Origin of the sequence: Arthrobacter sp. CC3 (genome assembly GCF_039907775.1) — a bacterium.
Taxonomy (GTDB): Bacteria; Actinomycetota; Actinomycetes; order Actinomycetales; family Micrococcaceae; genus Arthrobacter.
The window spans coordinates 1-42,435 of record NZ_JARCCY010000041.1 but is presented as its reverse complement, the minus strand read 5'-3'; the positions used below and the strand labels follow the sequence as shown (position 1 = coordinate 42,435).

Here is a 42,435-nt window from a genome sequence, read left to right as displayed (position 1 = left end):
TCAATTCAACCAATTCAATACAAAAAATTGGTATCAACAAACTTGGCACACTATTGAGTTCTCAAACAACAGACACACCCGGCACCACCACAACCAGATTTCGGTCGCGGATCGCTCCGGAGCAACTTTCCAAACTTACCCGCTTGCTTCACCCGAGTCAAATCGGCCATCCCGACTCACTTTGCCTGCGGCATTCCGTGTAGTCTTTGCTGGCCAACTCCGGGGAGCAGCGCGGAAATAAACTCTACCACCACTTTTGCGAGGACACAAAGCGGCCCTAAATGTGGGCCGAAAAAGCCCCGGATCCCAAGGATCCGGGGCTTTTTCGAAACACCTGCCGCCGGCGCTAGCTGGCTGGCTTGAAGAAAGCGGCACCCAACGGAGGCAGCGTGACGGTCAACGTCGCCGGTTGGCCGTCCTGCCCCTCGGTCGTGGCGGCGAGCGCACCCTGGTTCAGGACACCGGACCCGCCGTAGCTGGAGTCGTCCGTGTTGAGGACCTCCTGCCAGGCGCCGGCCACAGGAACCCCGAGGGTGTATCCCTGGTGCGGGCCGCCGGAGAAGTTGATGGCGCATACCAGCGGGTTGCCGTCCTTATCCCACCGGATGAACGACAGGACGTTGCGGTCGGCGTCGCCGCCGTTGATCCACTGGAATCCGCCGGGTTCGTTGTCCCGCTCATAGAGTGCGGGGGTCGACGCGTAGAGCTCGTTCAGTTCCTTGGTGAGCAGCTGGACGCCGCGGTGCGCGGGGATTTCAGCCAGGTACCAGTCCAGGCCGTGCTGTTCGGACCATTCAGCTTCCTGGCCGAATTCGGTACCCATGAAGATCAGCTGCTTGCCGGGGTGGGCCCACTGGTACGCGAGGAATGCGCGGAGGTTGGCCAGCTGCTGCCAGCGGTCACCGGGCATCTTCCGGAGCATGGAGCCCTTGCCGTGCACAACTTCGTCGTGGCTGATGGGCAGGAGGAAGTTCTCAGTAAAGGCGTAGACCATCGAGAACGTGACGGTTCCGTGGTGCCACTTGCGGTTTACCGGGTCCTCGGAGGCGTACTTGAGCGAGTCATGCATCCAGCCCATGTTCCATTTCAGGCCGAAGCCCAGGCCGCCAACACTCGTCGGGGCTGTCACCCCGGCGAATGCCGTTGATTCCTCCGCGATCATCACCGCACCAGGGTGGGTCTTGTACACCGTGGCGTTGGCCTCCTGCAGGAAGGAGATCGCTTCAAGGTTCTCGCGGCCGCCATACCTGTTGGGCTGCCACTGCCCTTCTTCACGGGAGTAATCGAGGTACAACATCGACGCCACAGCATCCACCCGGAGGCCGTCGATGTGGAATTCGTCGAGCCAGTAGAGGGCGTTGGAGACCAGGAAGTTGCGGACTTCCGTCCGGCCGAAGTCGAAGATCAGCGTGCCCCAGTCCGGGTGCTCGCCGAGGTTCGGGTCTGCGTGCTCGTACAGGGCCTCGCCGTCGAACTGGGCAAGGGCCCAAGCATCCTTGGGGAAGTGCGCCGGCACCCAGTCCAGCAGGACGCCGATGCCCGCCTGGTGCAGCGCATCCACGAGGAACCTGAATTCGTCCGGGTGGCCGAACCTTGACGTGGGCGCGAAGTAGGACGTGACCTGGTAGCCCCATGACCCGCCAAAGGGGTGTTCGGCCACTGGCATGAACTCCACGTGGGTGAAACCGAGCCACTTGACGTACTCCACCAGTTCCTTGGCCAGCTCGCGGTAGCCGAGTCCGAGGCGCCAGGAGCCAAGGTGGACCTCGTAGACGCTCATGGGCGAATTGTGCGGATCCCGCTCGGCGCGGGCCGTCATCCACTCCTCGTCCTTGAAGGCGTAGGCCGACTCAACCACCCGTGATGCGGTGAGCGGCGGGACTTCGGTTCCGAATGCCAGTGGATCGGCCTTCTCCACCCAGTGGCCCGCTTTGGTCTTGATTTCAAACTTGTAGCACGCCCCTGCTAAAACGCCCGGGATGAAGAGTTCCCAGACCCCCGACGAGCCCAGCGAACGCATCGAGTTCTCCCGGCCGTCCCACGCGTTGAAGTCGCCCTTGACCCTGACAGCCTGTGCATTGGGCGCCCACACGGCGAACGAGACGCCGTCCACGTCGCCGAGGGCAGACTTGTAATGCTGGACGTGCGCGCCCAGCACTTCCCACAGTTTCTCGTGGCGGCCTTCGCCGATCAGGTGCAGGTCCACCTCCCCGACTGTGGGCAGGTAGTGGTACGGATCGTCCGTGGCCTGCGGGGCCACTCCCTCGTAGGTGACTTCCAGACGATAGTCGGGAACATGGCCCGGCTGAAGGGGGTCGAGCACGACGGCCCACACACCGTTGGATTCGTGCGTCATGGGCACCGAGCCCGCGGCGGTCACAACCGACACAGCCGATGCCAGGTGCTTGACGGTGCGGACGGTGACATGGCCGTGGTCGTCAAGGTGTGCGCCCAGGACGGAGTGCGGGGCGTGATATTCGCCTGATGCCACCTTCGAAAGCGTCTCCGGGTCCACTTGAAGAGGCGCGGGCCGATCTGTACGTGCTGAGCCTGTCATTTTGTTACCTTCCGCTGCGGCTGCGGCTGAAGCGCCGGAGCCTGTACTGCTGAGGAGACGCCGTGAAGCATTTACCGGAATGTCCAGCCATCCGGGCCTGTTGCGCAACTCATAGACAACTTCATACAACGCCTTGTCCAGCCACAATGCCACAAACAAGGGCGAGCCGCGGTCAATGGTCCCGGGCGTAATTTCGCCGTACCCCGCCAGGAACGCTTCGGCGCAGTCGTCCACCCACGAGGCGGGGACATGGACGCCTTCCCGCTCGCGTTCGGCGGCACCGGCGGCGTAGTCGAAGGACCGCAGCATGCCGACGACGTCGCGCAGCGGCACGTCCGGAAAGTTGCGTTCCGCGATGGGCCTCAGGGGTTCGCCCTCGAAGTCCAGGATGGCCCAGCGTTCGTGCTCCCCCGGGCGCCCCGGCACCTGCAGGATCTGTCCCAGGTGGAGGTCGCCGTGGATCCGCTGCAGTGCGCCGGCGTTGCTGCCCTCAAGCTGATCGAGCAGGCCGGCCAGGGCGTCGTCATACTGCCCGACGGCGGGGCCTGCTTCCGCCCAGGACTGCCGGACGCGCTGGGCTACTCCGGGGGCGATGTCCTTCCCCGGCGCGGATTCCGACGCAAGGCCGAGCGCCTCGGCCAGCCGCCGGTGCACTGTTGCAGTCGCCACGCCGAGGGCATGTGCTTCGGCGGAGAAGTCCGTGCCGGAACTTGCGGCGTCAACGGCCAGTCGCCAGGCGTCGCGGCCGCCGGCCAGGAACTCATGCGCGACGGCGAGTTCGCCTTGAACGGTCCGCGGCCTATCGTCGCCGCCGCCCAGCGGATCTTGCCACTCCCCCGTGACCCAGCCGAGCGTGGCCGGAACCTCCGACGTCCTTGCCTGCGTCAGGGCAGCGCCGATTTCCACTTCCGGGTTACGTCCTTCGGACAGCACACGGAAGAACTTGACGATCGCCGCAGAGCCGCCGTCGTCCACTATCACCGAACTGTTTGACTGCTCACCGGAGAGGACCTTGACGGTCCCGGTGGCCGTCGGCAGCGGATAGTCGGAAGGCACCAGGTGGCCCACGGCGTTTCCTTCCGCCGAAGTGCCGCCGCTCCGCATCAATTCCAGCCAGGCCGATACGAATACGGGGTCATGGACGCCATCGTAGATCCACCGGCGCCCGCGGGCGTCGCCGCCCTCGCCGACCAGGGCCGCTTCCTTGCCCGGCAGTGGCTCAATCCGGTGGCTGAGCGGGACCTGCACGACGTCGGTGCGGCTGCCGCCGTCGGCCGTGGGATAGGTGACCGCCGCGAGGAACACCTCAATGCCCACCTCGCCGCTGCCGTCGTCCAAGCGCACCCCGCCGACAGGAGACAGCGTGAAGTCGCCTGTCTTGACAGGGAACCAGCGCTGGCGCGGGAGCCAGGCCCGGAGCAGTTCAGAGAGGGAGGGGTTGAGCGTGGATTGGGTCATTTCAGCCTTCGATGGACAGGACCGGTAGGGCCTGGGTAAACGGCGACGCCGGGTTGGAGGCGGCCGAGCGAATCCGCAGCCAGAAGAAATCGTGGCTTCCCAGCGTCAGCGTGAGCCGGCCGTCGTCGCCGATGGCCGGGAACGGCTGGCCACCGAAAACGTCGCGGAGGCCGCGGCCGGCATACTGCGGAATCCGCAATGTGGTGGCCACGGGGTGCTGCGACAGGTTGAAGGCGCATAGTATCGACTCGGCGTCCTCGCCCGCCGCGTTGTCAGGGGCCAGTTCCCGCAGGTAGGCCAGGACGACGTCGTGATCTGCTTCGACATGCTTGAAGGCACCCAGCCCGAACGCGGGGTGGTTCTTCCGGACGCTAAGGATCTGCCGGGTCCATCTCAGCAGCGACCCGGAATGCGCGGCCTCCGCTTCCACATTGGCCATGCCGTAGTTGTACACGAGCGACTGGATGACCGGCAGGTACAGCTTGCCCGGATCAGCGTGCGAGAAGCCCGCGTTGCGGTCCGGGTTCCACTGCATGGGTGTGCGGACGGCGTCGCGGTCTTCGAGCCAGATGTTGTCGCCCATGCCGATTTCATCCCCGTAGTACAGGAAGGGGCTGCCCGGAAGCGAAAGCAGCAGGGCGTTGATCAGCTCGATCTCGGACCGGGAGTTGTCCAGCAGCGGTGCCAGCCGGCGGCGGATACCGATGTTGGCGCGCATGCGGGGGTCCGGCGCATACCAGCCCAGCATGGCCGCGCGTTCGTCGGCGGTGACCATTTCCAGGGTGAGCTCGTCGTGGTTCCGCAGGAACGTGCCCCATTGGGCGCCCTCCGGAATGTCCGGCGTTTCCTTCATCGTCTCGATGATGGGTGCCGCTTTCTGGTCCCGTAGCGCGTAGTAGAGCCGCGGCATGATGGGGAAGTGGAAGGCCATGTGGCATTCGGGTTCCTCTTCGGTCCCGAAGTACTCCACCACCTCGACCGGCGGCTGGTTGGCCTCGGCGATGATGACCCTGCCGGGGTAGTTCTCGTCCACCATTTTCCGCAGTGCCCGCAGGAAATCGTGAGTGGCGGGCAGGTTTTCGCAGTTGGTCCCCTCTTCCTCGAAGAGGTACGGGATGGCGTCCGCGCGGAAGCCGTCAATGCCCTGGTCCAGCCAGAACCGGACGACGTCGAAAAGGGCGTCGATGACCTTGGGGTTCTCAAAGTTCAGGTCAGGCTGGTGGCTGAAGAACCGGTGCCAGAAGAACTGCCGCCGGATGGGATCGAAGGTCCAGTTGGATTCCTCCGTGTCCACGAAGATGATGCGGGCATCCTGGTACTTCTCGTCCGTGTCGCTCCAGACATAGAAGTCACCGAAGGGCCCGTCGGGGTCCTTGCGGGACTCCTGGAACCACGGGTGCTGGTCCGACGTGTGGTTCAGCGGCAGGTCGATAATCACACGGACGCCGCGGGCGTGGGCTTCGGCAACCAGCCGCTTGAAGTCGCTGATGGTGCCGAATTCGTCCAGGACCGAGTTGTAGTCCGAGATGTCATAGCCGCCGTCGCGGAGCGGAGACTGGAAGAACGGCGGCAGCCACAGGCAGTCGACGCCGAGCCACTGGAGGTAGTCCAGTTTCTCGATGAGCCCGTGGAAGTCGCCGGAACCGTCACCGTTTCCGTCAGCAAAGCCGCGGACCAGGACTTCGTAGAACACTGCTTTGCGGTACCACAGGGGATCGTGTTGCAGGCCGGGGGCGTTGAGTTCGAACGTGCCCTTGGGGGTGAAATGCTGGCTCGGGTTCTGCGGACTGAAACTCACGTATGCTACCTCCGGATGTTCAGGATGTGTGCCGGCTCCACGTGGGCATCAAGCCGCACGTAGTTGTATTCGCCCCATTCCCAGCTCTCGCCGGTCAGCAAATCATCCACCCTGAAGCCGCCGTTGTGCGTCAGGTCCGCCGGGTCGAGTTCGAGTGCCGCCAGATCCAGGGAGACGGTGCTCTCGCGGGTGCTGTGCGGATCCACGTTCACCACGATGATCAGGGTGTCCTTGGTGCCGTCCGGCAGCGTCTTGTGCTTTGAGTAGACAATCGTGGCGTCGTCGGTGCTGTGGTGCAGCGTCAGGTTCTGCAAGTCCCCCAGCGCCGGGTGGGTGTGGCGGATTTCATTGAGCCTGGTCAGGTACGGGGCGAGGGTCCGGCCGGATTCGGCAGCGGCGTCCCAGTCCCGTGCCTTGTATTCGAATTTTTCGTTGTCGATGTATTCCTCGGCGCCGGGCCGGGCCACATGTTCGTAGAGTTCGTAGCCGGCATAGACGCCCCACAGCGGGCTGGCTGTCGCTGCGAGCGCGGCACGGATCTTGAAGGCGGCCGGACCGCCGAACTGAAGGTACTCGGTAAGGATGTCCGGGGTGTTCACGAAGAAGTTCGGACGGAAATAGGCCGGGGACTTCTGGCTGACCTCGGTGAAGTACTCCTCCAGTTCCTTCTTGGTGTTCCGCCAGGTGAAGTACGTGTAGGACTGCTGGAAACCGGCACGTCCCAAGGCATGCATCATGGCCGGGCGGGTGAAAGCCTCGGCGAGGAAAACGACGTCGGGGTGCTTCTTGTTGACCTTGGCGATCAGCCACTCCCAGAACCACACCGGCTTGGTGTGCGGGTTGTCCACGCGGAAGATCTTGACGCCATGGCTGACCCAGAGCAGCACGACCCGGAGGATTTCCTTGGACAGGCCTTCGGGATCGTTGTCGAAGTTCAGCGGGAAGATGTCCTGGTATTTCTTCGGCGGGTTCTCCGCGTAGGCAATGCTGCCGTCCACGCGCGTCGTGAACCATTCCGGGTTCGACGTCACCCAGGGGTGGTCCGGAGCCGCCTGAAGCGCCAGGTCCAGGGCAACCTCAAGGCCGAGCTCCCGGGCCCGGGCCACAAACGAATCGAAGTCCTCGAACGTGCCGAGGTCCGGATGGATGGCGTCATGTCCGCCCTCCTTGGCACCGATGGCCCAGGGGGAGCCGGGATCGTGCGGTCCGGCGATAAGCGTGTTGTTGGGCCCCTTGCGGTGCTGGATGCCGATCGGGTGGATGGGCGGCATGTAGATGACGTCGAAGCCCATTTCAGCGACGGCGTCGAGCCGCTTGGCTGCCGTCTGGAAGGTGCCGGACTGCCACTCGCCGGTTGCGTGGTTGCGGACGGCTCCCTCCGAACGGGGGAAGAATTCGTACCAGGCCCCGCGGCCGGCCAGATCGCGTTCCACCAGGAGGGGGAAGCGCTCCGAAACCGTGACGAGTTCACGGATGGGCTGGCGGGCGACGACGTCCGTCACCTCTGTTCCGAACCCGGCGGCGAGCCGCTCCTCAGGGGACAGCGAGGTGTCGGACAGGACGACGACGGCGGTCCGGAGCGTCCGCCTGTCGGCGGAGGGGCGGGCCGGGTCTTCCGCGGCCTGGGACAGCAGTGCCGCGCCTTCGGCCAGCATCAGTTCGACGTCGATGCCCGCCTCGACCTTGACCTCGGCGTTGTGGTGCCAGGTCCCGTACCGGTCATGCCAGGCTTCAATGGCGAACGACCAGTTGCCCGTGGCGGCAGGCGTGATGATGCCCTCCCAGCGGTCCGTGCCCTTTCCGCGGTCACCGCGCGGCGGGGCCAGCCTGACACGCTGGCGTTCCTTGCCCTTCGGATCGAACAGCACCGCGCTGACGCCGAGCTGGTCGTGTCCTTCGCGGAATACGGTCGCTCCTACGACGAGCCCTTCACCCGGCAGCGCCTTCGCCGGAAACGTCCCTCCGTCCACGACGGGCTGCACGGCAGTGATCGGGAACCGGCCAAAACGCAGGCCTTCCGTGATCAGGGCCTTAGGCTTTTTGCTGGATCCGGCACTGGTTCGCGTATTAGTCGTCACAAACTCGACGTTATCGAGAAATCCCCCGTTTTGCTAAGGGAACTTCCGTTTTTCTCCGAGCAATCCGTCATTTACCTAAAAGAAACCAAAACCTGTTCCTGCGGCCCATCTTGTCCGTTAGTGTGACGCAGGTGAAGGCTATCCGCAGATTTACTGTCCGAACCGTACTTCCGGAATCTATCCGGCCGCTGGCCCGATTGGCCACTAACCTGCGGTGGTCGTGGCACCGCCCCACCAGGGAGCTTTTTGAGGGACTGAACCCCGCAATTTGGGACGAGAGCGCCCATGATCCCGTAAGTTTCCTCGGCTTGGTGAGCCGCGAGGAGCTGCAGCGGCTGGCCGCGGACCAGGACGTCGTCCGGCGCGTGCACGCTGCCGCTGAAGACCTGGACCGTTACCTGGACCAGCCCCGCTGGTACCAGGGCTTGGGTGATGATGCCCCGTCCTGTATCGCCTACTTCTCACCGGAATTCGGAATCACCGAAGTTTTGCCGCAATATTCCGGCGGCCTGGGAATTCTGGCGGGCGACCACCTTAAGGCTGCATCGGACCTCGGCGTGCCGCTCATCGGCGTCGGCCTGCTTTACCAGGCAGGCTATTTCAAGCAGTCCCTGTCCAGGGACGCGTGGCAGCAGGAAACGTACCCGGTCCTCGACCCGGACGGCCTCCCGCTGACACTCCTCCGGGAGGACGCCCCCGACGGCAACGGCAAACCCATCCAGATCTCGCTGCCGCTCCCCCACGGCCGCCGGCTGCTGGCACACATCTGGCGTGCCGACGTCGGGCGTGTCCCGCTGTTGCTGCTCGATTCAAACGTGCCGGGCAACGACGACGCCGCCCGCGGCATCACCGACCGGCTCTATGGCGGCGGCGGTGACCACCGCCTCCAGCAGGAGCTGCTGCTGGGCATGGGCGGAGTGAAGGCGCTGCGCGTTTACCAGCGCCTGACGGGGTGCGCGGCACCGGAGGTGTTCCACACCAACGAGGGCCACGCCGGTTTCCTCGGCGTTGAGCGCATCCAGGAACTAATGTCGTCGGACAGCCCGCTGACCTGGGAGGAAGCCCTCGCGGCGGGCCGTGCCTCCACGGTCTTCACGACGCACACTCCGGTCCCGGCAGGCATCGACCGGTTCGAGGTGTCCCAGATCCAGCACTTCTTCGAGGCCGGACTGGCTCCCGACGTTCCGGTGTCCCGGATCCTGGACTTGGGCCGCGAGAACTTTGCAGACGGCAATCCCGCAGTGTTCAACATGGCCGTGATGGGGTTGCGGCTGGCACAGCGGGCCAACGGTGTGGCGAAGCTCCACGGCGTGGTGTCCCGCGGGATGTTCTCGGCCCTCTGGCCGGGATTCGACCACTCGGAAGTTCCCATCACCTCCGTGACCAACGGAGTGCACGTCCCCACCTGGGTGGACAGCCGTGTCTCCAAGCTGGCCCGTGACCAGTTCGGTGCCGAGGCGGAAGCCACGGGCCGCTGGGACCTCGCCTACAACGTCAGCGACGAGGACGTCTGGGCGCTCCGCCGGGAAATGCGGGTCTCGCTCGTGGAGGACGTCCGCAAGCGCCTTCGCGCGGCGTGGAAGAAGCGCGGGGCGGCAGACGCCGAGCTCGGCTGGACCGACTCCGTGCTGGACCCGGACATCCTCACCATCGGCTTCGCCCGGCGTGTGCCCACGTACAAGCGGCTTACCTTGATGCTCCGGGAACCCGCCCGGCTCAAGGCCCTGCTGCTGCACGAGACACACCCGATCCAGCTCGTGATTGCCGGCAAGTCCCACCCCGCGGACGATGCCGGCAAGAAGATGATCCAGGACCTGGTCCGGTTCACCGACGATCCCGAGGTGCGCCACCGGATCGCGTTCCTGCCCAACTACGACATCGCCATGGCGCGCACGCTCTTCCCCGGCTGCGACGTGTGGCTGAACAATCCGCTGCGCCCGCTGGAAGCCTGCGGCACCTCCGGCATGAAGGCTGCCATCAACGGTTCGCTGAACCTTTCGGTGCTGGACGGCTGGTGGGATGAGATGTACGACGGCGAAAACGGCTGGGCCATCCCCACTGCCAACAACAACGCGTCGCCCGAGGAACGGGATGACATCGAAGCGGCGGCGCTGTACGAGCTGCTCGAAACGCAGGTGGCTCCGCGGTTTTACGGACTCACCGTGTCCGACGGTGCCGGAGCGGCAGGGCCTTCGGAGCCCGGACCGCAGAAGGTGCCGACGCACTGGGTATCGATGATCAAGCACACCATGGCGCACCTGGGCCCGGCGGTCTCCGCCGAGCGGATGCTCCACGACTACGTGAACATCCTGTACCGCCCCGCGGCGATCGCCGGGCGCCGGGCCGTCGCGGACAATTTCGCCCAGTCGAAGTCCCTGGCGGCCTGGACGTCACAGATCCGTGCCGCGTGGCCCCAGATCCAGGTGGAGCACGTCGACTCGGTTGGCGTGTCCGAGGACCCACAGATCGGCGACACCCTGCAGGTGAACGCCTACATCGCGCTTCACAACCTCGATCCGGACGACGTCGCCGTGGAGGTTGCATTCGGCCGCGCCGAGGAAAGCGACGAACTGGCCGACGTCACGGTGGCGGACCTGGTGCCCAAGGAGGACCTCGGCAAGGGGCGCTTCCTCTTCAGCGGTTCGCTGCTGATCGACCGGTCAGGGTCCTTCGGCTACACGGTGCGCGTCCTGCCCAAGCATCCGGCCCTCGCGTCGCGGGCGGAACTTGGACTCATCGTCAACGCCTGATCCGCCGTCGACCGTAACGCTCCCTCACTCAGTTCACAGTGAGGGAGCGTTACGTCTTTAACAGCGAAAGGTGAGAGAGGGTCCGGTTTTACGCGACGGGAAGTGAGGGAGGATCCTGGTATCCGGTTAGAGGCAGACGGTGATCACGGACAGGCTCTTGCCCGCATAGCTCTCCGCGTCCTGCAGGATTTCGCAGATGATGCCGAACGACCGGTCCGAGCGGAAGACGGCGGGCACCTGCCAGATGAACGTCAGCGGCTCCTTGCCATCGTCCGTGACCGTGTCCGCGAAGTCGTGCAGCGAATCGTTGAGTGCATCAAGGTTGACTCCGTAGTGTTCCGGGAAATCCAGGATTTCCCCGAACGTCTGCAGCACTGCTTTCTTGGTATCGGCGGCGGGGATCACCAGGACCCGGCGGCCGGCGTCGGACGCCTGGTCGCGGAGCTCATCAATGGTCCAGGTATCAGCGGAGTAAATCTTCATTCGTGCCTCTATTTGCCTTCCAGAATATGAAAAAACGAATCGTAGTGGTCCGGCGTGTAGTACTTATCGCCGCTTTCACCCACCACGATCCGGCGGGCGCCCCGGTCCGATTCGCCGGGGGTCCTGACCGTGAATTCCTTGTAGTAGCCGCTCGGCTTCCGGGGCAGCAGCCGCTCAAAGTTGCTGAAGACCGCGCCGTCACGCGAATACGGGTACGGCCCGCCGCGGGCAATCAGGGCCAGCGTCTCCCGCGCCTCCGGCGGCAGGCTGGACGCCGGCACGGCTTCCAGGCCGGAACCGTCGACGGCGGGCGCGGACGCCGCCGTCGAACGCACAGGCGCGGACGCCGCCGTCGAGCCCGCGGGAACGGGCGGGCTGACCGGGCCCTCCTGCGTGCTGGATAGCACCATGCCCAGGCCGACCACCAGCACCAGGACCGCGGCCAGCGCCAGGAGCCTCCCGATCCCCCTCATGACGTCCCCATCTGCTGAACCCTACGTGCGGTAGATGCTGATGGTGTTGGACTGCGCCACGTCGCGTTCGCCGGCGGCTACCCTGACCCCTTGACGGCGGTCATGGAGTTCGGAGGTGGTCAATCGAAGTTCGAACAATCGCTTGCCCGTGCCGTCGTCGTTGCTGACGTCGGGCAGGGTGATCTTAATGTCGTGGGCGCTGCCGTTCACCACCACGAGTCCGTCCACCTGGCCGTCGTCCGAGCCCAGCAGCAGCTGGACCACGCGGTGTTGCGGATCGTTCCACTGGTCCATGGACATGGGCTTGCCGTGCTCGTCGAACCAGTGCAGGTAGGCCTGCTTGTCCCGGGAGGGATAGTGGTGCGGCTGGCCCGCCAGGAATTCCTTCCGGAGCCGGATGACCCGCTTGGTGCTCCGGAGCATGGCGTGGGATTCCGGTGTGCTGGTCCAGTCCAGCCAGGTGATGGGGTTGTCCTGGCAATAGGCGTTGTTGTTGCCCTGCTGTGTCCGGCCGATCTCGTCGCCCGCGGTGATCATGGGGATGCCCATGGAGACCATCAGGGTGGCCATCAGGTTGCGGCTGGTCTGCGCCCGGAGCGCCAGGATTTCCTCGTCTTCAGTCGGTCCCTCGAAGCCGTGGTTGTAGCTGCGGTTATCGCCGTGGCCGTCCCGGTTCTGCTCGCCGTTGGCTTCGTTGTGTTTGCGGTCGTAGGACACGAGGTCAGCCAGGGTGAAACCGTCGTGCGACGTGAAGAAGTTGAGCGATGCCATGCGGGAGCGTCCCGATTCCGCAAAAAGGCCGGCTGAGCCGGAAATGGAATCGGCGAGGCGCGCGACGGAGCCGCCTTGGCCGCCTGCGTCGATCGCGGCCCGGTCCCCTACCCAGAACGAGCGCAGCGCGTCACGGTAGTGGTCGTTCCAGTCCACCCAACCGGGCGGGAAGCGTCCGGTCTGCCAGCCGCCGTAACCCACATCCCACGGCTCGGCAATCAGTTTGACGGAGGACAGGAGCGGATCCGCGGCAATGGCCACGAGGAAGGGGTGGTGCGGATCGAAGTCGTTCGCGGCGTTGCGGCAGAGTGTCACCGCAAGGTCGAACCGGAAACCGTCGATGTGGAACTCCTCCACCCAGTACCTCAGCGAGTCAAGGACCAGCTGGACAACGCGGGGGTGGCCGAAGTTCAGGCTGTTGCCGCATCCGGTGGTGTCGATGTACCGGCCGTGGCCGTCGTTCCGGTAGTACTGCTTCTCCCCCAGCCCGCGAAAGCTGAGCGTCTGGCCGTCAGGACCGCCTTCGGCGGTGTGGTTGTACACAACGTCCAGGATGACTTCCAGCCCCGCTGCGTGCAGGAGTTTGACCATGCCCTTGAATTCATCCTGCACCGCCTGCGGGCCGGCCGCCTGGGCGGCCTGGGTGGCGTAGTCAGGATGCGGGGCAAAGAAGGCCGCGGTGTTGTAGCCCCAGTAATTGGTCATGCCCAGGTTCTGGAGATGGGGTTCGTCCAGGTGGAAATGGACAGGCAACAGCTGGACCGAGGTGATGCCCAGTCCCGTGAGGTGCTCAATCATTGCCGGGTGCGCCATCCCGGCGTACGTGCCGCGGAGGTCCTCGGGAATGTCCGGGTGCAGCATGCTTTGGCCGCGGACGTGGGCTTCATAAATGATGGTGTTCCGCCACGAGACGTGCGGGCTGCGGTCCCCGCCCCAGTCGAATCCGCTGGACATGCGCACATTGCTGAGGAACCCGTCGCTCTGATCAACTGCCCGGCCGTAAGGATCCAGCAGCAGCGGCTGCTCGCCGTCGTCGTCGAAAGCCACGGTTGGCACTGACACCGGCAGGGCATCGTCCTCGGACGAGGAGCGGAAGCCGTAGCGCGAACCCACCGGGAAGCCGTCCACAATGCCATGGTGGACGTCGTTGGTGATGTTCGGGAGGGTCTTCAGTTGCCACGTTCCGCCCGGCGCGCAGTAGGCGATTTCCAGCGTGGCCACCCCGGGCGCGTAGACCGCGACGTTGGCGCAGGCACTCTGAGGATCGTCCGTTGCCGGGGACCCCGTGCGCGGAACGCTGATGCCCAGTGGAAACGGCCTGGAGGCGTCCACGGTTGAGGCTGTGTCTAGGAGTGGCATAACCATTGCTTAAATATTAGCTGTGCCACACAAATGTCCGATATTCTCCGCAATGTGTCGGTAAAAGGGCTGGCCTTGTTCAGCGTCCCGTCCCGGGTTGCATACTGAAGTGAGACGCCACGTTGGAGGTAATTGTGCGAGTTGCTCTTGCTCAGGTAGTTACAGGCCGCGATATTTCCGCGAATCTGGACATTTTGGAAAATTTCGCCCGCAAGGCGAAAAAAGGCGGCGCCGAATTGGTGGTCTTCCCTGAAGCCACCATGCGCGCATTCGGTAATTCGCTCGTGGATATTGCCGAGCCGCTGGACGGCCCCTGGGCGACCCGGGTGCGCGGCATTGCCGCCGAAATCGGCATCGTGATCGTGGCGGGCATGTTCACCCCGGGGCAGTCAGGTGACGGCTCCGGCGACAGCACGAGGAAAGTGCGCAACACCCTGCTGGCCACCGGTCCGGGCGTGGAGGCGAGCTACGACAAGATCCACCTGTTCGATGCCTTTGGATTCGCCGAATCAGACACCGTGGAGGCCGGTACGCGGGCGGTGACGTTCGAGCTCGGCGGCATCAGTTTCGGCCTGGCCACCTGTTACGACATCCGGTTCCCGGCCTTGTTCACCGCCAATGCCGACCGCGGCGCCGTAGCGAACATCGTGTGCGCTTCCTGGGGATCCGGGCCCGGGAAAGTCGACCAGTGGCGCCTCCTGGCACGCGCCCGCGCCGTGGACACCACCACGTATGTGCTGGCCTGCGGCCAGGGCGATCCTGCCACCGAAGGCATCGAAACCAAGGGCTCCGCGCCCACCGGTGTGGGGCACTCCGCTGTCGTGTCCCCGCTCGGTGAGGTCCTGGCAGAGCTCGACGGCGGGACCGGGCTGCTGTTCGCTGACCTGGACCCCGCCGTCGTCAAGGAAGCCCGGGCAAAGCTGCCGGTCCTCGCCAACCGCCACACGTTCTAAAAACCAGCAACGCTCTCTCACCTTTCGCCACAAAAACAGCAACGCTCTATCACCAGGTGATAGAGCGTTGCTGTTTGACCCGCAGGAAGTGAGAGAGCGTTCCGGGGCGGCGACAGAGCGTTGGGCGGCCGTGCCGCCCCCTTCGGTGCCGCCCCCTCGGCGCCGCCCTCCGAAAGCCTACTTAGCTGAGCGCTGCCTGGAGACTTCGTACAGGGAAATGCCGACGGCCATGGAGGCGTTGAGCGATTCCATGGCGGAGTCGATCGGGATGGAGACGATCTGGTCGCAGTTTTCGCGGACCAGGCGGCTCAGGCCCTTGCCCTCGGAACCAACCACGATGCACACGGGTTCCTTGGCCAGGCTGAGGTCCGGCAGCGACACGTCGCCGTCGCCGTCCAGGCCGAGCACGTAAATGCCCATGTTCTTGAACGCCTTGAGGGTGTTGTTCAGGTTGGCGGCACGTGCCACCGGAACCCGGACTGCTGCGCCGGCGCTGGTCTTCCAGGCTGAGGCAGTGACGCCGACTGAGCGTCGTTCCGGAACGATGACGCCGTGACCGCTGAAAGCCGATACGGACCGGATGATCGCGCCGAGGTTGCGCGGGTCCGTGATGCCGTCCAGGGCGACGAAGAGCGGCGCGTTGGACACGTGGCCCTTCTTCCAGGCCTCCACGGTTTCCTCGGCGAGCTCGTACGCGTCCTGGTACTCGTACGGCGGAATCTGCAGCACAAGGCCCTGGTGGATGGCGTCGTCCGTCATCCGGTCCAGCTCGGGCTTGCCCGTTTCCATCAGCGGAATGCCGCGTTCGGCCGCAAGCTTGAGGGACTCCTTGACGCGGTCGTCCATTTCGATGCGGATGGCAACGTGGAGGGCCTTGGCCGGGATTCCGGCGCGCAGCGCTTCAACAACGGAGTTGCGTCCCGTGACGACTTCCTCCGTGGCACGGCCCTTCGGGCCTGAGCGGGCGCCGGCGCCGCGGGGTGCGCCCGGACGCTTGGCGGCGGACCGCTCGGCGAGCTGCTTGTTCTTGTGGGCCTTGTGGTACGGGCGGTCCTCCGCCTTGGGAGTGGGGCCCTTGCCCTCGAGGGCCTTGCGGCCGTGGCCACCCGTTCCGATGGTGGGGCCCTTCTTCGCTTTGACCGACCGGCGACCGTTGTTGGCCATGAGTTTCACCCTTGCTTTGTTGAGTAAGTCTGACCTCCAGTCTACTTACTCAGGTTAAATCGCCCGCCCGGGGCCCGCCCGAGGCCCTGTTGTCACCCTGCGGGGCATCCTGCCTGCCGCGGCTCAGCCGCGTTTGAGGCTCCAGCTGGCACCGTCCGGGCCGTCCTCCACCAAGACGCCCGCCGCCGCGAGGGTGTCCCGGATGGCGTCGGACGCCGCCCAGTCCTTGGTGGCCCGCGCCTGTGCCCGGGCGCCAAGCTGGGCTTCGATGAGGACGCCCAGGGCTGTGTCCGCCTGGTCGTCCCGGGCGGGTGCCGCGACGTCGTTGAGGCCCAGGACGCGCAGCATGTCGGTGACGGAATGCAGGGCAGCGCTGGCCGCCGCGTTGTCGCCGGCGGTGAGGGCGGTGTTCCCGGCACGCACGGTGTCGTGCAGGGCAGCCAGCGCCTGCGGAACGTTCAGGTCGTCGTCCATGGCCGCGGCGAAGGCGTCCGGCACTTGGCCGTGGCTGCCGAACAGGAGGCCGGCCGCGCCGGAACCAACGCTGTCGGACAAGGTACGCACTGCGCGGGCGATGAACCCGTCAATCCGCTCCATGGCGGCCGCCGCTTCCTGCAGCGACGTGGGCTGGTAGTCCAGGACCGAGCGATACTGCGCCTGGCCGAGGTAGTACCGGACCACGCGTGGCGAGGCGAGCTCCAGCATTTCCGCGGGGCTGACGGTGTTGCCGATGGACTTGGACATCTTCTCGCCCTGGTAGGTCACCATCCCGTTGTGCATCCAGAAGTTGGCGAAGGCGTGGCCGGCCGCCTGGGACTGGGCCATCTCGTTCTCATGGTGCGGGAAGCGGAGGTCCAGGCCGCCGCCGTGGATGTCGAACTCGGTGCCAAGGTATTTGGTGACCATGGCCGAGCACTCCAGGTGCCAGCCCGGACGCCCGGTGCCCCAGGGCGAAACCCAGCTCGCCGTCGTCGGCTCGCCTTCCTTATGCCCCTTCCACAGCGCAAAGTCCCGCGGGTCCTTCTTGCCCCGGGGGTCGGCGTCGGGAGCTCCCTGCATGTCATCGATCTTTTGGCGCGTGAGCGACCCGTAGCGGTTCCAGGAGCGGACGTCGAAATAGACGTCGCCGGAATCGTCGAGGGCAGGGTAGGCGTGGCCGCGGTCGATGAGTTGCTGGATCAGTGCATGCATCTCCGGAATGTGACCGGTGGCGCGCGGCTCGTAGGTGGGTCGGGACACGCCCAGGGTGTCGTAGGCCTTGAGGAACGCCTGCTCGTAGCGGTAGGCCAGTGCCCACCACTCCTCTTCGCGGATATCGTCCGGGCCTTCCTCGAAGTCCCGTTCAAAGGAGAGGGCGGACTTGGCGAGGATCTTGTCGTCGATGTCGGTGACGTTGCGGACCACCGTCACGCGGAAACCGCGGTATTCCAGCCAGCGGGTGAGCTGGTCAAAGGCAATGGCGGACCGGATGTGCCCCACGTGCGGCAGGCCCTGCACCGTCGCACCGCAGTAGTACAGGCTCACCTTGCCCGGGATCAGGGGGACGAAGTCGCGGACTTCGGCGGATGCTGTGTCGTAAAAGCGCAGGGTCACCGCTCCAGATTAGCCGATGGCCTTCGCGCCGGGGCCCACCGCGGGCTATTTGCAGACTTCGCCGATCTTGTTGTTCTGCTCGCTCAGCTGCGTAGTCTGTTCGGCGCTCTTGGTACCCAGCGAAGTGCTTGCGACCTTCTTCATGATGTCGGCCATTTTCTGGATGGGCTCGGCAACCTCGGGGGCGACCTTGTCCGCCACTTCCTGGTAATGCTTGGCGATCTGGTCAGCCTGCTGCTGCTGGTTTCCGGTTGGCACGAACGTGTCCCCGTTGAGGAATTTACAGCTTTCCTCAACGCTCATCTTCGGCGTGCCGCAGCCGCTCAGCAGCAACACTGCAACGAGTACGACGGCGGCAATCGGCTTCTTCACGAGGGTTCTCCTGGGTGTTCGGCTGAGGAATGGATCCCTTAAGCCTAGGCGAAACGCGCGCTCCGCCTCAGCCCGCCCGGTACACCAGTGCTGTGGCGAGGGCCGAGATGCCTTCGCCGCGGCCGGTGAAGCCGAGGCCGTCGCTGGTGGTGGCGCTGACGCTGACGGGCGCACCCGCCGCCGCCGTGAGGACCGCCTGGGACTCCTCCCGGCGGGGACCGAATTTTGGCCTGTTGCCTACGAACTGCACGGCGATGTTGCCGATCTCGAAGCCTTCCGTCCGGACAATGCGGGCTGCCTCGGCCAGGAGGGTCACTCCGGAGGCACCCGCGAATTCGGGCCGGTCCGTGCCGAAGTGCGTGCCGAGATCCCCGATCCCGGCGGCCGAAAAGAGTGCGTCAGCTGCCGCGTGGGCCACGGGATCGCCGTCGGAGTGTCCGGCCAGGCCCTGCTGGCCCTCCCACAGCAGTCCGCCGAGCCACAGCTCCCGCGGGTTGTCTTCGGAAGCGAAAGCGTGGACATCGATGCCGATTCCGGTCCTGGGAATGATGGGAGCCGCCATGGTCAGCCTTCCACCCAGCGTGCGCCCAGGGGACCTTCCAGGAGGCCCTCCGCAATGATGAGGTCCAAGGGAGTGGTGATCTTCAGTGACTGGCTGGCGCCGCGGACAGCATGGACCGGAACGCCCAGGCGTTCCACCAGCATGGCGTCATCGGTGATGGCGGCGGCCTGGGCTTCGTCGAACCCTGCCACCTCCCGGTGCGCCTTCAGCAGCGTGGCAAGGTCGAATCCCTGCGGCGTCTGCACGGCCCGGAGCTTCTCCCGCGGCGCCGTGCCCACGACTACCTCCGGCGCGATCCGGGCATCTTCGTCCGTCGTCGCTTCCACGGTCTTGACGGTGTCCACCACGGGTATCACCGGGATGACTGCCAGGGCGCCTGCCGCCAGGGAGTCGACCACACGGTGGAAAACGGACTCGGGCGTCAGGGCGCGCGCGGCGTCGTGGACCAGCACCGCCTGGGTGGCGTCTTCCAGCGCCTCCAATGCGGACCGCACGGAGTCGGCCCGCGTCGCGCCGCCGTCGACGACCGTCAGCAGCGGCCCGCCGTCGACGAGTTCGGCCTTGAAGTCATCGCACATGCGCCGCAGTGCGCTATCGCCGGCCGGCAGGGCGATGCAGACCTGCTGCGCGACGCCGGCCGCCACTATCCCGCGAAGGGCATGCATCAGGATGGGCTCTCCGCCGAGGGGAACCCTGGCCTTGGGCATGCCGTAACCAAGCCGCTGCCCTGATCCGGCCGCCACCAGCACGACGGCGACGACGGGGCTGACGGCGCGGGCCCCGGCCTCCGGCCCGGATCCGGCCGAAAATTCTGTTGCACTCATGGGCACAACACTACGTGCCTGCACGCATGCGGCGCCCGGCAAAATCCCGGCATTCTCCTAAAAAAGGGCAAAAAGAAACCCCGGCGGCCGTTGAGCCACCGGGGTTCAATTCTTAGGAAGCCAAGACTTCGTCGAGAACGCTTGCAGCCTTCTCTTCATCCGTCTTTTCAGCCAGCGCCAGTTCTGAAATCAGAATCTGGCGGGCCTTGGCCAGCATACGCTTCTCACCTGCGGAAAGGCCGCGGTCGTGATCACGGCGCCACAGGTCACGAACGACCTCTGCCACCTTGATGACGTCCCCGGAAGCAAGCTTCTCCAGATTTGCCTTGTAACGACGCGACCAGTTGGTAGGCTCTTCAGTGAACTCGGCCCGCAGCACGTCAAAGACATGCTCCAAACCTTCTTTGCCCACTACGTCACGAACACCAACCAGGTCAACGTTCTCTGCTGGAACTTCAATGGTCAGATCACCCTGAGCCACCTTGAGCTTGAGATACATCTTCTCTTCGCCCTTGATAGTGCGCATCTTGATTTCTTCAATTTTTGCTGCACCGTGGTGAGGGTAAACTACTGTCTCGCCGACCTCAAAAACCATGTGGACTTTCCCCTTTCCCGCAGACCAGTTTATCACGATTCAGGCATACAACTGGCACGGATCGGGGCCGCGAACCGCGGAAATACAGGGAAAATGGGGCCAATCGACCCCCTTCAACCCCTTGACGGATGCGGATATTAGTGCATGAGAAAGGCTGTGCCAAGGGCGGGTCCGGCCAGTCGCCGGCCGGGTTCCGGCATGCCCGGCCATGCAGTGAGCGGCCGGGAGGGGACTGCTTTCCGGACGTGAATGTGTACTGCCCGAATCCTTGTTTGAGACCGCAAGAGGATAGGCTATGGCTGAATAATGTTTCAAGACTCTCAAGGAGTGCGTGACGTGCGTTTCACTGCGATGAACCGGGGCCAGCGCGGCAAGCTGGCAATGGCAACGGCAGCACTTGCCATCGGCCTGCTGTCCGTGACCGGCTGCGGCTACATCAACCCGCAGCAGACCTCTGAGCAGTACTCTGCGTCGGACGGAACCCGGGAAGACCTCGGTCCCCTCCAGATCCGTAACTTCATGATCGTTTCCACTGGCGAGGACAAGCCGGGCCGCGTGGTCGGCGCCGTGTACAACTCCTCTTCCAGCGACGTCAAGCTGACCATCAACGGTGCGGGCGGCTCTCGGACGGAGGTGTCCGTGAAGAAGAATTCCTACACGCTCCTCAACGAGTCCACGGATCCGGCGATCCTCAGCAGCACGGGCGCAAAGCCCGGCTCCCTGTCCGAGGTCACCATCTCCGAGGACGGCACCAACCAGACCGCCAAGGTCAAGGTGCCCGTCCTGGACGCCACCCTCCCCGAGTACAAGGAGTACCTGCCGGAAGGCAGCGAGCCCACCGGCTCGGAGTCAGCCACGCCGTCGCCGACGCCTTCGAGCAGCGCGGGCCACTAGCCGGCACAGCAGACCGGCACAGCAAAAAGGAGGGCTCCCGCCGCGCGGGGGCCCTCCTTTTGCGTCTGAATTCTTTGATCCCGGGCTTGCCGCACCGGGCTTGCGGCCCGGCATGTCCCGGTGTTGCCGGGGTGCGGCCTACGGCTCGAACTTGTAGCCCAGGCCCCGGACCGTCACAAGGTACCTCGGTGCTGACGGGTCCGGCTCGATCTTGCTGCGGAGCCTCTTGACGTGGACGTCCAGGGTTTTGGTGTCACCCACGTAGTCCGATCCCCACACCCGGTCGATGAGCTGGCCTCGGGTCAATACGCGGCCTGAATTGCGCAGCAGCATCTCCAGCAGTTCGAATTCCTTCAGCGGCAGCGACACCTGTTCGCCGTCGACGCTCACCACGTGGCGTTCGACGTCCATCCTGACGGGGCCGGCCTGGACCGTGTTGGTGATGAGCTCCTCGGGCTCGCCCTGCCGGCGGAGGACCGCCCTGACGCGGGCAACGAGTTCCCGGGACGAATAGGGCTTGGTGACGTAGTCGTCGGCACCGAGTTCCAGCCCCACCACCTTGTCGATCTCAGCGTCCTTGGCGGTCAGCATGATGACCGGCACAGAGGAGCGCTGGCGCAGCTGCCGGCAGACCTCGGTGCCGGACTGGCCGGGCAGCTGGAGGTCCAGGAGCACGAGGTCGGCGCCGTTCCGGTCGAATTCCGTGATTGCGTCCAGGCCGTTGTCCACGACTTCCACCTCGAATCCTTCCTTGCCCAGAAGGTAGGACAGAGGGTCGCTGAACGACTCCTCATCCTCGACTATGAGAATCCTGCTCAAGCGCTGGCTCCTTGCTCATGGACGCCGGTGGCGTCGTTACTGTGTGGTGGGTTGCTGAGGGCGGCCGTTGCCGGCGCCGCGGGGGCGTCGCCGTCGTCCTGCCCTTCCATCTCTGGAAGCCGGATGGTGAAGGTGGACCCCTGGCCGGGCTGCGACCACAGCGTCACTTCCCCGCCATGGTTGGAGATGACGTGCTTCACGATGCTCAGGCCCAGGCCTGTGCCGCCGGTTTGCCGGGACCGGGCGGCGTCCACGCGGTAAAAGCGTTCAAAAACCCGTTCCTGGTCCTCGGGGCTCATGCCCTCCCCCTGGTCCGTGACCGAGATGGAGACCAGGCCCTCCTTGGAGCGCACGCCGATCCCCACGCGGGTGTTCTCCGGGGAGTAGCGGATGGCGTTGTCGATCAGGTTTCGAAGGGCGGTCACCAGCAGGTCCTGGTCGCCGTAGACCATGGCGTCCACGCGGCCGCCCACCACAATGGAGATGTTCTTGCTTTCGGCGGGCAGCTGCGAACGGTCAACGGCTTCGGTGACCACGGAGTTGATGTCCACCGGGTGCGCCTGCTGCGCAACGCTGGCGCCCTGCAGCCGGGACAGCTCGATGATGTCCTGCACCAGCGCCGCGAGCCGCTTTGATTCCTTCTGCATGCGCTGGGCGAAGCGGCGGACCGCCACTTCGTCGTCCGCCGACGATTCGAGCGCCTCTGCCAGCAGGGAAATGGCACCCACGGGCGTTTTGAGTTCGTGGGAGACATTGGCCACGAAGTCGTTCCGGATTTCCTCGGTGCGGGTGATTTCTGTGCGGTCGTCCGCCAGCAGCAGGATGTATTCCTCGCCAAGCATGGCTGCCCGGACCTGGACGATGATGGTGCCCTGCCCCAGCGGCCCGCGGGGCAGTTCAAACTGATTCTCGAGGATCACGCCGTCCCGCCGCACCTTCGCGGTCATGTCCAGCAGCTGTCTGTGGACCACGGTGTGGCCGCGGACCAGGCCGAAAGCGTAGGCCGCGGGACTCGCCCGCACCACGCCGTCGATCGCGTCAACCACAACGAAAGCACGGCCGACGACGGCGAGCACCTCCGCGGCGCCCGGCGGCAGTGCCGGTTCGTCGAACTCAACATCCACCAGCTTGCGCTGCTGTTCGCTGACCCGGAACGCGAGCACGCCAAAGATGCCAAATGACAGGCCGACGAGGCCTGCGATGACACCGATGAGCATAGGATCCACGGCTCCAGCTTATGCTCTGGCCCGGGCCCCGGAAGCGAATCTGATGCGATTCACCGCGGGGTTCAGCTAACGTTCACCTATAGGTGCGTAACAGTTCACCGGGCACTGACAGAGTTATTGGTTGGACTGCAGAGCGGTGACACGAAATCCGGCCGCCACCCGGTGGGGCCGGATTTCCAAGGAAAGGACGCGTAGTGCGCAAGGTTTTTCAGGAGGAGCTCACGCAGGTGGGCGAGCAGCTCGTCGAGATTTCGAAGCTCGTCAGCGAGGCAATCAACAAGGCCACGACGGCCTTCGAAGGGGCCGACGTCGACCTCGCCCAGGATGTCATCGCCGCTGATGCCAGGATCGACTTCCTGCAGAACAGCCTGGACGAGCGGGCCATCGACATTCTGGCGCTGCAGGGGCCCGTGGCCAGCGACCTTCGGATGATCGTGGGTTCGCTGCGGATGAGCGCCTCGCTGGAGCGCATGGGAGACCTCGCCCGGCATATCGCCCAGCTGGCGCGGCTCCGCTACCCGGCCAACGTGATTCCGCCGCAGCTCGCGGACACGTTCAAGAACTTTGCCGAGCAGGACCAGCTGATTGCGGACAAGCTCACCGAACTGCTGGAAACGCGCGATCTGGAAGTTGCCCGCGACATCCTCAAGGCGAACGCGACCGTCAACGACCTGCACCTGAGTGTCTTCAAGGCCATCGCGCGCAGCGACTGGAACGAGTCGCCGGCCACCACGGTGGACGTTGCCCTGGCCAGCCGCTACTTTGAACGGTTCGCGGACCACGGCGTCTCAGTAGCCCAGAAGGTCACGTACCTGGTCACCGGCGCGTGGCACCCGCACAGCACCGAAATCAGCTGACTTCCGGTCACCGGAAGAACGACGGCGGGCTGGTCACCATTGGTGACCAGCCCGCCGTCGTTCGTTAAAGCGTTGCCCTACTTCTTGCCCTGGTTGGCCACAGCCTTGATGGACTCGGCAGCGGCCTCGGGGTCGAGGTACGTGCCGCCCGGGTTCAGCGGCTTGAAGTTCTCGTCGAGATCGTAGACCAGCGGGATGCCGGTGGGGATGTTCAGGCCGGCGATGGCTTCGTCGCTGATGCCGTCAAGGTGCTTGACGAGCGCGCGCAGGGAGTTGCCGTGGGCGGTGACCAGCACGGTCTTGCCCGCCTTGAGGTCTTCCTTGATGTCCGATTCCCAGTAGGGCATCAGGCGGACCAGGACGTCCTTGAGGCATTCGGTGCGCGGGAGGGCGTCGCCCAGGCCGGCGTAGCGGGGATCGTGCGCCTGGGAGAACTCGCTGCTGTCGTCCAGGGCCGGCGGCGGGGTGTCGTAAGAACGGCGCCACTCCATGAACTGCTCTTCACCGTATTCGGCCAGCGTCTGCGCCTTGTCCTTGCCCTGCAGCGCGCCGTAGTGGCGCTCGTTCAGGCGCCAGTCGCGCTTGACCGGGATCCAGCCGCGGTCTGCCTTGTCCAAGGCGATGTTGGCCGTGTTGATGGCCCGCTTCAGGAGGGAGGTGTACAGGACGTCCGGGAGAACATTGTTCTCAACCAGGAGCTCGCCGCCGCGTGCCGCTTCCTCGCGGCCCTGGTCGTTGAGATCGACATCCACCCAGCCGGTGAACAGGTTCTTGGCGTTCCATTCGCTGTGGCCGTGGCGCAGCAGAATCAGCTTGTAAGTCATGGTTTTCATCCTAGCCGAGCAGGTGGCTGTACCGCCGAGCGTTACATCACACTGCCGCTCCCCCTCACTCGAGGGTCAGTGCCCGGCCACCGGGCCGCACCGCTAAGGACCGGGCCGCACCGTTAAGCTTGTCCGGTGGTGCAAAAAGCGGAACGGGTGGGCGCGGCAAGCGCGGGCAGAAGCGGCAGGCCGGTTGGCAACGTGACCCGCGGCACCACCAACCCCAACCGGATGCGGCGCCTGGACCGGTGGCTCACCGGGACACAGGCCTGGCGGCTGCGCCGGGCAGCCGACCCGCTCGTCATCGACCTCGGCTACGGCGCCTCACCGGCCACCGCCGTCGAGCTCTTCCACCGCTTGTCTGCTGTGCGCCCGGATGTCAGGGTGGCCGGGATAGAAATCGAACCCGAACGCGTCCGGGCGGCCAAGGCACTGGAAGAGACCGGGCTGAGCTTCCATGTGGGTGGCTTCGAGCTGCCGGTGTCCGGGCAGCCGGTGATTGTCCGCGCCTTCAACGTCCTGCGGCAGTACGAGGAAGCGGACGTGGAGGCGATCTGGACCCTGGTCCGGGGCCGGCTCGGCCCCAACGGGCTGTTCATCGACGGCACCTGCGACGAAATCGGACGGCGCGTCACGTGGGTGGCCCTCGACGCCGGAGGCCCGCTGAGCCTGAGCATCTCCATGCGCTTCGGCGGCTTTGCGCTGCCCTCGGAGATCGCCGAGCGGCTGCCGAAGGCCCTGATCCACCGGAACGTGCCCGGCGAAAGGGTCCACGGTTTCCTTCAGGCCCTAGACAAGGCCTGGCTGGAGGCGGCGCCACTTGCCGCGTTCGGGAACAAACAACGGTGGACGGCCATGTGCCGGTCCATGCTCGACGGCGGCTGGCCGGTCCAGGACGGAACGTCCCGTTGGCGGCTGGGCGAGTTGACGGTGGGCTGGGATGCGGTGGCCCCGGCCACCTGATAAATGCTGCCGCTTCAGCCGGCGGCGGCAGGCAAGAGGTGTTTTCCGGTTACCAGGGCCCGTAAGGGCCCATGTTGCTGCTGCCGCCGCGGCCGGCGTCTTTCACGGCGGGCCGGACGTCGGCCAGGTAAACGGAGGCTGCGGTCACTGCCGCAAGCCCGAACAGCCCGAACGTGCCGAAACCGCCGCCGCCACCGCCATAGGCCAGGGCGCCCATGGCCTGGGCCGCGCCATACAGTGACAGGCCGCCGATGAACACGGCGCCGCCGGTCAGTGCCAGCCAGAACGTCTTGGTCCGCTTGGAAACAGCTTCGAAGGCGTTCGCCTTGTGGCGAAGGCAATCAAACAGCGCCCACGCTTCAAGGCCAAACGCCACGAGCGCCATGAGGAAATAGACCCCGGTCTCGACGTAGTTAATCAACACTTTTCCGTCCACGTCCCCAGCCTAGCCGCCCAGAGCGTCCAGTGCCTGCTCCAAATCGGCCCAAAGGTCTTCGACATTTTCAATCCCCACGCTGAGGCGGACCAGGTTGTCCGGCACGCTGACCGGCTCAGCCGCGTGGCGCCGTCGTCGTTCAATCAGGGACTCAACCCCGCCCAAAGACGTTGCGGGAAGCCACAGCTGCAGCGCACGGACCAGCTTGTCCGCCGCATCGGCACCGTTGAGTCCGTCGGCCGGGGCGATCTGAATGCACAGCACCGACCCGAAGCTCTTCATCTGTGACTTGGCGCGTTCGTGGCCGGGATCGGTTTCCAGTCCCGGGAACCGGATGCTCTCGATCCGGGGGTGGTCGCTCAGCCGGGCGGCAAGGACGGCCGCCGACGCCTGGGAGCGTTCGATGCGCAGGGCCAGGGTCCGCAGTCCGCGGAGTGCAAGCCACGCCTCGAACGGCCCGGCAATGCCGCCGTGTATGATGCGGTGGTGGAGCAGCGTCGCGCGGATCGCGGCGTCCGAGGTGACCAGGGCGCCGAGGACGACGTCGGAATGCCCGGCCAGGTATTTGGTCACCGAGTGCAGGACAACGTCGGACCCGAGGCTCAGCGGCTGCTGGACCAGGGGCGTGGAAAAGGTGTTGTCAGTGACAACGATCGCTCCGGCGTCGTGGGCTGCAGCGGTGAGGGCGCGGATGTCCGCGATCCCGAGCATCGGGTTGGTGGGGCTTTCCAGCCAGAGCATGCTGGCGGGTTTGCCGTCCGCCGGAGCCAGCAGCTCCTTCACGGCGTCAGTGTCCGCGATGTCCACGGTGCGGAGTTCGAACAGCCCCTTGTCCGCGAGTTCGGTGGCCATCACCAGGGACCCTGCATAGCTGTGCGAGGGCATGACCAGCACTCCCCCGGCCGGGATGAGGGACAGCGCTGAACTGACGGCGGCCAGGCCTGAGGCGTACAGCAGGCCGGGAAGGGATGCGCCCTCAAGCTGGCCCAGCGCTTCTTCAAACGGGTCCCAGGTGGGATTGGAGTAGCGGCCGTAGCCACGGTCGCCGTCTGCGAGCGGCCCGGTCCCGAAGTAGGTGGAGGACAGGACGATGGGCTGGTTAACAGGCGCATCGCGTTTGCGGGGCGGCCGGCCGGCGGCCACAACCACCGTTTCAGCCGACAGCGCGGCGGCCTGCTGTTCGGAAAGACTCATGCTCAAAGACTACGTGGGAGGCCCGCAGCGCAGGAAAGCCGTTACGGTCCGGCACCTGCGGTGTCAGTGATTGTCGGTAGGCTGGTTAAGTGAGTACCCAGAACCCCGGACTGTTCATCGCCTTCGAAGGCGGCGACGGCGCAGGCAAGTCCACGCAGGCCGCGGCGCTGGCCGGGGCCCTTGATTCGCGCGGCTTCACCGTGCTGCGCACCCGGGAACCGGGCGGCACCCCCATCGGCGAAAAACTGCGGTCCCTGGTGCTGGACCACGGGCACGGCCATATCGATGCCCGCACCGAAGCCCTCATCTTTGCCGCGTCCCGCGCGGCCCACGCGGACCAGGTCATCCTGCCCGCACTGGAACGCGGCGACATCGTGCTGACGGACCGCTACATCGATTCCTCGGTGGCCTACCAGGGCGCCGGACGGGGCCTTGGAACCGCTGCCGTGCGGGACCTGAACGAATGGGCCACCTCGGGCCTGCAGCCGGACCTGACGGTGCTGCTCGACGTCGACCCCGCCGTCGGCCGCCTCCGCCGGACCGCGGGTGACGCTGCCGAAGACCGGATGGAATCCGAAGCCGACGAATTCCACGCGAAGATCCGTGGCGCGTTTTTGGACCTCGCCGCGGACCGCCCGGACCATTACCTGGTGCTTGCCGCCCACCTGCCCGTCGCCGAGCTGGCAGGGCTCATCCTGGATCGGGTGGACACCCTGATCCGGTCCAGGCAGGGTTCCAGTAGCGTGTCCCGCCAGGGTTCCAGGGAAGGCGTGGCCCCGTGACTGTCTGGGACGATCTGCAGGGCCAGCCCGCCGTCGTCGCCCAGCTCCGCCAGGCCGCCCAGGGCGAAGGCCTGACGCATGCGTGGCTGTTCACCGGCCCGCCCGGATCCGGCCGGTCCAACGCCGCGAAAGCCTTTGCCGCCGCCCTCAACTGCGACCAGGAGGACGTTTCCAGGCGCGGCTGCGGCGAATGTTCGGCCTGCCTGACCATCCTGGGCGAAACACATTCTGACGTTGCGTTCGTTCGCACCGAAAAGGTCACCATCACCATTGATGAAGCACGTGACCTGGTCTCGACCGCCGGAAACCGCCCCTCCTCCGGACGGTGGCGGATCATTGTGGTGGAAGACGCCGACCGCATGGCGGAACGCACCACGAACGTGCTGCTCAAGGCCATTGAAGAGCCCACTCCCCGCACCGTATGGATGCTGTGCGCGCCCTCACCGGCGGACGTCCTGGTTACCATCCGGTCCCGCTGCCGCCCGGTGGCGCTGCGGCTTCCGCCGGCTGCCGACGTCGCGGCGCTGCTGGTGAGGCGCGACGGCGTGGATCCGGCACTCGCCGAACGCGCGGCCCGCGCGGCACAGAGCCACGTCGGCATTGCCCGCAGGCTCGCCCGGGACGCCGACGCCCGCGAACGGCGCATGGAGACAGTCCGCTTCCCGCTGGGGCTGCGGGGCATCACCGCAGCCGTCCTGATGGCTGAAAAGCTGGTGAAGATCGCCACGGAGGAAGCCAACAGCTCCAACGAAGTGCGTGACGCCGAGGAAAAGGCAGCCCTGCTGGCCACCCTTGGCGCGCCCGAAAGCGGCACCTTGCCGCCCGCCATGAGAAGCCAGCTTAAGCAGCTTGAGGACGACCAGAAGCGGCGCGCCAAACGCTCCATCACCGATTCCCTGGACCGGACGCTCACGGACCTGCTCTCGTTCTACCGGGACGTCCTCATCATCCAGATGGGGAACGCCGTAGAATTGGTAAACGTTGAACTCAGGAGCGAGCTGGCCGAGTTTGCCGGGCGGTCGAGTGCGGAGGCAACGCTCGCCCGGATGGATGCGATCAACAAGGCCCGCCAGCGGATCACCACCACCAACGTTGCACCCCTGCTGGCCATCGAATCCATGGCCGCGAGCCTGATCTAGTACCGCCCCGCCCAGCCCCGTCCCGCCGCCGTATGTTCCCCGGAGCCCACGCCAAGCCCTTCAAGGAGTCCTGCATGAAGCCTGCCCGACGTCTGCCCCTGCGGTTACCGTCCGGATCGACCGCGGCCAAGGCAGCTGCTGGCTCCCTGGCCGTATTGCTCGCACTGACCGGCTGCACCCTGTTCGGCCAGCCCGACGGCGGATCGGGCGGCGGCAGCACCGCCAAGGCTGACCCTTCGATCGCCGAAGCGGCTCCCGAAGAGCTCCGGAACTTCTACTCGCAGGAGGTCTCCTGGACGTCCTGCGAGGACAAGCTCGAATGCGCCAAAATCAAGGTGCCCCTGGACTACAGCAAGCCCGACGGCGACAGCATCGAGATCGCGGCCCTCAAAATGAAGGCAACGGGCAAAAAGACCGGCAGCCTGCTGGTCAACCCCGGCGGCCCGGGCGGTTCCGGCTACGACTTCGTCAAGGATGCCGGCGCCACCAACATTTCCAGTGAAGTGCGCGCCAGCTATGACCTGGTGGGCTTCGACCCCCGCGGAGTGAAGCGGTCCTCCCCCGTCACCTGCCTCACGGACCAGGAACGCGACGAATCCCGGACAAAGAACTATGACCTCAGCTCCGACGCCGGGCTGGCGGCCGCTGTCGCGGACAACAAGGCAACGGCAGCCAAGTGCGCCGAAAAGACCGGCCCTGTGCTGGGCCACGTGGACACCGTCAGCGCCGCCAAGGACATGGACATCCTGCGCGCCGTGGTCAACGACGCCAAACTGAACTACCTCGGCTACTCCTACGGCACGTTCCTGGGTTCCACCTATGCCTCGCTGTTTCCGGACAACGTGGGGCGCATGGTGCTCGACGGCGCCCTGGACCCGTCCCTGAGCAACGAGGAGCTCACCAGCGGCCAGGCCCGCGCCTTTGAGAAGGCCATCCGCGCCTACGTGGAGAAGTGCCTCGGTGACAACGGCTGCCCCCTGAGCGGCACCGTGGACAGCGGCGTCCAGCAGATCCGCGACGTCGTCCAGTCCGTGGACGCCAACCCGCGGCGTGCCCAGGACGGCCGGATGGTGACCGGCTCGGCCTTTGTCAGCGGCCTGATCCTGCCGTTGTACAACGACGACAACTGGCCGCTGCTGACCCAGGCCCTGGACGCCGCCCTGAAGGGCGACGCCTCCCCGATGCTGCGGCTGGCAGACTTCGGCGCCGACCGCGATCCGAGCGGCAAGTACACATCCAACAGCGCCTTCGCCTTCAATGCCATCAACTGCCTGGACTACCCCATGGTGAGTAACCCGGCTGCCATGCGGGCCGAAGAGCAGAAGCTGCGGCAGGACTCCCCCACCCTGGGCTACTTCTTCGCCTACGGCGGGACGAACTGCCAGGACTGGCCCTACAAGAGCACCCGCACACCGGCACCCGTGGAGTACCCGGGCTCGGCCCCGATCGTGGTGGTGGGCACCACCGGCGACCCCGCGACCCCCGTGGAATGGGCAGGGGCCCTGCGCAAGCAGCTGGGCAACGCCTCCCTGGTGACGTGGAAGGGCGAGGGCCACACCGCCTACGGCCGCTCGAACAGCTGCGTCACCGACGCCGTGGACGGCTACCTCCTGACCGGAGAGCCGCCCGCGGACAACACGGAGTGCTAGGGCGGCCGGAGGCCTGATTAGTTGGACCGGGGCTCCAGCAGCACCGGCAGGTCCCGGATGGACTGTACGACGGCGGTGGCGCCGGCCGCGCGCAGCGCCGGCTCCCCGTGCGCTCCGGTGAGGACACCGGCCACTGTGCTGGCGCCTGCCCGCAGGCCCGACTGGATGTCGGCACAGCTGTCCCCCACGACGGCGACCTTGCGCACGTCATCCAGGTCCAGGGCCAGGACGGCTGTCAGGATCATGTCCGGATAGGGCCTGCCCCGCCCGGCGTCCGCCGGGCAGAGGCTCAGGTCGGCCAGCCCCATCCAGCCCAGGCTCTCCAGCACCATGTTTTGCGTGTGGCGGCCGAAGCCGGTGGCAAGGCAGACCAGGATGCCCGCTTCGCGGAGCCAGGCGATGGCGTCTTCCGCGCCGGGAACCGCCTGGATGACGCCGTCCGCTATCAGCTCGTCGCAGCTGCGTTCGAAAAAGGTGTTGGCTGCGGCGGCCCGGTGCCGGTCCTCGAACAACTGGCTGAACACAGCGAGTTTCGACATGCCTGCCGTGTCCTTGGCGTAGCGAAGCATGCGCTCGAACTGCGCCGATCCTTCCCCCACACCCTGGTCCGCCAGGGTGCGGGTCATGGCGCCTTCCAGCAGGCCGCCGTCGAAAACTGTTGTTCCCACCATCGCAAGCACGGCCAGCCGCACCTCATGGGCGGCGCCGGGAAAGCTGCCACGGAGAGCGGCTTCCGGTGCTGATGCGTCTGCTGTGTCCGGAGTCATGGCCAAGCCCCTTCGCTGACATGCGGCCGCCGACGCGGCCGCGTTTGGTCGTTCCACAGTGCAGGCGCTCCGGGACCCAGAGCTGAACCCGCACCGACCGCAGGGTGAACATCCAAATAACGTCCGCAACGGCCATTCTGCGGACGTCCGGTCCGCTCATTTTGACCCGGGCAGGGGACTCTATTACAGTTGTCTCTTGCATGATCCGCCCGGTTTTCCGGGATTTGTTGTGCGGTGCTTCCTTAGCTCAGTCGGTAGAGCGTTTCACTCGTAATGAAAAGGTCATCAGTTCGATTCTGATAGGAAGCTCGGGATAGACCCCCTAGAAATCAAGGTTTCTGGGGGGTCTTTTCGCTGGTTAAGCCCAAAAGACCCCCACTGGGGGCAAGGCGCAGAATGGGCCTGCGCCGGTCAGCGCCGAGGACTTGAACCCTTCACGATCGCGGGGTGCACGTGTTCACCCCGGCTCAAGCCACTACCACCCATTCGTCGGTGTAGTCGGAGAACGGAGGTCGGTCGGGGCAGTCGATGGACGTCGCAATCACCGAACCCAGGTCCACCTCGAACCGGACGCAGGCGCTGACCGTCCGTTGCTCGCCCCAGAAGCCTCCGCTGGTCGTCACGTGCTCACGGTAATAGTGATCGGTATGGAGATTCCCCTCGGTGTCCCAGCCGAAGGCGTAAGGGTCGCGGTTGTCGCTCAGGTCTCCGAGCCTGGAGACCACCAGGTCCCGGTTGCCCGTATCGGCGGCTGCCGTGAACCGGATGAACCAGTCTTTGCCTTCGGCCGCCTCTTGTCGGATGGCGTTGCGTCCTATTTCCTCGATGGAGGCCCTGGCGCAGGAAGTCATGACGAGCACGAGAGACAGGGAGGTGGCAACCAGAGCGCCAATGCCGCCGGGTGTCCCCCAGACCCGACTAGCCTTCAGTCTCCCCCGTGCGAAGTTCTGATGAGTCAAAAGAGTCCCCCAAAGTTTGTTCCCGGCGCGCTAAGTTGTCATGCGAACCGACGTACGTGCTTCCACCCGGGGTCAGGATCGTGGCGGGTGGCCCCGCCGGCCACACGAGCCGCGGTCTCGATGGCGTCGCGTCCGTTTTGGTCCTCGGAGTCCGAGTAGTAGTGCAGCAGCCTTGCACCGGCTGCTGTCTCATGGGCGACCAAGATCCCCCGCGGTCCAAGTGCCGCGGAGATGTCATCCTCGATTCCGCGGAGAGAATCGAGAGAGTCCACCGTCGGCAGCCCGTCGTCCCGCTTGTCGTCATACGGGATGCGTATTTCGGTATGCAGGTCGAAGAGAGGGTAGTCGATCCATCGCAGGGGCCGGCGGGCGCTTACGATGACCCTTTCGCCGCCGTGTGTCATTCCCTCCATCAGAACCCATTTGTCCGCCTGGGCTTGTGCGGCCATTGCGTCGATGGCCGCGGTGAGATCTGATGCGGTGGCGGTGGCCGTCTCTCCGTTGTCGGTTATTTCTATGGCGCGCACCCATCGTTCGACCCCATCCTCGCCGAGAATCCAGTCGAGGAGCAGGAAGGATACCCGGAGGGGCCCGTCCTCAGTCATTTCCACAAAGAGCGGGTGATGAACGTCTATGTCAAGGCATTCACTTTCGGAGTCCAGCTTTAGACCGAAGCGGACATCGCCAAGGCGAAGCCGGTGGCCATCGATCTCGATGACGTTGCCGAGCACACCCTCGGCTGGCTGGCGGGCGGCAGCGTACTCCCAGGATTCATCCGCGGCCGGAGCCGACCGAAGCCATTGTTCCGCGATTCGCCGCAGAGCGGCATCGCCTTCGGAGCTGACGGCAAGGAGATTGCGGGACGTGCGCCCGGGTCCGGTGTCCCATGCCAGGTCCGGGTCGACGGCAGCGAGTTGTTGGCTCATCTCGTTGGGCAAATCACCCCATTGACCGGTTGCCGCTGCGGCACTGAATCGGGCCGCACCTTCCGATGTCCACCATTGCCAGAATTTTGAAATTGGATGTACGGAGGCCGGAGCGGCCTTGCGCCTCAAGAATCCCATATCAACCCTTCCTCGGCGCACCACGTCGCCCCCGCCTGAATCTACCCCCGGACACGCAAGACCACGTCGAGAATTACCTGTTCTGAGCGGGGCACTTCTGGATGCGGTTCATCACTGCAGCACAGAGCCCGGCCGGGTAGATCCGACCGGGCTCTCTGCCGCCTAGTTCACTGACGTCAGTGTCAGGTGTCAGTCGACTTTGCCGGACAGTGCCACCAGGACACCTGCCAGGGCGAAGAACTTGTTGCCTCCCAGTTCGCGGACCGTGTTGATGCCAAGGCCGGCCAGCAGTTCGTCGTGCTTCTCGGTGAGACCGGCAAGGGCCGATGGTGGCGCGGCCAGGACCTCGTCCAGCGTCGAATTCTCGTACGCCTTGTCGAGTGCTTTGCCCAGTTCAATGGAAACAGCCATAGTCTTGCCCTTTCGTCAATGCGGAAACAAGCCAACCGCCTCGGCCTCACTGAGTAAGGCCTCGGCGGCGGACGAGGGAATATGGGTTCCCGCGTCTGGGGGCAACACTATCCATGGTCTGTAGGAGTGTCGCGCATATGCATGCTGGGCCGCGGGATAATTCACCGGCAGACTGCAACTCAGGGAGCCATGCTCCTGATCCGCTCAGGAAGACGCCCTGCCCGTCACCAGCAGGTCACCCACTTGGCAGTCCAGCGCGTCACAGATCGCCGTCAGCGTGGAAAACCGGATGGCCCGCGCCCGGTCGTTCTTGAGCACTGATAGGTTCACCAGGCTCACACCGACCTGCTTGCTTAGCTCCGTCAGGGTCATCCCCCGCGCCTCGAGGAGTTCATCGAGGCGGCAGTGAATATCCGAGCCCTCGTCATCGGCCGGCATTAAACCAGCCCTTCGGTGTCCTGCTGGAGGCGGCGGCCATACTGGAAGACCCCGGCGATCAGCACCATGACCAGGCCAATCGTCAACGGGGTGGCGTTGATCTCCGCCGCGAAACCGTGTGACAGCCCCGGGGTGCGCCCGTTCGCTGCGATCATCTCCGCCACCCGGCCCAGCGCCCACCCGTCGAGGACCTGGCCGAACGTGCCGGCCAGCGCCAGAAGGGCGCCGCCGGCACCCACCATCCAGACCGATTCTGCGGTGAACAGGACAGCACTGCGAAGCCGGTAGGCCAGCAGGAACACCAGTGCCAGAACGGCCAGGACGCCCACCTGGTTCAGCACCGCGCCCCAGGCCAGGAGCTCCGCGGGACCGGCCGGAAGTTCGGGAATGGTGGCCTCCAGCGACGTGTAATGCCCAGTAGATTCCAGCTCCAGGCCGGGGACCAACTGGTCTTTGCCGGCAAGCGGAAGCTCCAGTGTCACGGGTCCGGTGAAATACCCTACGATTCCCGCTACGGACAGAGCGGTTGTGAGTATTGCGGCAGCGGCCGACGAGATCATCACGATGGTCGCCTCTTTCCGGGAGACAATCGTCGTCCATCCGCGCTGCGGCCTGCCCTGGTCTTGCGTTGCTTCCATCATTCCCCCACGAGTTATCGACAGTCGTTAATAACGACAATCGATAAGCTACGGCAGTCTGCCGGTCTGGTCAACAGCGGCGGATGCTCTTTGGCGAACCGCAACAAGCCGATGAGTAGGATGAGCGACTGTAGGGACAGACGGAATTTCTGCGGCACGTTACAGAGAGGAACCCCACTATGGCTCAGTTCACCGGCAAGGTCGCCCTGGTCACCGGAGGCGGCTCAGGCATCGGCGAAGCGATCAGCAAGGAACTCGCGGCGAAAGGCGCCAAAGTTGTCGTGACCGATATCAACCTGGACGCAGCGCAGCGGGTTGCCCGGGAAATTGTGGATGCCGGCGGCACCGCCTCAGCGGTGCGGCAGGACACGGCAAAAAAGGAGGACGCCGAGATGGTTGTCCGCCATGCCGTGGACACGTACGGAGCTTTGCACTTCGCGGTCAACAACGCCGGCATCGGCGGCAAGCAGGCCCCCGCAGGCGAGACGGACCTGGACGAATGGGACAAGGTCATCGGCATCAACCTCAACGGCGTGCTCTACGGGATGCGCTACCAGATCCCGCAGATGCTCGAGGCCGGGGGCGGGAACTGCGCCATCGTGAACATGGCCTCCATCCACGGCACCGTCGCGGCACTGGGCAACGGCGCTTACACCGCAGCCAAGCACGGCGTCGTCGGAATCACGAAGAACGCCGCCGCCGAGTACGGGCCCCAGGGTCTGCGCATCAACTCTGTTGGCCCCGGCTACATCAAGACACCGCTTGTCGAAAGTAGCCTCAGCCCCGAAGTCCGGAAGGCCCTTGAGGGAAAGCATTCCTTGGGCCGGCTCGGCACGGCGGAGGAAGTTGCCCACCTTGTCAGCTTCCTCCTCTCCGAGGAAGCGTCGTTCATGACGGGCGGCTACTACCTGGTGGACGGCGGCTACACGGCTGTATGACAGCTGGCCGGTGACCGGGGTTCCTGACGATGCCGTGGGAGGCGCCGGTCACCGCCGCTTGAACATAACCCCTCCGATGAGCCCTGCGAGCGCGGCCGGCAGGGCGAACAAACCAAAGATCTGCGGCATCAACGACGGCGGCGTGGTGATCATGGTCGCCAGGCCCACCAGTGCCACCGGCGCCGCAACGCAGAGCGTCACCCATAGCGGGTACTGCCTGATCTGGGACCAGACCGCCGCTGCAATGGAGGCAGCCGACCCGGCGAGCATGAACAGCCGGCCCACACGCAGCCGCTCCACAAACTCCGGCACCGGCTCGTAGGCGAACAACAATGTCCGCTCCAAGGAAATGCCTGTCAGGACGATGGAAACGCCGACCAGCCCTGCCCAAGGCAGCGCCCGCCCCCTCCACCACCGGCGGACAACGTAGCGCTCATCTCCCGGTGAGTTCGTCACCCTGCGATCTTATCCGCTGGCAGCTGCAGGGCACCCGCAGAGCGGAAGCCGGCGCTATTGAAATCCGGCAGGCCGTCCGAAACTCTTGAGCTGTGGAACAAGGCTCGTCTGGCCGGACAGCTCCCCGGCGCGGGGTCCCTCCGGCCACACCGTGGGGCATGGTGCTCAGGTTCGGGCTGGTCAGCCTGGCCGTAGATGCCGTGTCCGACGGCGCGCGCCCGCTCGCCGGACCGCTCCTTGCCCAGTTGGGTGCCTCCGCCTTGGTGATCGGGCTGGTCACCGGCGGCGCCGAGGCTGCAGCCCAGGGGCTCCGGCTCGTCTTCGGGCCCTGGGCGGACCGAACCGGGAAGTACTGGACGTTCACGCTGGCCGGCTATGCCCTCACGGCGCTGTGCATCCCGCTGCTCGCCGTGGCGCCCGCACTGGGTGCCGCGGGGCTCATGCTGGCCTCCGCCCTCATCATTGGCGATCGCGTGGGCAAGGCTGTCCGCAGCCCGGCGAAGACCGTCCTGCTGGCCGCCGTTGCCGAGCCAATCGGGCGTGGACGCGGTTTTGCCGTGCACAAGTCCCTGGACCTTGCCGGCGCATTTGCCGGGCCTCTGATCGCCTCCGCTGTCATCGCGGCCACCGGCGCACTGTGGCCGGCGTTCGCGGTCCTGGCGATTCCTGCCGCGTTTGCCATGGCCCTCCTGTTCCGGATGCGGCGCCGCATCCCCGATCCACACGGACCACGTGTGCCGGGGATGCTGGACGCGCAGACAGATTCGGACGCTGGGGCCTCTGCCGCACGTCAAAAGGAGCGCCTTTCCGCGGTATTCGTCCTCTTCGCCGTTTCCGCATTCTTCTGGAGCGCCGGTCTGGTGGCCTTCGGAGTCATCGCGTTCCACCTGACGTCCACTGTTGGCGTTCCCGTGGCCGCCGTCCCGCTGGTTTACGCCGGCGGCATGGCAGCCGCCGCCCTGGGAGCCCTCGCCAGCGGCTACGCCTACGACCGCGCCGGCGGCGCCGTGCTTCTGGTCCTGCCGGCCCTCGTGGCCGTGATCCCGGTACTGGCTTTCTCCTCGGGGGCGGGACCGGTCCTGGCCGGAGTGTTCGTGTGGGGAGCCGCCAGGGGCATCCAGGACTCCACGGTGAAGGCACTGGTGGCCGATCTGGTAGTACCGGAGAAGCAGGGAACGGCATACGGAATCTTCGCCGGTTTCGAGGGAGGCGGCGCACTCGCCGGCGGCGCCCTGTACGGCGCGCTCTACGGTTCCCGCCCGGCCCTCATTGCTGCCGTGGCCGCACTGCAGGCGGTTGCGACGGCCCTGCTGCTGGCAACCGTGATCAGGTCACGCCGGACCGGCCCCGCCCCGGAGTCCGCCCATGGTCCGGAACCTGAATGACAGTTTCCGGAGTTCACCGAAAGCCAGGACTGCGGATGCCAGGAGGACGCAGGCTCCCCAGTGGTACGCGTCCATGGATGCCGTGCCGAAAGCACGCTGCAGCAATGGCACCTCAACCACGGCCACCTGCAGGACCACAGCCAGCGCGACGGCACCCCACAGCCATTTGTTGACGAACAGGCGGTGGAACGCGCTGGAAGTCTCGGACCGGGAGTTGAACGCGTTGAACAACTGGGCGAACACGAGGGTGGTGAACCCTGCGGTCCGTGCCACCTCCAGGGAATCGTCGCCTTCCACCAGCCCGCCCGGGAGGAAGATGTCGATGGCGAACAGGGATGCAAGCCCCATGACGAGGCCCACCGACAGAATCCCGGACCACATCCGCCTGCCGATGATCCGCTCGGTGCTCCTGCGTGGCTGGCGCGCCATGACGTCGTCGATCTCGGGGTCCACCCCCATGGCGAGCGCCGGGCCGGAATCCGTCACCAGGTTGATCCAGAGGATCTGGGTGGCGAGCAAGGGCAGGGCAACAGCCTCGCCCGGGGCACCGGCCAGGCCCAGCGCCCCGGCAAAAACGACGCCGAGGAAGACCGTGAAGACCTCTCCCATGTTGGAGGACAGGAGGTAGCGCAGGAATTTTTCGATGTTTTCGAAGATGATGCGGCCCTGGCGGACGGCCGAGACAATCGTGGCGAAGTTGTCGTCGGCCAAAATCATCTTGGACGCCTCCTTTGTGACCTCTGTCCCCGCGATGCCCATGGCAATGCCGATGTCCGCCGACTTCAGCGCCGGTGCGTCGTTGACTCCGTCCCCCGTCATGGCCACCACGTTGCCCTGTGCCTGGAGCGCATCAATGATCTGCAGCTTGTTCTGCGGTGCCACCCGCGCGTAAACGGAGGTGGCGGCCGTGACGGCGTGCAGCCCTGCCTCATCCAGCGCATCGAGCTCCGCCCCGGTGACCGCACGCTCCCCCGCTACCGCTATCCCCAGGTCGCCAGCAATCCGGGCCGCGCTGAGCGGATGGTCGCCGGTGATCATCAGCACCCGTATTCCGGCATTCTGCGCCGCGGCCACCGCAGCGGCGGCCTCCTCCCGGGGCGGGTCGATGATCCCCACCACTCCGAGGTACACCAGCGTGCTTTCATCAGCTTCGTCCAGCACCTCAAGTTCGTGCCGGTCCTCTTCGCCGTAGCGGCGGTAGGCGACGCCGAGCGTCCGGAAGGCCTGCGCGGACAAAGCGTCCACCGCTGCCAGCGCCTGGTCACGGCGCACCCCGTCCATCGGAACAATGCTTTCACCCACCTGCAGACCGGTGCAGCGTCCGAGCAGCACGTCCGGTGCACCCTTGGTGACCAGGGACAGGGTGCCCAGTTCCTTGTGGTGCGCCACCGCTGACATCAGCTTCCGCTCCGAGGTGAACGGCACTTCACCGTGACGTTCATATTCGCCGACGCGCTCCGTGACGCCTTCCAGCTTGCGGGCCGCGACGAGGAAGGCCGCCTCGGTGGGATCCCCCTGGATCTCCCACTCGCCGTCGTGCTCTGCCAGCTGGGCGTTGTTCGCGAAGGTGCCGCCGGCAAGGACAAGGCCCACCTCCAGCAGCACGGCCGGATCGATATCGTCCCTGCCCTCCTGGCGGGCGCGGCCCTCCGGCCGGTAGCCGACGCCCGTTAGTTCCACCTCGCCCGAAGCCGTGACAATCCGGCCCACAGTCATCTCGTTCCGCGTCAGCGTTCCGGTCTTGTCCGAGGCGATCACCGTGGCGGAGCCGAGTGTCTCCACCGAGTGCAACTGCTTCACGACGGCGTTGCGCCGGGCCATGCGCTGCACGCCCAACGCCAGCACAACAGACAGGATGGCGGGCAGCCCCTCCGGGACAGCCGCCACCGCGAGCGACACACCGAGCAGCAGGACGGTCACAAGGTCGCTGAGTGAGGTGACGCCGTTAACGGCCACCACGGTGACCATAACCACGACGGCGATGACGATCACCGTGGTGCCCAGAAGCCGGCTCACGCCCGCAATTTCCTTCTGCAGCGGCGTCGGCTCGGCGACAGTCCGCTCTAGCATCCCGGCGATGTTGCCGACTTCGGTGTCCATGGCCGTTCCGGTCACCACCGCCCGTCCCACGCCCTGGGCCACGGCAGTGCCCTTGAACACCATATTGAGCCGGTCGCCCAGCGGAACAACACCGGACAAGGTTCCCGGGTTCTTGAAGACCGGCTCGCTCTCTCCGGTCAGCGAGGCTTCGCTGACACGAAGCGACGTGGCGGTGACCAGGCGGGCATCCGCCCCTACGGCATCGCCCTCACCCAGGACAAGGATGTCGCCGCGAACAAGCCCCGCTGAGGGCACCGTCTTCAGCTGACCGTCGCGCAGGACAGTGGAGTTGGCCGCCGTCATGACCTGCAGTGCCGCCACGGCCGTCTCGGCTTTGTTCTCCTGGACAAAGCCCAGCACCGCGTTGAACAGGACCACGGCACTGATCACGACGGCATCGACCGGAACGCCGCCGGCACCCTCCGCTGCCCAGGCAACCACTGAAATGGCGATCGCAGCCAGCAACAGGTAAATCAGCGGATCCTGGAACTGGGAAACGACCCGCCGCCACCAGGGTGCCGGCGGCGCGGACTCGAGTTCGTTGGGCCCATCTCGCTCAAGCCGGCGGGAGGCTTCCGCCGAGGAAAGGCCGGTAGCGGGGTCAACACGGCAGGCGGCCACGGCTTCGGCCGCCTCACGGAGGTGCCAGGGGACGGCATCGGGGGATGCCGCCCGTCGAGGGGCATCCGTCATGGCGCTGTCACCCACATGCCCCCACCCTTGCCCACCGGGCGGGACGGCGCAAGGGGCCTACGGCCCCCGTCCGGCGTCGGCTCAGCGGCCCGCCCACACCGACGCGGCCCCGGAGTGGCCGGTGATGATGCTCTGGTAGATCAGGGCTGCGCCCGCCAGGGCCCCCACCGTCAACGCGGCGATCCGAACCGCGCGATTGTCCTGCAGCCGTCCGATGGATCCCAGCCGCCGCGCAAAGGGTTCGTGGGTGACAGCCAGCATCACGGCCATGACCACAAAGAACGCCACGGCAAGGTACTTCAAGAGGTCGCCCTGTTCAACGTGCTCGCGGAGGAGATACGACCCCGGACGTGTTTCCTCCAACTGTTCGCCTGCCTGTGCGGTGATAAGCGTTAGCGGCACCAGACCGAGGGAAAGCACGCCCAGCGGCCACACCAGGTATTCCCGGGCCGCACGCCACACGCCGTAGACGATGGCAGCGATCCCCGCCAGCGGAGACAGTACGACGACGCCGTGGATCAGCAGGATGTGGGCAGGCAGCCCCGCTATTTCGATCATTCGAATTCCTCCACTACAACATCAGGTCCCGGATGGATTGACACGCCGGCGCAGCTGCGCGTTAACCGGACCCCTATGATGCTCGCATGGGAGAGCAACAATTAGCCGATATTGCCTCCGCGCTTTATCGGTTGCCGCTCGAAGGATTCGTGGCCGCCAGGACCGCGGCGGCCAAAACTGCTGCCGCGGACAGCGGGCGGGATCTCGCTGATTCCGTCCGGTCGCTGCCCAAGCCCTCGGCCGCGGCCTGGGCGGTGAACATGCTGGCGGTCCACCGGCCGGACGAGCTCAGTGAGCTGGATGCGCTTGGCGCCGCCATGCGCAGCGCCCAGGAAGAGCTCGACGCCGGCGCCCTCCGCGCGCTCTCGCAGGAGCGCCGGCAGCTGCTCACCCGCGTGATGGGAACAGCACGTGAGGTGGCGGAGCAGCAGGGACGAAAAATAAGTGCCGCCGTGGCAGCCGAAGTTGAAGCCACGTTGCGGGCCGCCACCGTGGACGAAGGTGCGGCGTCAGCCGTGCGGAGCGGCCGCCTGCTCCGGGTACTGTCGGCCGACGGCGTGGACCGCGTGGACCTGCGGGATGCCGTGGCGGTCCCCGGCGCGCCCGCGCAGCCGGCAGTGCCGACGTCGGGCAGTGGCCTGAGTGCGGGAGCGCAGGGGGCGCAGGGGGCGCCCGGGACACCGAAACACGGCGTCCCGAAGTCCGCGCCGCCGGACAGCCCGCCTGTTTTAGGGACGGCCGAAAGACCGCGCTTGAAGGCCGTCGGGACGAAACGGCCGGCTCCCGCGCCGTCGGCCGTCGAGCGCGCCGCGGCCCGCCTGTCCGAGGCGGAAGAAGCCGCCCGGTCGGCGGCGGAGGAAGCCCGGCAACGCACCGCGGACTTCGACGAAGCTGAAACGGCACTGACCCGGCTGGGCGACGAAGCCCGGAGCCTCCGCGCGCGCCTCAAGACGGTGGAAGAGGAGTTCGAGCTTGCACGGCGGCGGCGGGAGTCCGCGGCCGCCCAGATGCAGCTGGCCGCCCGCGCCGCGGAAAAGGAACAGCGGGCCGAAGTGCTCGCGAGGGAGAGAGTGCTCCGGCTTCGCAACACGCCGGACTGAGTCGCCTTTACTGTCGGAGGCCGGCTGCACACTGGACTCATGGATACGAACCTCAGCACCAGCCAGGCGGCCACGCGGGGAAACCTCGGCGGCGACGCACCGGAGCCCCGGGAATTCCACGTGACCTATTTTGATACCGACTGCGGCCTGATCCGCACGGAAACGTTCGATTCCCTGCCCGCGGCGGAGCGATTCGCCAACCGGAGCATTTTCGATGAGCAGGGTTGGGCCGTTATCGACGCCGTGCCCGCAGAGCAGGGACGGCTGGCGGCCTGAGAAATCGAGTAGGTGGGTCGGGTTTCCCGACCCACCTCTCACACCACCGTACGTGCGGGCCTCGCATACGGCGGTTCGC

The 42,435-nt window shown here is 65.8% G+C and carries 39 protein-coding genes and 1 tRNA gene; 14 read left to right on the top strand and 26 right to left on the bottom strand.

All coding sequences use genetic code 11. The annotated features are described in order from the left end of the window. Positions 1-203, top strand: a 203-nt coding sequence (locus tag PV761_RS19625; RefSeq protein WP_347899339.1) for a hypothetical protein, incomplete at its 5' end; no start/stop codon positions are given. A 143-nt stretch (positions 204-346) separates the two neighbouring features. Here the strand turns inward: PV761_RS19625 and PV761_RS19620 are convergent. From PV761_RS19620 to PV761_RS19610, 3 genes are read right to left on the bottom strand one after another with little or no spacing between them, the layout of a single operon-like run. Beyond that, positions 347-4,015, bottom strand: a complete 3,669-nt coding sequence (locus PV761_RS19620; RefSeq protein ID WP_347899338.1) for a 1,4-alpha-glucan branching enzyme — start codon at positions 4,013-4,015, stop codon at positions 347-349. A 1-nt stretch (position 4,016) separates the two neighbouring features. Continuing rightward, the gene (treS, locus tag PV761_RS19615; RefSeq protein ID WP_028271012.1) at positions 4,017-5,813 is read right to left on the bottom strand and encodes a maltose alpha-D-glucosyltransferase; all 1,797 of its coding nucleotides are present in this window, start codon (positions 5,811-5,813) and stop codon (positions 4,017-4,019) included. A gap of 5 nt (positions 5,814-5,818) precedes the next feature. After that, on the bottom strand, positions 5,819-7,891 hold the full coding sequence (locus tag PV761_RS19610; RefSeq protein WP_347899337.1) for an alpha-1,4-glucan--maltose-1-phosphate maltosyltransferase: 2,073 nt from the start codon (positions 7,889-7,891) through the stop codon (positions 5,819-5,821). 131 nt (positions 7,892-8,022) lie between these two features. Here PV761_RS19610 and glgP point away from each other — a divergent pair, with 131 nt between their 5' ends. Then, a complete protein-coding gene (glgP, locus tag PV761_RS19605; protein WP_347899336.1) occupies positions 8,023-10,641 on the top strand; it encodes an alpha-glucan family phosphorylase in 2,619 nt (872 codons plus the stop codon). A gap of 126 nt (positions 10,642-10,767) precedes the next feature. Here the strand turns inward: glgP and PV761_RS19600 are convergent, their stop codons facing one another. The 3 genes from PV761_RS19600 to glgX are packed head-to-tail and all read right to left on the bottom strand — an operon-like array spanning position 10,768 to position 13,733. Next, positions 10,768-11,124 (bottom strand): barstar family protein, encoded by a 357-nt coding sequence (locus PV761_RS19600; protein WP_028271015.1) that lies wholly within the window; start codon positions 11,122-11,124, stop codon positions 10,768-10,770. Between the two features lie 8 nt (positions 11,125-11,132). Further along, positions 11,133-11,597 (bottom strand): ribonuclease domain-containing protein, encoded by a 465-nt coding sequence (locus PV761_RS19595; RefSeq protein ID WP_347899335.1) that lies wholly within the window; start codon positions 11,595-11,597, stop codon positions 11,133-11,135. 21 nt (positions 11,598-11,618) lie between these two features. Beyond that, positions 11,619-13,733: a glycogen debranching protein GlgX gene (glgX, locus tag PV761_RS19590; protein ID WP_028271017.1), complete on the bottom strand. Its 2,115-nt coding sequence runs from the start codon at positions 13,731-13,733 to the stop codon at positions 11,619-11,621. Positions 13,734-13,861: 128 nt separating this feature from the next. Between glgX and PV761_RS19585 the strand changes: the two genes are divergently transcribed. Next, on the top strand, positions 13,862-14,680 hold the full coding sequence (locus PV761_RS19585) for a carbon-nitrogen hydrolase family protein (protein WP_347899334.1): 819 nt from the start codon (positions 13,862-13,864) through the stop codon (positions 14,678-14,680). Positions 14,681-14,857: 177 nt separating this feature from the next. On the opposite strand, the gene rlmB is transcribed toward PV761_RS19585, so the two are convergent. The 6 genes from rlmB to PV761_RS19555 all read right to left on the bottom strand — a co-directional run bounded on the left by rlmB (position 14,858) and on the right by PV761_RS19555 (position 19,790). Further along, positions 14,858-15,844, bottom strand: coding sequence for a 23S rRNA (guanosine(2251)-2'-O)-methyltransferase RlmB (rlmB, locus tag PV761_RS19580; protein WP_028271019.1), 987 nt, complete (start codon positions 15,842-15,844; stop codon positions 14,858-14,860). A 123-nt stretch (positions 15,845-15,967) separates the two neighbouring features. Then, positions 15,968-17,437: a cysteine--tRNA ligase gene (gene cysS / locus PV761_RS19575; RefSeq protein WP_347899333.1), complete on the bottom strand. Its 1,470-nt coding sequence runs from the start codon at positions 17,435-17,437 to the stop codon at positions 15,968-15,970. 45 nt (positions 17,438-17,482) lie between these two features. Further along, positions 17,483-17,809, bottom strand: coding sequence for a hypothetical protein (locus PV761_RS19570; RefSeq protein ID WP_347899332.1), 327 nt, complete (start codon positions 17,807-17,809; stop codon positions 17,483-17,485). 67 nt (positions 17,810-17,876) lie between these two features. Next, positions 17,877-18,371 carry a 2-C-methyl-D-erythritol 2,4-cyclodiphosphate synthase gene (gene ispF, locus PV761_RS19565; RefSeq protein ID WP_347899331.1) on the bottom strand — a complete coding sequence of 165 codons (495 nt, stop codon included), beginning with the start codon at positions 18,369-18,371 and terminating at the stop codon, positions 17,877-17,879. 2 nt (positions 18,372-18,373) lie between these two features. Beyond that, positions 18,374-19,195, bottom strand: a complete 822-nt coding sequence (ispD, locus tag PV761_RS19560) for a 2-C-methyl-D-erythritol 4-phosphate cytidylyltransferase (RefSeq protein WP_347899330.1) — start codon at positions 19,193-19,195, stop codon at positions 18,374-18,376. Between the two features lie 112 nt (positions 19,196-19,307). Then, positions 19,308-19,790: a CarD family transcriptional regulator gene (locus PV761_RS19555; RefSeq protein ID WP_011690592.1), complete on the bottom strand. Its 483-nt coding sequence runs from the start codon at positions 19,788-19,790 to the stop codon at positions 19,308-19,310. A 351-nt stretch (positions 19,791-20,141) separates the two neighbouring features. On the opposite strand from PV761_RS19555, the gene PV761_RS19550 reads away from it, so the two are divergent. Beyond that, positions 20,142-20,684 (top strand): hypothetical protein, encoded by a 543-nt coding sequence (locus PV761_RS19550; RefSeq protein ID WP_028271024.1) that lies wholly within the window; start codon positions 20,142-20,144, stop codon positions 20,682-20,684. Between the two features lie 138 nt (positions 20,685-20,822). Here the strand turns inward: PV761_RS19550 and PV761_RS19545 are convergent, their stop codons facing one another. Both PV761_RS19545 and PV761_RS19540 read right to left on the bottom strand, forming a co-directional pair. Beyond that, positions 20,823-21,503, bottom strand: coding sequence for a response regulator transcription factor (locus PV761_RS19545; protein ID WP_011690590.1), 681 nt, complete (start codon positions 21,501-21,503; stop codon positions 20,823-20,825). Continuing rightward, entirely contained in the window at positions 21,500-22,720 is a 1,221-nt protein-coding gene (locus PV761_RS19540; protein WP_347899341.1) for an ATP-binding protein, read from the bottom strand. The genes PV761_RS19545 and PV761_RS19540 overlap by 4 nt, the downstream gene beginning before the upstream one ends. 203 nt (positions 22,721-22,923) lie before the next feature. Here PV761_RS19540 and phoU point away from each other — a divergent pair, with 203 nt between their 5' ends. After that, positions 22,924-23,586, top strand: a complete 663-nt coding sequence (gene phoU / locus PV761_RS19535; RefSeq protein WP_028271026.1) for a phosphate signaling complex protein PhoU — start codon at positions 22,924-22,926, stop codon at positions 23,584-23,586. 77 nt (positions 23,587-23,663) lie between these two features. Here the strand turns inward: phoU and PV761_RS19530 are convergent, their stop codons facing one another. Further along, entirely contained in the window at positions 23,664-24,410 is a 747-nt protein-coding gene (locus PV761_RS19530; RefSeq protein ID WP_028271027.1) for a phosphoglyceromutase, read from the bottom strand. A gap of 135 nt (positions 24,411-24,545) precedes the next feature. On the opposite strand from PV761_RS19530, the gene PV761_RS19525 reads away from it, so the two are divergent. Further along, positions 24,546-25,373, top strand: coding sequence for a class I SAM-dependent methyltransferase (locus PV761_RS19525; protein WP_347899329.1), 828 nt, complete (start codon positions 24,546-24,548; stop codon positions 25,371-25,373). 49 nt (positions 25,374-25,422) lie between these two features. Here PV761_RS19525 and PV761_RS19520 read toward each other — a convergent pair whose 3' ends face one another. Further along, a complete protein-coding gene (locus PV761_RS19520) occupies positions 25,423-25,809 on the bottom strand; it encodes a DUF2516 family protein (RefSeq protein WP_347899328.1) in 387 nt (128 codons plus the stop codon). 9 nt (positions 25,810-25,818) lie between these two features. Then, on the bottom strand, positions 25,819-27,003 hold the full coding sequence (locus PV761_RS19515; RefSeq protein WP_347899327.1) for an aminotransferase class I/II-fold pyridoxal phosphate-dependent enzyme: 1,185 nt from the start codon (positions 27,001-27,003) through the stop codon (positions 25,819-25,821). Between the two features lie 89 nt (positions 27,004-27,092). On the opposite strand from PV761_RS19515, the gene tmk reads away from it, so the two are divergent. From tmk to PV761_RS19500, 3 genes are all read left to right on the top strand, one after another. Beyond that, entirely contained in the window at positions 27,093-27,785 is a 693-nt protein-coding gene (gene tmk / locus PV761_RS19510) for a dTMP kinase (protein WP_028271031.1), read from the top strand. Next, entirely contained in the window at positions 27,782-28,924 is a 1,143-nt protein-coding gene (locus PV761_RS19505; RefSeq protein ID WP_347899326.1) for a DNA polymerase III subunit delta', read from the top strand. Before tmk ends, PV761_RS19505 begins: the two co-directional genes overlap by 4 nt. Positions 28,925-28,998: 74 nt before the next feature. Beyond that, positions 28,999-30,573, top strand: coding sequence for an alpha/beta hydrolase (locus PV761_RS19500; protein ID WP_347899325.1), 1,575 nt, complete (start codon positions 28,999-29,001; stop codon positions 30,571-30,573). A gap of 17 nt (positions 30,574-30,590) precedes the next feature. On the opposite strand, the gene PV761_RS19495 is transcribed toward PV761_RS19500, so the two are convergent. Continuing rightward, positions 30,591-31,340 carry an HAD family hydrolase gene (locus PV761_RS19495; protein WP_347899324.1) on the bottom strand — a complete coding sequence of 250 codons (750 nt, stop codon included), beginning with the start codon at positions 31,338-31,340 and terminating at the stop codon, positions 30,591-30,593. Between the two features lie 236 nt (positions 31,341-31,576). Between PV761_RS19495 and PV761_RS19490 the strand changes: the two genes are divergently transcribed. After that, positions 31,577-31,649, top strand: a tRNA-Thr gene (locus tag PV761_RS19490). A 158-nt stretch (positions 31,650-31,807) separates the two neighbouring features. On the opposite strand, the gene PV761_RS19485 is transcribed toward PV761_RS19490, so the two are convergent. The 5 genes from PV761_RS19485 to PV761_RS19465 form a co-directional block, all read right to left on the bottom strand. Continuing rightward, on the bottom strand, positions 31,808-32,191 hold the full coding sequence (locus PV761_RS19485) for a hypothetical protein (protein ID WP_347899323.1): 384 nt from the start codon (positions 32,189-32,191) through the stop codon (positions 31,808-31,810). Positions 32,192-32,337: 146 nt separating this feature from the next. Next, the gene (locus tag PV761_RS19480; protein ID WP_347899322.1) at positions 32,338-33,225 is read right to left on the bottom strand and encodes a DUF695 domain-containing protein; all 888 of its coding nucleotides are present in this window, start codon (positions 33,223-33,225) and stop codon (positions 32,338-32,340) included. Positions 33,226-33,552: 327 nt separating this feature from the next. Continuing rightward, complete coding sequence (locus tag PV761_RS19475) at positions 33,553-33,774, bottom strand: hypothetical protein (RefSeq protein ID WP_028271036.1); 222 nt, start codon at positions 33,772-33,774, stop codon at positions 33,553-33,555. 204 nt (positions 33,775-33,978) lie between these two features. Next, a complete protein-coding gene (locus PV761_RS19470) occupies positions 33,979-34,212 on the bottom strand; it encodes a helix-turn-helix transcriptional regulator (protein ID WP_028271037.1) in 234 nt (77 codons plus the stop codon). Next, positions 34,212-34,850 carry a hypothetical protein gene (locus PV761_RS19465; protein ID WP_347899321.1) on the bottom strand — a complete coding sequence of 213 codons (639 nt, stop codon included), beginning with the start codon at positions 34,848-34,850 and terminating at the stop codon, positions 34,212-34,214. The genes PV761_RS19470 and PV761_RS19465 overlap by 1 nt, the downstream gene beginning before the upstream one ends. 179 nt (positions 34,851-35,029) lie before the next feature. On the opposite strand from PV761_RS19465, the gene PV761_RS19460 reads away from it, so the two are divergent. Next, on the top strand, positions 35,030-35,788 hold the full coding sequence (locus PV761_RS19460; RefSeq protein WP_347899320.1) for a glucose 1-dehydrogenase: 759 nt from the start codon (positions 35,030-35,032) through the stop codon (positions 35,786-35,788). 48 nt (positions 35,789-35,836) lie between these two features. Here the strand turns inward: PV761_RS19460 and PV761_RS19455 are convergent, their stop codons facing one another. Beyond that, positions 35,837-36,244, bottom strand: coding sequence for a hypothetical protein (locus tag PV761_RS19455; protein WP_347899319.1), 408 nt, complete (start codon positions 36,242-36,244; stop codon positions 35,837-35,839). A gap of 158 nt (positions 36,245-36,402) precedes the next feature. Here PV761_RS19455 and PV761_RS19450 point away from each other — a divergent pair, with 158 nt between their 5' ends. Continuing rightward, positions 36,403-37,629 carry an MFS transporter gene (locus tag PV761_RS19450; RefSeq protein WP_347899318.1) on the top strand — a complete coding sequence of 409 codons (1,227 nt, stop codon included), beginning with the start codon at positions 36,403-36,405 and terminating at the stop codon, positions 37,627-37,629. Here PV761_RS19450 and PV761_RS19445 read toward each other — a convergent pair. Together PV761_RS19445 and PV761_RS19440 are read right to left on the bottom strand one after the other, a co-directional pair. Further along, positions 37,576-40,422 (bottom strand): cation-translocating P-type ATPase, encoded by a 2,847-nt coding sequence (locus tag PV761_RS19445; protein WP_347899340.1) that lies wholly within the window; start codon positions 40,420-40,422, stop codon positions 37,576-37,578. The genes PV761_RS19450 and PV761_RS19445 overlap by 54 nt on opposite strands. Positions 40,423-40,503: 81 nt before the next feature. Next, the gene (locus PV761_RS19440; protein ID WP_347899317.1) at positions 40,504-40,980 is read right to left on the bottom strand and encodes a hypothetical protein; all 477 of its coding nucleotides are present in this window, start codon (positions 40,978-40,980) and stop codon (positions 40,504-40,506) included. A gap of 86 nt (positions 40,981-41,066) precedes the next feature. On the opposite strand from PV761_RS19440, the gene PV761_RS19435 reads away from it, so the two are divergent. Further along, positions 41,067-42,080 carry a hypothetical protein gene (locus PV761_RS19435; RefSeq protein WP_347899316.1) on the top strand — a complete coding sequence of 338 codons (1,014 nt, stop codon included), beginning with the start codon at positions 41,067-41,069 and terminating at the stop codon, positions 42,078-42,080. A 39-nt stretch (positions 42,081-42,119) separates the two neighbouring features. Further along, positions 42,120-42,356: a hypothetical protein gene (locus tag PV761_RS19430; RefSeq protein WP_043438487.1), complete on the top strand. Its 237-nt coding sequence runs from the start codon at positions 42,120-42,122 to the stop codon at positions 42,354-42,356. The last annotated feature ends 79 nt before the right edge of the window (positions 42,357-42,435 follow it).

Bases quoted from the DNA above. Each gene is read 5' to 3' on its own strand.
- PV761_RS19620 (WP_347899338.1), bottom strand. From the start codon at position 4,015: ATGACCCAATCCACGCTCAACCCCTCCCTCTCTGAACTGCTCCGGGCC.
- PV761_RS19600 (WP_028271015.1), bottom strand. From the start codon at position 11,124: ATGAAGATTTACTCCGCTGATACCTGGACCATTGATGAGCTCCGCGAC.
- PV761_RS19595 (WP_347899335.1), bottom strand. From the start codon at position 11,597: ATGAGGGGGATCGGGAGGCTCCTGGCGCTGGCCGCGGTCCTGGTGCTG.
- glgX (WP_028271017.1), bottom strand. From the start codon at position 13,733: ATGGTTATGCCACTCCTAGACACAGCCTCAACCGTGGACGCCTCCAGG.
- rlmB (WP_028271019.1), bottom strand. From the start codon at position 15,844: ATGGCCAACAACGGTCGCCGGTCGGTCAAAGCGAAGAAGGGCCCCACC.
- ispF (WP_347899331.1), bottom strand. From the start codon at position 18,371: ATGGCGGCTCCCATCATTCCCAGGACCGGAATCGGCATCGATGTCCAC.
- ispD (WP_347899330.1), bottom strand. From the start codon at position 19,195: ATGAGTGCAACAGAATTTTCGGCCGGATCCGGGCCGGAGGCCGGGGCC.
- PV761_RS19555 (WP_011690592.1), bottom strand. From the start codon at position 19,790: ATGGTTTTTGAGGTCGGCGAGACAGTAGTTTACCCTCACCACGGTGCA.
- PV761_RS19550 (WP_028271024.1), top strand. From the start codon at position 20,142: ATGAACCGGGGCCAGCGCGGCAAGCTGGCAATGGCAACGGCAGCACTT.
- PV761_RS19540 (WP_347899341.1), bottom strand. From the start codon at position 22,720: ATGCTCATCGGTGTCATCGCAGGCCTCGTCGGCCTGTCATTTGGCATC.
- PV761_RS19530 (WP_028271027.1), bottom strand. From the start codon at position 24,410: ATGACTTACAAGCTGATTCTGCTGCGCCACGGCCACAGCGAATGGAAC.
- PV761_RS19515 (WP_347899327.1), bottom strand. From the start codon at position 27,003: ATGAGTCTTTCCGAACAGCAGGCCGCCGCGCTGTCGGCTGAAACGGTG.
- PV761_RS19500 (WP_347899325.1), top strand. From the start codon at position 28,999: ATGAAGCCTGCCCGACGTCTGCCCCTGCGGTTACCGTCCGGATCGACC.
- PV761_RS19495 (WP_347899324.1), bottom strand. From the start codon at position 31,340: ATGACTCCGGACACAGCAGACGCATCAGCACCGGAAGCCGCTCTCCGT.
- PV761_RS19485 (WP_347899323.1), bottom strand. From the start codon at position 32,191: ATGACTTCCTGCGCCAGGGCCTCCATCGAGGAAATAGGACGCAACGCC.
- PV761_RS19480 (WP_347899322.1), bottom strand. From the start codon at position 33,225: ATGAGCCAACAACTCGCTGCCGTCGACCCGGACCTGGCATGGGACACC.
- PV761_RS19475 (WP_028271036.1), bottom strand. From the start codon at position 33,774: ATGGCTGTTTCCATTGAACTGGGCAAAGCACTCGACAAGGCGTACGAG.
- PV761_RS19470 (WP_028271037.1), bottom strand. From the start codon at position 34,212: ATGCCGGCCGATGACGAGGGCTCGGATATTCACTGCCGCCTCGATGAA.
- PV761_RS19465 (WP_347899321.1), bottom strand. From the start codon at position 34,850: ATGGAAGCAACGCAAGACCAGGGCAGGCCGCAGCGCGGATGGACGACG.
- PV761_RS19460 (WP_347899320.1), top strand. From the start codon at position 35,030: ATGGCTCAGTTCACCGGCAAGGTCGCCCTGGTCACCGGAGGCGGCTCA.
- PV761_RS19450 (WP_347899318.1), top strand. From the start codon at position 36,403: ATGGTGCTCAGGTTCGGGCTGGTCAGCCTGGCCGTAGATGCCGTGTCC.
- PV761_RS19445 (WP_347899340.1), bottom strand. From the start codon at position 40,422: ATGACGGATGCCCCTCGACGGGCGGCATCCCCCGATGCCGTCCCCTGG.
- PV761_RS19440 (WP_347899317.1), bottom strand. From the start codon at position 40,980: ATGATCGAAATAGCGGGGCTGCCTGCCCACATCCTGCTGATCCACGGC.
- PV761_RS19435 (WP_347899316.1), top strand. From the start codon at position 41,067: ATGGGAGAGCAACAATTAGCCGATATTGCCTCCGCGCTTTATCGGTTG.
- PV761_RS19430 (WP_043438487.1), top strand. From the start codon at position 42,120: ATGGATACGAACCTCAGCACCAGCCAGGCGGCCACGCGGGGAAACCTC.